This window comes from Pseudomonas sp. BNK-30, from assembly GCF_047456185.1.
GTDB lineage: Bacteria > Pseudomonadota > Gammaproteobacteria > Pseudomonadales > Pseudomonadaceae > Aquipseudomonas > Aquipseudomonas putida_E.
The window spans coordinates 3,574,865-3,631,645 of record NZ_CP179904.1 but is presented as its reverse complement, the minus strand read 5'-3'; the positions used below and the strand labels follow the sequence as shown (position 1 = coordinate 3,631,645).

The following is a 56,781-nucleotide window of genomic DNA, read 5'->3' as shown; positions in this document are numbered from 1 at the left end:
TCATGGAACAACCTGTCGGCCAGCCGGCCTACGTGCTGCACAGCCGTGCCTACAAGGAAACCAGCGCGCTGGTGGACTTCTTCACGCCGCAGGGGCGCGTGCGCGCGGTGTTGCGCCGTGCAAGGGGCAAGGGTGGCAGCCTGGTGCGGCCGTTCGTGCCGCTGGAAGTGGAACTGCGCGGCCGCAGTGAGCTAAAAAACGTCGGGCGCCTGGACAGCATGGGCATCGCGGCCTGGCTGCACGGCGATGCACTGTTCAGCGGCCTCTACCTCAATGAACTGCTGATGCGCCTGCTACCTGCCGAAGCACCACAACCGGAACTGTTCGAGCACTACGCTCTGACCTTGCAGGCCCTGGCCGCCGGGCGCCCGCTGGAGCCACTGCTGCGTTCCTTCGAATGGCGGCTGCTGGAAGACCTGGGTTACGCCTTTGCGCTTGACCACGACGTCAGCGACGAGCCGATCGAGGCCGACGGGCTGTACCGCTTGCAGGTCGATGCCGGCCTTGAACGCGTTTACCTGGTTCAGCCTGGCTTGTTCAATGGCGCCGAACTGTTGGCCCTCGCCCAGGCCGACTGGGATGCACCTGGTGCGCTGCTCGCGGCCAAGCGCCTGATGCGTCAGGCGTTGGCGGTCCATCTGGGGCCAAAACCGCTGGTCAGCCGGGAACTGTTTCGCAAGCGCTGAGCTCGTCGTATGCTGTGGGGCTAAATCTTCAGGAGAGCCTTTCGTGACTCACAGCAACCGCATGCTTCTCGGCGTCAACATCGACCACGTGGCTACCTTGCGCCAGGCCCGCGGCACACGCTATCCGGACCCGGTCAAGGCTGCGCTGGATGCCGAGGAAGCAGGCGCCGATGGCATCACCGTGCACTTGCGCGAAGACCGCCGGCACATCCAGGAGCGCGATGTGGTGCTGCTCAAGGACGTGCTGCAAACCCGCATGAACTTCGAGATGGGCGTCACTGAAGAGATGATGGTGTTCGCCGAAAAGATTCGCCCGGCGCATATCTGTCTGGTACCTGAAACACGCCAGGAACTGACCACCGAGGGCGGCCTCGATGTGGCTGGGCAGGAGGCACGCATCAAGGCTGCGGTAGAGCGCCTGTCGCGCACTGGCGCCGAAGTGTCGCTGTTCATCGACGCCGACGAGCGGCAGATCGAAGCCTCGCGCCGTGTGGGTGCCCCGGCCATCGAGCTGCATACCGGTCGTTATGCCGATGCCCAGACGCCGACTGAGGTGGCTGAGGAGCTCAAGCGGATCGTCGACGGCGTCGCATTTGGCGTCGGTCAGGGGCTGATCGTCAATGCCGGGCATGGCCTGCATTACCACAATGTCGAGGCGGTGGCGGCAATCAAGGGCATCAATGAATTGAACATTGGCCACGCTTTGGTGGCCCATGCACTGTTCGTAGGTTTCAAGGCGGCGGTGGCAGAGATGAAGGCGCTGATCGTCGCAGCTTCGCGCTGATCATCTGCGCTGCGTTATGCAGGCGGCCAATCGCCGGCAAGCCGGCCCCCACAGGTACAGCGCAGGCCTCAAGAGCTGCGCTGTACCTGTGGGGCCTTTTCATTTGCGCGCCAACAACGTGGCGCGGCGTGGGGCGGGCAACCCCTCGATGGTCTTGCTATGGTCGTTCGGGTCGAGGAAGTCCCCCAGCGACTGGTAGCGCATCCATTCGGTGCTGCGCTGCTCCTCGACGCTGGTCACACTGACATCCACGCAGCGCACATCGCTGAAACCCGCACGGCGCAACCAGCGCTCCAGCGCCGGGACCGACGGCAGATACCAGACATTGCGCATCTGCGCGTAGCGGTCTTCAGGCACCAGTACCTGCTGCTCGTCGCCCTCGACCACTAGCGTCTCCAGTACCAGCTCACCCCCTTTGACCAGGCAGTCCTTGAGCGCCAGCAGGTGCTCGATGGGGGAGCGGCGATGGTAGAACACCCCCATGGAAAACACCGTGTCGAAACCTTCCAGGCTGGCTGGCAGTTCCTCCAGCGCAAACGGCAGGTGCCAGGCCGGCAAGTCGGGCAGGTACCGCTGCACGGCCTGGAACTGGCAGAAGAACAGCCAGTTGGGGTCAACCCCGATGACCATGTCGGCGCCTGCACCGAGCATGCGCCATTGGTAATAGCCGTTGCCGCAACCGACATCGAGCACACGCTTGCCCTGCAGGTCCAGGTGCGGTGCCACGCGCGACCACTTCCAGTCCGAGCGCCACTCAGTGTCGACATGCACGCCGAACAGGTCGAACGGCCCTTTGCGCCAGGGCGCCAGGCCCATCAGGGCCTGGCGCATCTGCGCGCGGGTGGCGTCGTCGCAGTCACAGTCCAGACGCAGGCCGTCGGCCAGGTCGATTTCGCTTGGCTGCAGTGCCGGCAAGGCGTCCAGCGCACCGCGCCAGCGCTCGAGATCGCCGTGGCCTTTCTCCAGCTTGGCTTGAAGTTGTGCTTGCAGGCCTTGCGACCATAAAGCCAGTGGGGTGCCCGCCAGGCGGCGGACGAGGGGGGACAGATCGATCATGGCAGGGCTATCAGCGAGGCGAAATTAAGGCATTGGAACCAAGGCACCACCTTGCTGAAACCCGCCGCGCGCAGGCGCTCGGTGTGGGTGTGCAGGGTGTCGGGTTTCATCACGTTCTCGATGGCGCTGCGCTTCTGGGCGATTTCCAGTTCGCTGTAGCCATTGGCACGCTTGAAGTCCAGGTGCAGTTCATTGAGCAGGGTCTGCTCCTGGTCATCGGCGAAATGCAGTTTCTCCGAGAGGATCAGCGCGCCACCGGGCAGCAATGCCTGACGGATGCGGCCGAGCAACGCCAGGCGCTGTTCAGGGGCGATGAACTGCAGGGTGAAGTTCATCGCCACCACCGAGGCAGGCTCGAAGGGCAGGGCCAGGATGTCGGCGTCCAGTACCTGAACCGGCAGCAGTTCCTGGAACATCGAGTCCTGCGCGGTGAGGTACTGGCGGCAACGTTCGACCATGGCCGCGGAGTTGTCCACCGCGATCACCCGGCAGCCCTCGCTGCGCACATGGCGGCGCAGCGACTGGGTAACGGCGCCAAGGGACGCGCCGAGGTCATACAGGGCGGTATTGGGCTGGGCGAAGCGCGCCGCGAGCACACCAAGGTTCTCGACGATGGTCGGGTAACCGGGCACCGAGCGCTTGATCATGTCCGGGAACACGCGCACCACGTCTTCGTTGAACACGAAGTCGGGAACTTGCTCCAGAGGCTGGGCGAAAAGGCGGTCGGGTTGTTTGCTCACGGTGAATCCAGGCGGCTGACAATTGGCAGGGCCGGCATTCTAGCCAAACCGCGCCAAGGATGCATGGTCGGCTGACCAGCGCTGTGCGTTCAGTTGACCTGCACCGCGCAGTCGAAGGTCTGTACAGGCCGAACTTCCGGGGCCCAGGGCTGCTGGTAGACCAGCACCAGATGGCCTTCGCCTGCGGCACGGGCTTCGAAGCGCCAGGTGGAAATGCCCGCGCTGCCGACGATGCCGGCTTCCTCGGGGGCGCTGTAGACCTCGGGGCCGAGGCTGCGCAAGATGTTCGAGGCCGGGTTCTGCACCAGCCAGCGGTAGCCGGTGGAGGGGTTGCTGGGCAGGGTCAGGGTGAGCGCCTGGCCGACCTGCATGCGCTTGGGGCATTCGCTCTCAGCGTCCAGTTCGACGGTTTGCCTGGGCTGCTGGGCGCAGGCGGTAAGCAGGACGAGGCTCAGGGGAACGAGCAGACGAGGGACAGTCATGGTAGCTCCAGAGGCTGGCGAAGGCCTGAGGATAACCGATGATAGATGGGTTTTGTGCTATCAGTGCCGCCCTCATCGCCGGCTTGCCGGCGATGAGGGCGTTGCGGGTCAGAACAGCACTTTAGCCACGTCGGCAAAGCGCTTGGCAAAGTGCACGGTCAGCCCTTCACGCAAGTACTCAGGCAATTCTTCGAAGTCCCCGCGGTTGGGCTCGGGCAGGATGAGTTCGAAAATCTTCTGCCGCCGCGCTGCGATGACCTTCTCGCGCACACCACCAATCGGCAGTACCTGGCCGGTGAGGGTCAGCTCGCCGGTCATGGCCACCCCTTTTTTCGGTGCCTGGTCACGGGCCAGCGACAGCAGTGCGCTGGCCATGGTGATACCGGCGCTCGGCCCATCCTTGGGCGTGGCGCCTTCTGGCACGTGCAGGTGAATGAAGGCTTCGTTGAAGAAAGCCGGATCACCACCAAATTGCTTGAGGTTGGAGCTGACGTAGCTGTAGGCGATCTCGGCAGATTCCTTCATCACGTCACCCAGCTTGCCGGTGAGCTTGAAGCCGCGATTGAGCGTGTGGATGCGGGTTGCCTCGATCGGCAATGTCGCGCCACCCATGCTGGTCCAGGCAAGGCCGGTAATCACGCCTTTGCCTGCCAGCACCTGTTCACTGCGGAACACGGGTATGCCGAGTGCGGCCTCCAGGTCCTTGGTGCCGATCTTGAGCTTGGCATCCGGGGCTTCGAGCAGCTTGACCACGGCCTTGCGCACCAGTTTGCCCAGCTGTTTTTCCAGCTGGCGTACACCGGCTTCGCGGGCATAGCCCTCGATCACGGCGCGCAGGGCGCTATCGCTGATGGCCAGGCTGGTCTTGGCCACGCCGGCCTTTGCCAGCTGTTTGGGCCACAGGTGACGCTTGGCGATGGCCAGTTTCTCTTCGGTGATGTAGCCGGAGAGGCGGATCACTTCCATACGGTCGAGCAGAGGGCCGGGGATCGAGTCCAGCGTGTTGGCGGTACACACGAACAGCACCTTGGACAGGTCCAGGCGCAGGTCCAGGTAATGGTCGAGGAAGTCGACGTTCTGTTCGGGGTCCAGGGTTTCCAGCAGCGCCGAGGCCGGGTCGCCCTGGTAGCTCTGGCCCATCTTGTCGATTTCGTCGAGCATGATCACCGGGTTCATCACCTCGACATCCTTCAGCGCCTGCACCAGCTTGCCTGGTTGGGCGCCGATGTAGGTGCGCCGGTGCCCCTTGATCTCGGCCTCGTCGCGCATGCCGCCGACGCTGAACCGGTAGAACGGGCGCCCAAGCGATTCGGCGATGGACTTGCCGATGCTGGTCTTGCCCACGCCTGGCGGGCCCACCAGCAGCACGATCGAACCACTGATCTCGCCCTTCCAGGCGCCCACGGCGAGGAACTCCAGGATGCGTTCCTTGATGTCATCGAGGCCCGCGTGATGCTGGTCGAGCACCTTGCGCGCATGCTTGAGGTCGAGCTTGTCCTTGCCATATACACCCCAGGGCAGCGCACTGGCCCAATCCAGGTAGTTGCGGGTGACGGCGTATTCGGGGGAGCCGGTTTCAAGAATGGCCAGCTTGGCCATTTCTTCATCGATGCGCTTTTTTGCCTGCTCCGGCAGGGTCTTGCCTTGCAGGCGCTGTTGGAACTGTTCGAGGTCGGCACTGCGGTCGTCCTTGGTCAGGCCAAGCTCCTGCTGGATGACCTTGAGCTGTTCCTTGAGGAAGAATTCGCGCTGGTGCTCGCCGATCTGCCGGTTGACCTCGGCGGAAATCTCATTCTGCAGGCGCGCAACTTCGACCTCTTTGCGCAGCATCGGCAGGACCTTTTCCATACGCTTGAGCATGGGCACGCAATCGAGCACTTCCTGCAACTGGTTGCCGGTGGCCGAGGTAAGTGCGGCGGCAAAGTCGGTCAGTGGCGATGGGTCGTTGGGACTGAAGCGGTTGAGGTAGTTCTTCAGCTCCTCGCTGTACAGCGGGTTGAGCGGCAGTAGTTCCTTGATCGCATTGATCAGGGCCATGCCGTAGGCCTTGACCTCGTCGGTCGGCTCGCTTGGCTGGCGTGGGTATTCGACTTCGACCAGATAGGGCGGGCGATGGTGCTTGAGCCAGGTGCGGATGCGTACACGGGTCAGGCCCTGGGCGACGAACTGCAGCTTGCCGTTTTCGCGGCTGGCATGGTGCACCTTGACCAGGGTGCCGTACTCCGGCAAGGCCGCAGTGTCGAAATGGCGGTGGTCTTCGGGAGGGGTGTCCATGAAGAACAGGGCCAGGCAGTGGTCCGGTGTCTTGGCCACCAGGTCGAGGGTTTCGGCCCAAGGCTCTTCGTTGACGATGACCGGCAGTACTTGTGCTGGGAAGAACGGGCGGTTGTGGATCGGAATCACGTAGACCTTGTCCGGCAATTGCTGGCCGGGCAGGGCGAGGGCGTGGCCGGTTTGGGCCTGACCATCAAGGTGTTCGATTTCGCTGTTTTCGTCGGGTTGTTCCGGAAAATCCTGCTGGTCGCTCATGGGGCACCTGCGTGAATGGCTATGGTGCTTAGATGGGGCGCGGGGGAATGGGTTTCAAGCTTCAAGCTGCAAGCTTCAAGCCGCAAGAAAAAAGCGGGACCTCGCAGGCCCCGCTTTCGCTTGTAGCTTGCCGCTTAGTCGGCGAGTTTGTAAGCGATGATGTAATCGCCCATTTTGGTGCCCAGCGAACCGTGGCCGCCGGCGACGATCAGCACGTACTGCTTGCCGTCCTTGCCGGTGTAGGTCATCGGCGTGGCTTGGCCGCCCGCTGGCAGGCGGGCTTTCCACAGCTCCTTGCCATTGTTCACGTCATAAGCACGCAGGTACTGGTCCAGAGTGCCGCTGAGGAAGCCGACACCACCGGCAGTGACGATCGAGCCGCCCATGCTCGGCACGCCTACCGGCATGCCGATCGGTATCGGCGTGCTGTCACGGGTGGTGCCGTTCTTGCGCTTCCACACCACTTTGTTGGTGAACAGGTCGATGGCCGCCACGTAACCCCAGGCCGGTGCCTGGCACGGCACGCCCAGCGGCGACATGAACGGGTGCATGATCACGGCGTAAGGCGCGCCGGTGTTGGGCTGCACGCCGCTGGTTTCGCTTTCGCGCTTGCTGCCGGCGGCAACCTGTTCGCGCGGCACCATCTTCGACACGAAGGCCATGTAGTTGGGCGAGGTGAACAGCAGTTGGCGCACCGGGTCGACCGAGACGCCGCCCCAGTTGAACACACCCACGTTGCCTGGGTAGACCAGCGAGCCTTGCTCGGACGGCGGGGTGTACTGGCCCTCATAGCGCAGTTCGCGGAACTGGATGCGGCACAGCATCTGGTCGAACGGTGTGGCACCCCACATGGCCTGTTCGGTCAGGTCCGGGCCGAGCAGATTGAGGTCGGAGCGGGCCTGGGTCGGTGCAGTGTGGTCACCCTTGACCGCACCTTGCGGTACCGGGATCTCGCGGATCGGCACGATGGGGGTACCGTCGCGGCGGTCGAGCACGTACAGGCTGCCCTGCTTGGTCGGTACGATGATCGCAGGCTTGACGCCTTCCTTGGTCTTCAGATGAACCAGGGTGGGCTGGCTGCCAACGTCCATGTCCCACAGGTCGTGGTGGGTGAACTGGTAGTTCCAGCGCGCCTTGCCGGTAGCAAGGTCCAGGGCGACCACGCCTGCGCTGTACTTCTCCGCACCCGGGGTACGGTTGGCGCCATACTGGTCGGGTGTCTGGTTGCCCAGCGGCAGGTAGACCATGCCCAGGTCTTCATCGACGCTGGCCAGCGACCACATGTTGGCCGAGTTGCGGCTGTAGGTCTTGCCAGGGGCCAGTGGCTGGGTATCTTCGGGGTTGTTGCTGTCCCAGTTCCAGACCAGGCGGCCATCGTGCACGTCATAGGCGCGGATCACGCCGGAAGGCTCGTTGGTCGACTCGTTGTCGGTGACATGGCCGCCGATGATCACCAGGCTGCGGGTGACCGCCACCGGCGAGGTGGAGTAATAACCGCCGGCGGTGAACGGGCCGATACCGGTGGTCAGGTCGATCGCGCCCTGGTTGGCGAAGCCTTCGCAGACCTTGCCGTTGTCGGCATTGATGGCGATCAGGCGGGCGTCGGCAGTCGGCAGGTAGAGGCGGCGCGGGCAGGCTTGGGCCACGGCTTGGCCTGCGTCGGAGACTTTCGGTGCCGGGCTGCCGTCGCGGCTGACGTAGTTGTTCTCGTCATAGTACGAAACGCCGCGGCAGGTCATGTGGGCGAAGCCCTTGAACGTACCCACCGGGGTCTTGATCTGCGGGTCGTAGCGCCAGATCTCGGCACCGGTGTCCGGGTCCAGGGCCAGCACCTTGCTGTGGGCGGTGCAGGCATAGAGCATGCCGTTGGCCTTCAGCGGGGTGTTTTCGTTGGTCAACTCGACCGGGTCGTTGTCCGTTGGCAGGTCACCGGTGCGGATGCGCCAGGCTTCTTCCAGGCGGTAGGCATTCTGCGGGGTGATCTGGCGCAGCGGCGAATAACGGTCACCATGCTCGGTGCGGCCATAGGCTTGCCAGTCGCCGTCGGGCATGGCCGGTGCGGCACTGCCCATTTCGCTGTTGTCGCGGCCCAGTTCGCCAAACACTTCGCCCGGGTGGGTGAACTGGCTGCCCAGCGCGCAAGCGCCAGAGGCGATCACGGCAATGCTGAGCAGGGCGGTATTGGCCTTGTTGCCCGGGCCGGTCAGCGGGCGGCGTGCCCAAGGCAGCAGCAGCACAACGCCGATGGCGAACCAGATGGCCAGGCGTGGTACCAGTTGCCACCAGTCCAGGCCCACTTCCAGCAGTGCCCATGCCGTGCTGCCCAGCAGCACCAGGCCGTACAGGCCCAGGGCAAGTCGGCGCTGAGCCAGCAGCAGTGCGCCCGAAACGGCAAAGCCGATACCGGCGATCAGGTAATACAGCGACCCGCCGAGCTGGCTGAGCTTGATGCCGCCCGCCAGCAAGGCCAGGCCCATCAATAGCAGCAGTACGCCCATCAGGCGCGGTAGCCAGCGGCTTCCATTCTTGGCACCGTCAGTGCTCATCGTATGTTCTCCGTTAGGTGAAGGGTTGTCAGAAAGTGCTTTGGATCTTCAGGCCGCCGATCAGGGCGTCGTCCACCTGCGACACCCCGCCCGGATGGCGGATGTACTGCAGGTTCGGGCGCACCGTGAGCCAGTCGGCCAGGTGAATGCCGTAATAGAGTTCAGCGCTGTACTCGGTGTCCTGCACGGGCAGGAAACCCGGATTGTCGTAGTCGTCGAGGCCGGCCGCCTGGTTGGCCAGGCGGGCGTTCTTGCGGTAGGCGGGGTTGACGTGCACGCGGGCGAGGGCGAAACCGATGTCGTCCTTGGCGCGGGCATCGAAGGGGCCCTTGTATACCAGTCCTGCCTGCACATAGTTGTCGATGGCATTGGTCTTCTTGTCGTGCATTGTGGCGTTGGCGAACAGGCTCAGGCCGCGCGACTGGTCAGTGGCCAGCGAGGTAACCTGCTGCTGGGCGCCGATCCACAGGCCGTGCTTGCTCGAACTGCTACGGTAGGTGGCGCCACTGATGGCGGCCGGCTGGCCGTTGCTGTCCTTCAGAACATCCTGTGCCTTGGCATTACTGTAGTAGTACCCGGCGCGATATTCCCCTTTCAGGCCATTGACCCGCGGGCTCCACACCAGTTCGATCGGCATTACCGCACCCTGGGTACCGCTGCCGCTGAGTTTGAAACCGTTGCCGGATTCGAGGTTGGAGGGGTTCTGCTCGAACACCCCGACCTGAGCATAGAGGGCGTCGTTTATGTTGTAGCGCACACGTAGCGCCCACTGGCTGACCGGCCAGTTGTACCAGATGCCCCCGACCCAGTTGCCCACCTGCGAGCCGCAGAAGGCCAGGTTCTGGAAGTCGCAGGGGAAACTGTTGAAGTCCTCGCCTTCACCGAAGCGGCCGAATTTCACGTTCAGGGCGCCATCGAAGTATTTCTGCCTGATCCACATCTGGGTCAGCCGCCAGGTTTCACCCCGGCCCCAGACTTCCTGGGCCGAAGTGAAGCCGCCGACCCGCGGGTCGTTGATGCGGTCGTTGCTGATGTTGTCCCCGTGGCGTTCGGTGATGGTCAGCTGCAGTTCGGTGTCTTGCCAGCCAAGGATCTTTTCCAGGTCCAGGTGGCTGCCAAAGGTGAACTGGTCGCTGTAACGCGCGGTGCGGTCATGGTCGTAACCGCCGTGTAGGTTGCTGCCCATCTCGCCGGTGTAGCCAAGGGTGAAGTCGTAGCCTTTTTCCAGCAGCTCGCTGCGGGTGCCGCCCCAGTCACCAAGCATCCACGGTGAGTCGCTGGCGAACATTTCACTGGCGCTGGTGGTGGACGAAAAACAGGCGGCCAAGGCAATCAGGGCGGTGCCGGTGTAGCGAATGTTGGGCAGTAAGAACATGAGATAGCGCTATCTTTTGATTGTCGAAAAAACGGCAAGCGCACCGATGAGCGAGCTCTTCGATGGAAATGGCGACAGGAAAGGTGAGTGAAGCGATTCAGCTTGCGGCGGGGAGGATATAGGGGAAGTTGTAAGAAAAAAAGACAAATTGTCGCAGTTGATTGTTACGCCCACGGTAACAGTGCGGGAATGGGGCGCACAGCGCCCCTTGAAGATCAGAAGGTCGTGCGCAGGCCTACTTCCACACTACGCCCCGGCGCCGGTGCGATATCGCGCAGAATCGAGCTGGCGTAACGCACGGTCTGATCCGTCAGGTTCTCACCGCGCACGAACGCCAGCCACTGGCTCTGGCCGATATCGAAGCGATAACCCACACTCGCTCCCAGGGTGGTGTAACCATCGGTGCTGGTCTCATTCGCCGGCTTGCGATGCTGCGACGCGGCATGCTGCACATCAACGCGTGCCTGCCAACGGTCCAGCTCCCAGACCAGTCCGCTGTTCAGCCGCAAAGGCGCAATGCGCGGCAGCGGCTCGCCACTGTCGAGGTTCTTGGCCCGGGTGTAGTCGCCCGAAAGCTCGAGGGCGAAACTGCCGTAGCGGTTCTCGACCAACTGCCAGCGATCCTGGGCCTCGATGCCGTAGAAACGCGCCCGCACGCCCTGGTACTGGTACTCAGGGAACCCGCCGTCGTCGTGATCGTGATCGTGGCCATGATCATCGTCGCCATGGTCGTGGTCATGGCCCTCTCGCATGTTGCCCGTGCCGATCAGGCCGATGTAGTTGCGAAAATGGCTGTAGAACACCCCGACGCTGCCCTTGTGGGTGCCATTGTCGAAGCGCAGCGCCAGGTCGGCGGAGATGGCTTTTTCCTTGTTCAGGCTGGCATCACCGACTTCATAAGCCCCGGTGGCGACGTGGGCGCCGTTGGCGTACAGCTCGTAGAAGGTCGGCGCACGTTCGGTGTAACCGACGTTGGCAGCGAGCGCCCAGACCGGGTCGAGTTGGTACACCGCCCCCGAAGACAGGCTCAAGGCGTTGAAGCTGCTGGCGCTGTCGGCAGCGACGAAGTTTTCGTTGCCTTTGGCATCCGGGTCGACGCGGGTGTGTTCCAGGCGCGCACCCAGGCTCAGGTCGAGGCGCTCGGTGGCCTGCCATTGCTCAAGCATGAACAACGCCAGGCTATCGGTATCGGTGTGCGGCACGAAGGCTTCTTCACCCAGTGCCGAGAATTCATTGCGGCTAACCTGGGCGCCGATCACGCCTTCCAGCGGGCCGATCGGTTGGTGCCTGGCCTCGATACGTGCCTCATAGCCCTTGTTCTTGAAGGTGGTGTGCACTTCGCCTTCTTCGATTTCGCTGTGCTCGTAATCGGTGTAACCGGCATCGACCTTGACCGAGCTGAAAGGGCCCTCGAGGTCACGCAGTTCGGAGGCGAAGCCGTAGTGATCCTGCTTCATGTCCAGGCGCACGCCGGACTCGGCCACCGAGCCGTAGTTACTGTCGTAGCGGCTGTAGGACAGGCCCGCATAGCCGTGATCCCAGTGGTAGGACCCGCCCACTGCGCCGCCATCCTGGCGCCCGTCGCTGTTTTCCAGGCGGTGCTTGCTGCCGGGCTCATCAGCGTCGCGCACCTTCGAGCTGCGGGCGTAGCCTGGGATGCGCAGGTCGTTGAACTGGCGGCTGTTGGCATCCAGGTGCAGGGCGAAGGTGCCGTCACCGGCTTCCAGCTTGCCGGCACTGCTGCGCGTGGTATCGGCACCGCCGTAACGCAGTTCGCCGGCACCGTGAATGCCTTCGATGGGCGCGTCGGGGATGCGGTTGTCGAAGGTATTGACCACCCCGCCGATGGCGTTGCCGCCGTAGAGCAAGGCGGCGGGGCCACGGACGATTTCGACGCGCTCGACGGTGACCGGGTCCAGTGGCACGGCATGGTCGTAAGACAGCGCCGAGGCGTCGAGGGCGCCGACGCCGTTACGCAGGATGCGGATACGGTCACCGTCCAGGCCGCGAATCACCGGGCGGCTGGCGCCTGGGCCAAACCAGGTGGAGGCGACACCGGGCTGTTTGTTGAGGGTTTCACCCAGGCTGCCGTGCTGCTGCTGCAGCAGGTCGTCGCCTTCGAGCACGGTGCTGGGGGCAGCCAGCTCGCGGTTGCCCAGTGGGTTGGCGGTGATGATCTGGGGTTCGAGTTCCACGGCCTGGCTGGGTGATGAGGCGAGCCAGAGGGCGACGGCGAGGGGAGAGAGGCGTAGGGGAGAGTACAACATGGAAAGTGACGGTCCTTGGCAGAGTCTTTTATATTGTTACTGTATAACATCACTATTTCAGCACAGAGGTTTCAGCGTTTGCCAGCGGTTTTTGTATTGACGGTGCCGCGCCCCCTTCATCACTACACTCGTGTAATGTGCGCATCTTTTTATCCGCGGGAGTACTGGCATGAGCACGGCCAACCACAACGCGCTGCACGGCAAGACCCTCGAGCAGATCCTCACCGAGCTGGTGGCGCACTACCAATGGCAGGGCCTGGCCGAGCGCGTGGATGTGCGCTGCTTCAAGAGCAACCCGACCATCAAGTCGAGCCTGACCTTCCTGCGCAAGACGCCCTGGGCCCGGGAAAAAGTCGAGCAGCTCTACGTGAAACTGCAGCGCAACGCCTGAGATGCCGCGTCATCCCTGGCTGACCCTGGCTGCAGTGCTTGGCTGGCTGGGCCTGGCTGTGCAGGTGTACCTGGTGCTGCTGGCGCGCTGGCAGGAAGCGGCGAGCCTGATCGGCGGGCTGATCAATGTGTTCGGCTATTTCACGGTGTTGACCAATACCTTGGTGGCGACGGTGCTCAGCTATGCGGCGTTCGGCAGGGAATCAGGCGCCAAGCGCTTCTTCCTGTCGCCCTCGGTAAGTTCCGCCGTGGCCGCCAGCATCGTGCTGGTGGCGCTGGCCTACAGCGTGTTGCTGCGGCATCTGTGGCAACCCGAGGGGTGGCAATGGCTGGCGGACGAACTGCTGCACGACGTGATGCCGGCACTGTACGTTGTGTATTGGTGGTTCGCCGTGCCCAAGGGGCATTTGCGGCTCTGGCACCTGGGGCCGTGGGCGCTGTACCCGGCGGTGTATTTCGGCTACGCACTGTGGCGGGGGAGTGAGATCGGGGTCTACCCGTATCCGTTCATCGACGTTGCAAGCCTTGGCTACGGGCAGGTCATGCTCAATGCCTTGGGCGTACTGGCGGGGTTCTGGGCAATTGCGCTGGTACTGCTTGGGCTCGATCGCTGGCGCGGGCGGCGGCTTGCTCGGCCTGTGCAGGCCCCTTCGCGGGTGAAACCGCGAAAGGACCGGGCCTGACGACGCACATCACTCGTCGTCCGCTGTCCCTTCTGCCCGCCAGTAGGCAGCCGCTTTGAGGGCATCTTCCGGCGCACCTTTCTCCAGCAGCAGCGCCTTGGCCTGCCGGGTCAGCGATTTCTCCAGTGCCACCCAGCTGTACAGCTTGCCCTCAGGCAAGTTCAACCCCTGCACCAGCGCCAGTAAATCCTCATCCCGCTTCACCCAGATGACTTCCACTTCAGCCTTGCTCGGCAGAGGTTGGCGCTCCTGCTCATCCTCGATCTGGATGACCGCCAGCACCCGCCGGCCTGCTGGCAGTTCTTCAAGGCGTCGCCCGATGGCCGGAATGGCTGTTTCGTCACCAATGAGCAGGTAGCTGTCGAAGATATCCGGGACCACCATCGAAGCCCGTGGCCCGGCAATGTTCAGCGTCTGCCCCGGTGCAGCCTGTGCAGCCCAGGTTGATGCAGGGCCATCGCCATGCAGGACGAAATCGATGTCCAGTTCATGATTGACCAGGTCGATGCGCCGCGGCGTGTATTCGCGCATGGTAGGCCGCGCGCCGCCGTCGCGGCCCATATTGCGGGCGTCGATGGCCTGTTGTTGTTCGGCTGTTTCGGCGAACAGCAGCTTGATGTGGTCGTCACTGCCCAGGCTGGTGAAGCCTTCCAGCTCGGCGCCTTTGAGGGTGATGCGGCGCATGCGTGGGGTGAGGTCGGTAACCCGCAGTACCTGCAGGCGGCGCTGGCGGATTTCGTGATTGACGCGGTGGATGGTGTCACTCATGGAGGTTCTCCGTGGCAGGGGCGGCCGGCCCGGCGGCGATGGCCTTGGCAGTGTCGTTGAGCAGGGTGCGGACCCGTTCGATTTCTTCCGCTGTCCAGCGGCCGCTGTGCATGTGCAGGGCATGGCGCAGGTTGCCGACCGCTTCGTGAATTTCTGGCGGGCGGTCGTGGCCACGCAGGGCGCGCTTGCTGACTTCAATGCGCATGCGCACGCCGTCCAGGGCCACGGCTTGATCAGCCAGGGCGGTGCGGCCGGCCTGGGTAATGGCGTAGAGGCGTTTGCTGCCTTGCACCTGGCCGCTGATCAGCTCTGCTTCCTCGAGAAAGTTGAGGGTGGGGTAGATAACCCCGGGGCTGGGCGTGTAGCTGCCATCGAACAAGTTCTCGATCTGGCGGATCAGGTCATAGCCGTGGCCAGGTTGCTCGGCCAGCAGCGACAGCATCAACAGCTTGAGGTCGCCGGGGGCGAATACCCTTGGACCGCGTTCACCCCGGCCGGGGCGGCGTTCGAAGGGGTCGTGGGCGGAATGTTCACGCATGGCAGCGAGGCTCCGTGTGTTTAGATATATCGTAAGATATTACTCAAGATATATCTAAACACAAGCGGTCAAATGCCGATGGTTATCATTTAAATTTTAGATGGGTCACTCGCAAGCCTCGCAACCTGCGGCGGTTTGCACGCGTTCGGATTGCCAGGCTCAAGGTACGGCATGAGGATGGGCGCCATCCCCTTGAGCACCTGCACAGGCAGCGCCGAGGTGAACTTGAACGCCTCCGCAGAGCGCCCTGGCACGAAGGCGGTCAGCGTGCCGAAGTGGTTGTCGCCGAGGAAAAACACGAAGGTGGCGGTGCGGTTCAGCGAACGCGAGCCGATCAACCGGCCCCCGGCGCCGAAGCTTTCGATGCGGTTGTCGCCTGTTCCGGTCTTGCCGCCCATCACCAGCGGGGTGCCGTCCTGCAGCTTGAAGCTGCCGGAAATACGCCGCGCCGTACCTGCGTCCACCACTTGCGACATGGCGCCTTTGAGTGCCCGGGCCACTTCCACCGGGAGAATTCGCTGGCCACGGTCGGGGTCGCTGTTCAGCCTGGTTTCGTAGGGCGTATCGGCGGCGAAGTGCAGCGTATCGATGCGCAGTGTGGGCAGGCGCACACCGTCGTTCTGAATGATGCCGACCAGCTCGGACAGAGCCGCAGGACGGTCGCCGGAGCTGCCGATGGCGGTGGCCAGTGACGGCACCAGGTGATCGAAGGGGTAACCCACGCTCTTCCAGCGCTGGTGAATATCGAGGAAGGCTTCGATTTCCACCATGGTGCGGATACGGCTGTCCCGGGCACCCTGGTGGCGGCTCTTGAACAGCCAGCCATAGACTTCCTGACGCTCGAAGCGGCTGGCGTTGACCATCTCGGTCAGCGAGGCGCTCGGGTTCCTCAGCAGGTAGCCGAGCAGCCACAGGTCCAGCGGGTGAACCTTGGCGATGTAGCCTTGGTCAGGCAGGTCATATTTGCCGGGGCCGTAGGCCTCGTACATCTCTGCCAGACGGCCATCGGTGAGCCTGTTCAGGGCGACCTTGTTTTCCTTGATATGCGCGCGAACAAATGCATTGAAGGTTTCCTGGCCAGCCGCCGGGAACAGATAGCGGTGTACTGCGGCCAGGCGCTGCGGCGTGACGCGCATGCTGTCGAGGAACGTATCCAGGCGTTGCTGGGAGGTTTTGCGCTGGTACTTCCTCCAGAAGCGCATCAGGTAGCTGGTGCCTTCCTTGTCGGCAAAGCGTGCCAGGTATTCCTGGCGGCGCGGGTCCGAATCGTCCTTGAGCAGCGGCACGCGGTTGAATGGCTGCTGGTAGGTCACGTAGCGCACCAGGTCGCGCATCAGGCGAATGAAGGGCAGGTTGATCGACTCGCGCAGGGCTTCTTTGAGGGTCGGGTTGCGCCTGTTGTCCTCCTTGCGGAAGTTGTTGAACACGTGCATGCCGCCGCCGGTGAAGAACGCTTCGCCGGTGTTGGCCGAGTACTTGCGCTCCAGGGCTGCGTCGAGCATGGCATCCAGGCTCTGGTTCTTGCTGTTCAGCGCCAGCCATTCCAGTGACCATTGGGTGATGCGATCGAGCTCGGCGACCTCGACCTTCTTCAGCTCGGCGGCGGGCATGCCAGCATACTTGTCGTGCAGTTCGGCGATGATCTGCAGATAGGTGGTGAGCACCCGCAGCTTGGCCGTCGAGCCCAGTTCAAGCTTGCTGCCTTCGTTGATGTCGAAGGGCTGGTCGGTGCTGTCAGTCTGTACCCGCACCCGTGAGCCATCGACGGTGCGTTCGAACAAGGTGAAGCTGTAGCGCACCTGGTCGGTGGTCTTGCTGGTCAGCAGGCGCTCACCGATCAGGCCGATCTGCGCAGCGAATTCAGGGTCGGAGAGGTTCTTCAGGTACTGGCTGACCTGGAGCTGAAGGTCGGCCTGCAAGGTGCTCGTTGCCGAGAGGTCAAGGCGGTCCAGGTCATACAGCGGGCGGTTGAGCATGCCTGACAGGCGGTTGCGAGCCAGGCTGATGCCTTTGTTGGTGATGATCGGAACGATGGTCGGTTGTGCCACCCAGTCGCGGTACAGCGCCTTGCTGGCCAGCGCTGCGTCGGCCAGGGCGCGCTCGATGATGCCGTTGCCAGCGAGCACGCGGATGTGCGAATCAGTGAGTTCGGCCAGTTCGACGCGGCCCTTGGTCAGGTAATGCGAGGGGCGGCGCTGGGCGATCATCAACGACAGCACCTGACGCAATGCCAAGCCACGTGCGGCCATGCTTTCGGGGTCTGTCGCGGTCGAGGTGAGGGCCTGGTTGACCTGGTCGAAATCGGCGCCGTACCACACACGCAGGCCTTCGGCCATGCCATGCACTTCACCATGGCCGGGCACCGCCGACAGCGGCACGCTGTTGAGGTAGTCGCGCACGATGCGCTGGCGTGCCTCGGTGGTATCAGGCCCGCCCTGGTAGGCGCGCACGCTGGCGGAAATCATCTGGCGGATCTTCTCGGCACCGGAGACCGTCAGGCCGTCCGGTGAATGGCGGTATTTTTCCAGCTGCGTGGCCAGCGTGCTGCCACCGGCGGACTGGCCGGGCAAGGCCAGGTATTTGGCCACCTGGCTGTAGGCGGCCTTGGCGAAGCGCGGCCAGTCGACTGCCGGGTTGTTTTTCGGGTCCTTCGGGTCCAGCAGGTCGCGGTTTTCGATGAACAGCAGGCTGTTGACCATCACCGGTGGGATTGCGGCGAAGTTCGGATACAGGTATTGCGGGTAGTTGTACTGGTACAGCGTGTCGCCGCGGCAATCGATGATCGACAATCCGGCCTGGATTTTCTCGATGTAGGGCGCGAACAGGCCGTGGTCCACGTAGTTCATCAAGGCAGGCGAAAACCGTACCTGCTCGCTGATCAGGTAGTCGCGCTTGAGCAGGCGCGGCAGGAACTCGCCCAGCGCGCTATAGCCCAGACGTTTGTCGAACGGCCCCTCGCCGGGGTAGACGATGGCGTCACTGGGCCCCGGCTGCAGTGAATAGGTAAGGGTGCTGGCCAGCTTGCTGAACTCGCGGGACTGCAGGTCGGACGTACGGAACTCGTCATAGGCGGCAAAGCCGATGGCGGTGATCGCCACCAGCAGGATCAGCAGGATCAGCCGCCACCAAAGCCGACGCTGACGTGGGGACTTTGGCTGCGGCGTGTCGGCCAGAGGTGTTTCGGGTGCTTCCGTTCTGGATGGTTCCGATTGCCACAGTGCGCCCATAGTCTTCAATCCGGCCAGGTATTTTCGTCTTGCTTGTCTGAAGCTTAGACGTTGAAGGCAGTAGGTGAAAAATTTGTAGAAAGTGCAGAAACCCCATGTGGGATATGCGCCTTTGGTGTGGGTTTCTTCTTACAACCAAGTTGCTAGGGTAGTGGGGGTGAGCCAGGAGGCAGCGGTAGGTCTGCGGGTTTCTCTCCAAATTTTGAGTTATTTATAGTGAAAAGCCCTACAGCGAGCTTCCTATACTGCTCGGCCCCTTCGCCCTGCCGGGCCGCTCTACACCGGCACACGGGCCGGCCCACAAGGCCAGCCTGGCAAGCCAACGCCACGCCTATCGGCATGGCCGGCGCTGCACGAAGGTCAAATCCAATAACAAAATGAGGTTGTATTGCTATGCCCGTCGGCAACCACCCTGCCCATGGCGAGACCGCACAAGGCGGCCCGCTCAAGCGTGAACTGGGCGAACGGCACATCCGTCTGATGGCGCTAGGCGCCTGTATCGGCGTCGGTCTTTTCCTCGGTTCGGCCAAAGCCATTGAGATGGCCGGCCCCGCGATCATGCTTTCCTACATCATCGGTGGCCTGGCGATCCTGGTGATCATGCGTGCCCTCGGCGAGATGGCCGTGCACAACCCTGTCGCCGGTTCGTTCAGCCGCTATGCCCAGGACTACCTTGGCCCGTTGGCGGGCTTTCTGACCGGTTGGAACTACTGGTTCCTGTGGCTGGTGACCTGCGTCGCGGAAATCACCGCCGTGGCCATCTACATGGGCATCTGGTTCCCGGACGTGCCACGCTGGATCTGGGCCCTGGCGGCGCTGGGCAGCATGGGCGCGGTGAACCTGATCGCGGTCAAGGCTTTCGGCGAGTTCGAATTCTGGTTTGCCTTGATCAAGATCGTCACCATCATCGCCATGGTCCTGGGCGGCATCGGCATCATCGCCTTCGGCCTGGGCAACGACGGTGTGGCAGTCGGTATCTCCAACCTGTGGAGCAATGGCGGGTTCATGCCCAATGGCGTGACCGGTGTGCTGATGTCGCTGCAGATGGTGATGTTCGCCTACCTGGGCGTGGAAATGATCGGCCTGACTGCCGGCGAAGCCCGCAACCCGCAAAAAACCATCCCGCAGGCCATTGGCTCGGTGTTTTGGCGCATTCTGCTGTTCTACGTCGGTGCCTTGTTCGTGATCCTGTCGATCTACCCGTGGAATGAAATCGGCAGCCAGGGCAGCCCGTTCGTCATGACCTTCGAGCGCCTGGGTATCAAGACAGCAGCCGGCATCATCAATTTCGTGGTGATCACTGCCGCGCTGTCGTCCTGCAACGGCGGTATCTTCAGCACCGGGCGCATGCTCTACAGCCTGGCGCAAAATGGCCAGGCGCCAGCCGTCTTTGCCCGTACTTCGAAAAACGGCGTGCCACGTAACGCGCTGCTGCTGTCCATCGGTGCCTTGCTGCTGGGGGTGCTGGCCAACTACCTGGTGCCAGAGAAGGTGTTCGTCTGGGTGACGTCGATCGCCACCTTCGGCGCGATCTGGACCTGGGTGATGATCCTGCTGGCGCAGCTCAAGTTCCGCGCCGGGCTGTCGGCCGCCGAGCGCAAGGGCTTGAAGTACCGCATGTGGCTGTGGCCGCTCAGTTCCTACCTGGCGCTGGGCTTCCTGGTGCTGGTGGTTGGCTTGATGGCGTACTTCGAGGATACCCGTGTGGCGCTGTACATTGGCCCGGCGTTCCTGGTGCTGCTGACGGTGCTGTACTACGCGTTCCGCCTGGCGCCGAAAGAACTACAGGGTGTAGCCGGTAACGCTTCCTGATGTGAGATAGCCGGGGCCGCTTTGCGGCCCTTTCGCGACACAACAGCAGATAGCGTATCCCGGTAGGAGCGGCCTTGTGTCGCGAAAGGGCTGCGCAGCAGCCCCAGGGGTCTATCAGGCCGCCACCTCACTGTGCGGCTCGAAGCTGTCCGCCCGCGCCAGCTGCCACATCCGCGAATAGAACTGCCCGTCCACCTCGCCAGTCAGCAACTCCCCCGGCTTCAAGAACACATGCATCTGCGAGAACAGCTTGATTTCGGTAGCCGACACGCGCCGCACCAAGTGCTTGGCTTCCAGTTGCGCGGGGTGTTCCAGGCCGGCCGCTGCGAGCATTTCTGCCAGGGCGCGCAAGGTGTTGTGGTGGAAGTTCACGACCCGCTGGGCTTTGTCCGGGACCACCAGCGCACGCTGGCGCAACGGGTCTTGTGTGGCCACGCCCGTGGGGCATTTGTTGGTATGGCAACTCTGCGACTGGATGCAGCCGATGGCGAACATGAAGCCGCGAGCAGAGTTGGCCCAGTCGGCACCGATGGCCAGCACGCTGGCGATGTCGAAGGCGCTGACGATCTTGCCGCTGGCGCCAAGCTTGATCTTGTCGCGCAGGTTCAGGCCGACCAGGGTGTTGTGCACGAACAGCAGCCCTTCGCGCAGCGGCACACCGATATGGTCGGTGAACTCCACCGGTGCGGCACCGGTACCACCTTCCTTGCCATCGACCACGATGAAGTCGGGCAGGATGCCTGTTTCCAGCATGGCCTTGGCGATGCCCATGAATTCCCACGGGTGGCCCAGGCAGAACTTGAAGCCCACCGGCTTGCCGCCGGACAGCTCACGGAGACGGGCGATGAACTGCATCATCTCGATGGGTGTGGAGAACGCGCTGTGGCGGGATGGCGAGATGCAGTCCTCACCCATGACAATGCCGCGGGTCTCGGCGATTTCCCGGGTGACCTTGTGCTTGGGCAGGATGCCGCCGTGGCCGGGCTTGGCGCCCTGGCTCATCTTGATCTCGATCATCCGCACCTGCGGGCTGCGCGCCTGGGCGGCAAAACGCTCGGGGTCGAAGCGCCCGTCCGCTGTGCGGCAGCCGAAGTAGCCGCTGCCCAGTTCCCACACCAGGTCGCCGCCGTGTTCGCGGTGGTAGGGGCTGATGCTGCCTTCGCCGGTGTCATGGTGGAAGTTGCCCAGCTTGGCCCCTTGGTTGAGCGCGCGGATGGCATTGGCACTCAGCGAGCCAAAGCTCATGGCGGAAATGTTGAAGATCGATGCCGAATAGGGCTGGCTGCACTGCGGTCCGCCAATGATGATCCGGAAGCTTGAGGGGTCGGCCAGCGGGGCCGGGCGCATGGAGTGGCCGATGAACTCGAAGCCAGACTCGTACACGTCGATCAGCGTACCGAAGGGCTTGTCCGACGCTTCGTTCTTGGCCCGCGCGTACACCAGCGAGCGCTGGGCGCGGGAGAAGGGCAGGGCATCGCTGTCGGCTTCCAGAAGGTACTGGCGGATCTCCGGGCGAATGCCCTCGACCAGGTAGCGGATGTTGCCCAGTATCGGGTAGTTGCGGCGTACCGCGTGGCGTTGCTGCAGCAGGTCGAACAAACCGATCAGGCTGAGCACGGCCGTAATCAGGGTGAACGGCCACAGCCATTCATGGTTCAGGAACGGCAGGCTCGCCACGGTGAACAGAACACAGGCGGCAAACACGGCATAGCGACTGAGAAGTGACAGGCTCATACGGGGTCCTTACGATGGCGCGGTCAGGCTCAGGGCCTGGGGCAAACCCCGACCATAGCCCGGTTGCGCAGCGCTGAACATGAAAATCGGGGTATCGAAAATCATTCGCGCAGCAGTTTCTGCCGCCACCGTTGCTGCTCTTCATTCGTCGCTTGCACCAGGTAGGCGTAGCGGTTGGCAACTCGCACTGCCACCGGCACGCCATCGCGGTACAACACACGATTGCCACCGGCCGCCGGCACCTTCGCTCCGGGCAGCAGCGACCCGATCAGGTTCAGTGGGTCACTGGCACTGACCACCACCAGCGCGCCCTCCATCTCGCGCCGGCGTACCTGGCGCAGCAGCCCGACCGCTTCGGGCAGGGCGAACTGCTCCCCGGCCAAGCCGGCGATGAAGCGCCCGCCGCGAATCTCGCCGCGCGCCTCAAGCCGGTGGCAGCAGCGCAGCAGCTCACGCCAGGGTGGCAGCACATCACTCTCGCGCTCCAGCAGCCGCCAGCAGATCACGCCATAGCGTCTTAACAGGGTGCGGGCGAGGTGTTCCAACCGTTGCCCGTCGTCCACTTCGGCATTGCCCCTGCGTAACAGCGCCCAGCGCCCGGCGTGCGCCATGCTGGTGGAAATCGGCGCATGGCCGCGCCGGCTGTTGCGCGATGAGCGTTTCGCCGCCGGGGTGATAAGGCTACGCAGCCCGGTAAAGCTGTCGGCACTTGCAAGGCCCGAACCGACCAATTCCTGTAACGCCGTTTCCAGCTCGCTGGGCAACAAGTGGGCTTGCTGGGTCAGTTCGTCGAAGAACAGAGCGCCATGCGCCTGCAATACCTGATGCACACGTTGCGCACGCGGGCTTAGCTCGTCCAGAGCCGGCGCAGGTACAAGGCTGCGCCACAAGCCCAGGTGTTGACGTGGCAACAGCACCAGCGGCGTACTCGCCAGCGTACTGCTCGACACTTTGCCCGCCAGGCGGCTCCAGGCGAACTGCCCGCTACGGCACGCCTCGTCGAGCCAGTGAATGCTGTAGTCCTTGATCCGTGCCGGCAGCAGCTCTGCCTCCCAGGCGCCGGCCGCGGCTGGGAAACCCTGCAACTGCTCAAGCACCTCGGCCACAGCGTGCGGCCCACGCAATTTTTCGTCGGCCGCAAGGTGCTGCCAGTCAAACACAAAGCGCATGAAGTCCTGCAGGCTTACCGGCTCGATCTCCCGGCGCAGGCGTTTGACTGTGTAGCGATGGATACGCGCCAACAGGTGGCGTTCGCACCATTGCCGTTGCACCTCACCTGGGCTGAACTGGCCGCGCAGTACGTAGCCCTCTGCTTCCAGGCGGGCCAGTGCCTGTTCGATGGCTGCCTGCGGCTTGCCCAGTGGTGCCGCGATCTGCGCCAGGGTCAGCGGGCCGTGGCCGCTCAGGCGGGCGCGCAGCAGCTCGCTCAGTGCACTGTCCGGGTCCAGGGCCTGGTCGAAGCCGGGGAGCACGTGGAGGGAGGGCTCCAGACGTGCATCCGGATACAGCGCTTGGAGCAGGCTCAGGCGCTCGCGGGCCAGCCACAGGTGTTCGTCGGGCAAGCGTAGCGCCCGGCCCGCCTTGGCCAGTTGCCTGAGCAGCAAGCCCCAGGTCGGGTTGGCTTGGACTTCGTGCTGGCTGATGGCGCCCAGGCTCATCAAGGCTTCGTGCATTTCGTCGGCGCTGCCGGGTTGCGGCCAGGCCTCTGCCTGGACAGCGCTGATGGCATCGGCGTCCAGCGCGCCCAGGTCGTCGCCACTGTGCACCTCGTTCCAGCGTCGGTTGAGTACCGCCTGGGTTCGGCGCTCCTCCAGCGGTGCATCATCAAGGAACGCATATGGCCTAGCGTTGAGGATGGCCGAGGCCAGCGGCGAGGGGGCCGGCAGGTCGCGGCTCAGCAAGCGCACCTGGCCGCTTTCCATGCGCCTCAACAGTGCCATCCAGCCCTCGCTGTCCATGGCTTCGTGCAGGCAGTCGTCGAGGGTCTGCTCGATCAGCGGGTGATCCGGGATTTGCCGTTCACCGACGATGTTTTCCAGGCAGGCGATCTGGTCGGGGAACACGGCGGCAATCAGGTCTTCGCTTTTCATTCGCTGGATCTGCGGCGCCACCTTGCGTCCGCCGACGTAGCGCGGCAAGGCCATTGCCACTGCCGCGTTCCAACGCCAGCGCACCCCGAACAAGGGCGCATCGAGCAGGGCCTGGATGAGAATGTGCTCGGCGTTGCGGCTGGACAGGTAGCGCCAGACTTCGTCCAGCTCGAAACTGTGGCTGGTCGACAGTGACAGCACGATGGCGTCCTCGCTGGCTGCCGCCTGCAATTCGAAATTGAACGTGCGGCAGAAGCGTTTGCGCAGCGCCAGGCCCCAGGCGCGGTTGATGCGGCTGCCGTAGGGCGAATGGATGATCAACTGGGTGCCACCGGATTCGTCGAAGAAGCGCTCCATCACCAGCGTGTGTTGCGAGGGCAGGGCGCCCAGCACTTCACGGGTACGCCCCAGGTAATCGAGCAGTTGGCTGGCGCAGGCCTCGTCCAGTGCATAAGTACTTTGCAGCCATGACAGCACTGGGGCAAAAGCGCCGTTACTCAGCCCCAGTTGCTCATCGAGACGTGCCTGCAGGCGGGCAACGGCGGCGGACAATTCGTCACTGCGTCCCGGCGCCTCTCCTAGCCAGAACGGAATGGTCGGCGGCAGGCCGTGGGCGTCTTCGACCCTTACCCGGCCGGGTTCCACCCGCAGGATCCGATAGGACGCATTGCCCAACTGAAAGATGTCGCCAGCAATGCTCTCCACGGCAAAGTCTTCGTTGACGCTGCCGATGTTCAGCGCCTGCGGCTCCAGCAGCACAGCGTAGTCGGCGGTTTCGGGGATGGTGCCGCCGCTGGTGAGCGCGGTCAGCTGGCTACCGCGGCGCCCGCGCAAGGTGCCGCTCACCGCGTCGCGGTGCAGGTAGGCGCTGCGAATGCCTTGGCGTCCGTTGTAGCCTTCGGCGAGCATGCTTAGCAGCGCTTGGTAGTGCTTGGTGTCCAGCTCGGTGTAGGGCGTTGCCTTGCGCAGGCAGTCGAACAATGCCTGTTCCTGCCACGGCTGGTTGCTGGTTTCGGCGACGATCTGCTGGGCCAGTACGTCCAGTGGCGCATGGGGTATGTGCAACTGCTCGAGCTCGCCCTGTTGCACACAGTCGAGCAGGGCCGTGCACTCGATCAGGTCATCCCGCGAGGTGGCGAACAGGCGCCCTTTGGGGATGCCTTCGACCTGGTGCCCGGAGCGGCCGACCCGCTGCAAGAACGCGGCGATGGAGCCTGGCGAGGCGATCTGGCAAACCAGGTCGACATCACCGATATCGATACCCAGCTCCAGGGAAGCCGTGGCGACCAGCACCTGCAACTGGCCGTTTTTCAGGCGCTGCTCCGCATCCAGGCGCAGCTCCTTGGCCAGGCTGCCGTGGTGTGCGGCCACGGCCTCTTTGCCAAGGCGGTCGCTGAGGTGGCGGGTGAGGCGTTCGGCCAGGCGCCGAGTGTTGACGAATACCAACGTGGTGCGGTGTTCACGGGCCAGAGCTGCCAGGCGATCGTAGACCAGGTTCCACACATCCGTGGCCATGACCGCGCCCAAGGGCACGGGGGGCACTTCAAGGGCAAGGTCGCGCTGGCGGGCGTGGCCGATATCGACGATTGCGCAAGGTCGTTGGTGGCCGGCCAGGAACGCGGCCACGCGCTCCACCGGGCGCTGGGTGGCAGACAACCCTATGCGCCGCAGCCCCCGCCCGGTGAGCGCTTGGAGGCGCTCCAGCGTCAGTGCCAAGTGAGCGCCGCGCTTGTTGCCGGCCAAGGCGTGAATCTCATCGACGATCACCGTGTGCACGCCGCTCAAGCCAGCGCGGCCCGAGGCAGAGCCCATCAGCACGTAGAGCGACTCAGGCGTGGTCACGAGGATGTGCGGGGCCAGTTTGCGCATGGCCGCGCGTTCTTTTTGCGGTGTGTCGCCGGTGCGTACGGCAGTGGTGATGCGCGGCGGCGTCAGCCCCTGGTCTAGCAGTGCCTGGCTGATGCCTTCGAGCGGCGCCTGCAGGTTCAGGCGAATGTCATTGGACAGTGCCTTGAGCGGCGAAACGTACACTACCTGGGTTTGCGCGGGCAGTTCGCCGTTGTGTTCAAGGCCCTCACGGAACAGCTCGTCGAGCACCGCGAGAAAGGCGCTCAAGGTTTTGCCCGAGCCGGTCGGCGCGGCCAGCAGCATCGATTGGCGGGCGTGAATCAACGGCCAGGCGCGGGCCTGGGCGTCGGTGACCGTGGCGAAATGGCGACGGAACCAGGTGCCGATGGCGGGGAGGAACAGCTCAAGCACCGGGTGCTGTTGGGCAGGCAGGTTCATGAGAAGGTTATGGAGGGTCGCTGGCAGATTGGCAAGGGACCGTTCGTCTGTGAAGCCGGCTTGCCGGCGACAGGGCTCCATGGGATCCTCACGGGCTTTTCTGAGTGAGCCTGACCATGCCCAATGTTATCCGCATCGCCGCTGCCCTGTTGATCGACCCACTGGGTCGAACCCTGCTGGTACGCAAACGTGGTACTCAGGCGTTCATGCAGCCTGGGGGCAAGATCGATGCGGGTGAAACGCCGCTGGACGCACTGGTGCGCGAACTGCATGAGGAATTAGGGTTGCGCATTGACCCTGCTCGGGCCATCCCGCTGGGCCGTTTCAGCGCACCGGCCGCCAACGAGCCCGGCTTTGAGGTGCAGGCCGAGCTGTTCCGGGTCGACAGCGCCGAGGCCGTGGTCCCGGCGGCGGAAATCGAGGAAGTGATCTGGCTGGCCGCTGACCAGGCACCGATGCCTGAGCTGGCGCCGCTGACCCGCGACCTGATACTGCCGCTCTACCGCAAGGCTCTCAGCGTACCGCGCTGACCCCATCGAGCGTGGCGAACGAGGTGTCCTTGGCGGTGAGCAGGAAGTCGCGCATGTAGGGAGCGTCGAGCATGTCGGTGCGTACTCCCGCATAGAGTGTGGCGAACAGGCCTTTCTCGCCCAGGCGCTTGCCCTTCACATACCCGCGCGAACTGTACTCATGCAGCGCCCAGTGCGGCATGCCACACACTCCGCGGCCGCTGGCCACCAGTTGCATCATCATCACCGTCAGCTCCGAGGTGCGTACGGCCGCCGGCTCGATGTCGGCTGGTTCCAGGAAGCGGGTGAAGATGTCCAGCCGGTCGCGCTCCACCGGGTAGGTGATCAGCGTCTGGTCGAGCAGGTCCTGGGGCACGATGTAAGGCTTGCTGGCCAGCGGGTGCTGGTTGGCCACGGCGAGCATGGCTTCATAGGTGAACAGCGGCACGTAAGTGATGCCGGCAAGGTCCAGTGGGTCGGAGGTCACTACCAGGTCCAGGTCGCCACGGGCGAGGGCGGGCAGCGGCGCGAATGCGAAGCCCGAAGCCAGGTCCAGCTCCACTTCCGGCCAAGCATCACGGAACTGGTCGATGGTGGGCATCAGCCATTGGAAGCAGCTGTGGCATTCGATGGCCATGTGCAGGCGCCCGGCAGTACCCCCGGCTAGGCGGGCGATGTCACGTTCCGCACCACGCAGCAGCGGCAGGGTGGCATCTGCCAGTTGCAGCAAGCGCAGGCCGGCGCTGGTGAAGCGGATAGGTTTGGTCTTGCGTGCGAACAGCGGCAGGCCCAGGCGTTCTTCAAGCTCCTTGAACTGATGCGACAGCGCCGACTGGGTCAGGTGCAGACGCTCGGCAGCCTCCACCAGGCTATCGGCCTCGCGCAGGGCATGAAGGGTTTTCAGGTGGCGGATCTCCAGCACGGCTGACTCCGAGAGCATAATTTGAGTGAACAGAGAATGAGTTGAGTTTCCCTCATGTTGGTCCCGCTGTCGACTGGACCTTGCGCCGCACCACTGGGCGGGCTTCATCAAACTGTCACGGAACTGTGGCAGCGCGCCCGAACGATTTTCATCAGACTCGCGCTCTACTGGGGATCTGCATTCTGGTGTTTCTTTCATGCGGGCTTTTTTGCTTTTTTTCTTGTTCCTTGTCAGCGTGCCGGCGAGCTTCGCCGATCAGCGTTGTGACACTCAAGTACCGGTCCAACGGGCCGAAGCAGGCGATCTGAGCCTGGTTTACCAAAGTGTCGGCGCGCCACGGGACCCGGCTTTGCTGCTGGTCATGGGCTTGGGTGGGCAACTGATCCACTGGCCGGATGATGTGGTCGAGGCCTTGTGTCGACAAGGCTTTCGGGTCATTCGCTACGACAACCGTGACGTTGGCCTGTCGCGCTGGAACCAACAGCCTCCCTCGGCCAATCTCACGGTCGAGCTGTTGCGCTACAAGTTCGGCCTGCCGGTTGCCGCGCCCTATACGCTGACCGACATGGCGGGTGACGGGCTGCGCCTGATGGACACATTGGGGATTGGTCAATTCCATGTTCTGGGTGTCAGCATGGGTGGGATGATCGCCCAGCACATGGCTGCAATGGCGCCGGAGCGGGTGCGCAGCCTGACACTGGTCATGTCCAGTTCTGGCGCTGCAGGCCTGCCGGCGCCAGCCCCAGCGCTGGTGCAGTTGCTGGCCCGGCGCAGTGCGCCGACTCGGGAAGTGGCCATCGAGCAGCAGGCCGACCTGCTGGCGGCGTTGGGCAGCCCCCAGGTGCATGATGACCGGGCCGCTTTGGTACAGCAGGCCGCGCAGGCCTATGACCGGGCGTTCAACCCTGAAGGTGCCAAGCGTCAGATCATGGCGATCCTGGCCGAGCCAAGCCGGGTAGCGCTGCTCAACCAGCTGCGCGTACCGACATTGGTGGTGCATGGGACGGCTGACCCTTTGTTGCCGGTGATGCATGGGGTGCACCTGGCGGCGCATATCCGCGGTAGCCAGCTGCGGCTGATCCCGGGGTTGGCACATCGGTTCCAGGAGCCCTTCAAGGCACCGTTGCTGGGGGCCGTGCTGCCTTACCTGCAGTCACATCGCGAGGACGTGACACATATTGCCGGGTTATGAAAGTGGCGTAGGCCTTCCTCTCGCAGACGTTCAGCCCAGCCCGTACTTTTTCACTTTGTCGAACAGCGTGGTCTTGGCCATGCCCAGCTCCTGGCTGGCCTGGCTGAGGTTGCCGCCGGTGCGTTGCAGGGCATCGCTGAGCAGATTGCGCTCGAACGCCTCTACCGCTTCGGCAAAGCCCAACCCTTGGCTGGCGCCACCGCTCGGGCCTTTCTTGAACGCTGGCAGGCCCAGGGCATAGCGCTCGGCAACGTTGCGCAGTTCCCGCACATTGCCGGGCCAGTCATGGGCCATCAGGCGCGACAGGGTCTGGCTGTCCAGTGTCGGCATGTCCCGGTCGAAGCGCAGCGCCGACTGCTGCAGGAAGTGTTCGAACAGTTGCAGGATATCTTCACGGCGCTCGCGCAGTGGCGGCAACTCCAGGGTTACCACGTTGAGGCGGTAGTACAGGTCGCTGCGGAACTGCCCACTCTGGCCGAGCTGGTCGAGGTCGGCCTTGGTTGCGGCGATCACCCGGCAGTCCACCGCAATGCTCTGGTTCGAGCCCAGGCGCTCCAGGGTGCGCTCCTGCAGTACCCGCAGCAGTTTGATCTGCAGGTTGATCGGCATGCTCTCGACTTCATCGAGGAACAAGGTACCGCCATTGGCGTGCTCGATCTTGCCGATACGGCGCTTGCCTGCGCCGGTGAAAGCGTTGGCCTCGTGGCCAAAGATTTCGCTCTCGAACAGGTTTTCCGGCAGGCCGCCACAATTGAGCGCCACAAACGGTTGGTTCTGGCGCCGGCTGAAATCGTGCAGGCAACGGGCGACCAGCTCTTTGCCGGTACCGGTCTCGCCTTCGATCAGCACGTTGGCCGAGGTGTCGGCAACGTTAGCGATCAGCTCACGCAATTGCTCCATGGCGGGCGAGCGGCCGATGATGCGGCCTTCCAGGCTGCTCTGTTCGGCCAGTTGGCGGCGCAGGGCCAGCACTTCGCGCGATAGCCCGCGCTGTTCGAGCGCGCGGCGCACCACGTCGACCAGGCGTTCCGGCGAAAAGGGCTTCTCCATGAAGTCGTAGGCACCATTGCGCATGGCGCCGACGGCCATGTCGATATCGCCATGGCCGGTGATCAGTACCACCGGCAGGCTGCGGTCGCGCGCCTTGAGGCGGTTGAGCAGTTCCAGGCCGTCGATGCCCGGCAGGCGGATGTCACTGACGACGATGCCGGCGAAGTCATCACCGATCCGTTCCAGCGCCTGTTCGGCGCTACCGACACCCTCGCAGGCGATGTCTTCCAGGGCCAGCGCCTGCTGGCAGCCGAGCAGCACATGCGGGTCGTCTTCAACGATCAGGACGGTAAGAGGCGCTTGGTTCATGGGAGCTCTGCCGATTCATTAGGGGGGGACACCAGCGGCAGGGCGAGAACGAAGGCCGTTCCGCCACTGACAGGGTGCTCGACGTTGAGGCTGCCCTTGGCGGCGGCGGCAAGGCTCGCCGACAGGGTCAGGCCCAGGCCCAGGCCGTGTTCGCCCGGTTTGGTGGTGAAGAAGGGTTCGAACAGGTGCTTGCGCGCCTCGTCATCGATGCCGTGGCCATTGTCGCGTACCCGCAGGCGGTACTTGTCGCCTTGCAACTCGCCTTCCAGCCAAAGCTCAGGTGCCGGCTGGGCAGCCATGGCGTCCAGGGCATTGCCGATCAGGTTGACCAGAATCTGCTCCAGGCGGGTCTGGTCAATGGCCAGTTGCAGGTCGTCGAACTGGCTGTGCAGCTTCAGGTGGCAGCCACTGATGCGACTGGCCAGCACCTGCAAGGTGGCCTCCACGGCCTTGGCCAGCGATGCCTGGCCGCGGTCGTCACCACGCCGGGCGAACGAACGCAGGCTGGCGGTGATGCGGCCCATGCGGTCGATCAGTTCGTTCATGGTGCGCAGGTTGGTACTGGCGGTGTCCAGCGCGCCGCGTTCGAGAAAGCGCACGGTGTTGCCGGACAGTGTCCGCAGCGCCGCCAGCGGCTGGTTGAGCTCGTGGGCGATGCTGGTGGACATCTGCCCGATGGCTGCCAATTTGCCGGCCTGAACCAGTTCGTCCTGGGCGTGGCGCAGGGTTTGCTCGGCGTGACGGCGTTCACGGATCTGCCCCTTGAGCCTTTCGTTGCTGGCGCGCAGGTCGGCGGTGCGCTCGGCAATGCGCCGCTCCAGCTGGCTGTTGGCTTCTTCGAGCGCTTCGCGTGCAGCCAGGCGGGTGGCGATCACCTTGCGCCGCTCGTTCCAGGCGATACCCAGGATCGCCAGCAGGGCGAACGCCACGCCTACCAGAATGCCTTGCACCATCGATTCGCGGCGCAGGTCCTGCAGGGGAGTGAGCAGGGTGAAATGCCAGGGGGTATCCACCAGGCGCCGGGTTTGCGCCAGGTAGGCCACCTCCTGCGCTTTGCCGTGGGCGGTTTCACTGTTGGCCGGGAAGGTCAGCTTCTCTACGCCATCGGCCAGCGTCTCGCGGGCCAGCGGCTGCAGCTCGTTCAGCGGCCACCAGTAATATTGCAGGCTGCGCGCCAGGCGCTCCTTGATCTGCGGGGTCATGGGGCGCACCGACTTCAGGCGCCGCGCCGGGTCGCTGGAGAGGATGATGATGCCGTTTTCGTCGCTGACGAACGCTTCCAGGCGGGCGCGTTGCCAGCGTTCTTCCAAGGTGTCCAGGCGCACCTTGATCACCGCCACGCCGATGATCTTGCCGTGTTCTTCCAGGCCATGGGCCAGGTAATAGCCGGCCTCGCCGGTGGTGCTGCCAATGCCGTAGAAACGGCCCGGCTCGCCGCGCACGGCGGTCTGGAAATAGGCGCGGAAGGACAGGTCTTCACCGAGGAACGAGTCGGCATCGCGCCAGTTGCTGGTGGCCTGTACCCGGCCATTGGTATCGAGCACGAAGATAGCCCGGCTGCGGCTGCGGCGGTTGAGGCCTTCGAGGTATTCGTTGACGGCCTGGCGTGAGCCGCCGTCTGGGTCGGTGAGCAGGTGCGAGACGCTGTCTTCCAGCTCCAGCAGGCTCGGCAGGTAGGTGTACTTGCTGATTTCACTCTCGACCGTACGCGCGTGCAACTCCAGCTGGCGCTCGCCGTTTTCACTAAGGGCGCGTATGCCATTGCTTTCGCTGATCAGGTAGCCAGACAGGCCCAGCCCGACCATCAGCAGGATGATCAGGGGCGGCAGCAGCAATTGGCGGATCAGGCGGGATTTCACGGCAGGCTTGGCAGGGAGAAGTAGCGAGGGGTCGCATTTCATCACAGTGGCCTTGTCACGACCAGCATCCGCTGCCCGGTGGGGCCCGGGGCAGCAGATACTGTGGCCGGCTTAGTGTTGCAGGATCTTGCTGAGGAAGTGCTGGGTGCGTTGGTCGCGGGTACCCTGGTCACCGAAGAACTCTTCCTTGGTGCAGTCTTCGATGATGCAGCCTTTGTCCATGAAGATGACCCGGTTGGCGACCTTGCGGGCAAAGCCCATCTCGTGGGTCACGCACATCATGGTCATGCCTTCGTTGGCCAGCTGCACCATCACATCCAGCACCTCGCTGACCATTTCCGGGTCCAGCGCAGAGGTCGGCTCGTCGAACAGCATGACGATCGGGTCCATGGCCAGGGCGCGGGCGATCGCCACACGTTGCTGCTGGCCACCAGAGAGCTGGCCGGGGTGCTTCTTGGCATGGGCGCTGAGGCCGACCCGTTCGAGCAGGGCCAGGCCCTTCTTGGTGGCCTCCGCTTCGCTGCGGCCCAGTACCTTGCGCTGGGCGATGGTCAGGTTCTCGGTGATGGTCAGGTGCGGGAACAGCTCGAAGTGCTGGAACACCATGCCGACCCGCGAGCGCAATTTGGGCAGGTTGGTCTTGGGGTTGGCAATCGAGGTGCCATCGACCACGATGTCGCCCTTCTGGAACGGCTCCAGGGCGTTGACGCACTTGATCAGCGTGGACTTACCCGAGCCCGAAGGGCCGCACACCACCACCACTTCACCTTTCTTGACCTCGGTGCTGCAGTCGGTCAGTACCTGGAAGTCGCCGTACCACTTGTTGACGTTCTTGATGGAAATCATACGGTGATCCTTTTTTGCAGGCGCTTGACCAGCCACGAAGCGGAGAAGCTGATGAGGAAGTAGACGACCCCGGCGAAGATCAGGAACTCATGGGAGCGCCCGATGATGTCGCCGTTGGAACGTGCCGAGTTGAGGAAGTCCACCAGGCCCACGGTGTAGACCAGCGAGGTGTCCTGGAACAGGATGATGCTCTGCTGCAGCAGCAGCGGGGTCATCTTGCGGAAGGCCTGGGGCAGGATGATCAGGCGCATGGTCTGGGCGTAGTTCATGCCCAGTGCCTGTGCCGCGCCCATCTGGCCTTTGGAGATCGACTGCACGCCGGCGCGGACGATTTCGCAAAAGTACGCGGCCTCGAACATCATGAAGGCGACCACGCAGGAGGTGAAGGCACCCACCGGGGTGTCCTCGCCGGTGATCCAGCGCAGCACGAACGGCACCGCCAGATAGAACCAGGTGATCACCAGCAGCAGCGGGATCGAGCGGAAGTAGTTGACGTAGGCACCGGCGATGTTCGAGAGCAGCTTGTTCGACGACAAGCGCATCAATGCCAGGAGTGTGCCCAGCACGATACCGCCGATCACGCCCATGACCATCAGCTTGAGGGTCATGACCATACCTTCCCAGAGGGCGGGCAGGGCCGGGATGATTTCGCTGAAATCCATTTCCATTTACTTGCCCCCCACGGAAATCAGGCCAGGCACGGCGACTTTTTTCTCGACCAGGCGCATCAGCAGCATCAGGCCCATGTTCAGGGTGAAGTAGATCAGCGTGGCCAGGGTGAACGCCTCGAACAGGTTGGCGGAAAACTCAGCGGTCTGCTTGGTCTGTGCCAGCAGCTCCATCAGGCCGATCAGCGAGGCTACCGAAGAGTTCTTGAACACGTTGAGGAACTCGGAGGTGAGCGGCGGAATGATGATCCGGTACGCTTGAGGCAACAGCACGTTGTTATAGATCTGCGGCAGGCTGAAGCCCATGGCGCGGGCGGCAGCTTCCTGACCGCGCGGCAGTGCCTGGATGCCGGTGCGTACCTGTTCGCAGACGCGGGCTGCGGTGAACAGGCCCAGGCAGATGACCACGCTGATCAATGCCGAGGTGGTCGGGTTGAGGTCCTGCTTGAACCATACCTGCAGGCCCTCAGGCAGCAGGTCTGGTACCAGGAAGTACCAGATGAACAGTTGCACCAGCAGCGGCACGTTGCGGAACAGCTCCACGTAGGCGGTTGCGATACCCGATACCAGGCGGTTCGGCACGGTACGCATGACGCCAAGGAGCGAGCCCAGCAGCAGCGCGATGATCCAGGCGGAAATGGCGATGGCGATGGTCCAGCCCAGGCCGGTGATGTACCAGTCCAGATAGGTTTCGCTGCCCACGCCGGTGGACTTGAAGAACACGCCCCAGTCCCAGTTGTAATTCATCGGGATTTCCCCTCAGACGGTTGTTTCACGGGCACCTTCGAGCATCCGGGGGCGCTTGGCGCCCTCGGATGAAAGGTTAGACACTAATGAGTGGCTTGCAGCGTTGATTCGTGCGCTTGCGCACCAGGCCACTAACTGAGGATCAGGATTTCTTCTCGTCTGCGGCCTTGTCGGTCGGCTCGGCGATCAGCTTTTTCAGTTCGTCGCTCATCGGGAACTGAAGGTTCAGGCCTTTTGGCGGAATCGGCTGCTGGAACCACTTGTCGTAGCTCTTGTTGACTTCGCCCGACTTGAAATAGCCCACGATGGCATCGTCGACGGCTTTCTTGAAGGTCTCGTCGCCCTTGCGCATCATGCAGCCATAGATCTCGTAAGACTGTGGCGTTCCGGTGATCACCCAGTCCGCAGGCTTGCGCGCTTTGGCCATTTCACCGGCCAGCAGAGCGTCGTCCATCATGAAGGCCACGGCACGGTTGCTTTCAAGCATGTTGAAGGCTTCACCGTGGTCCTTGGCGGAAATCACGTTCATCTTCATCTGCTTGTCGGCGTTCATCGCCTTGAGGATGCGCTCGGAGGTGGTGCCGGCGGTGGTCACCACGTTCTTGCCGGCCAGATCCGGGAAGTCTTTATAGGACGGCTGACCATCCTTGACCTTGGTCAGCAGGCGCGTGCCGACTTCGAAGATACCCACCGAGAAGGCGACCTGCTGCTGGCGCTCGACGTTGTTGGTGGTGGAGCCGCATTCCAGGTCGACGGTGCCGTTCTGCACCAGCGGGATACGGGTTTGCGAAGTGACCAGGTTGTAACGGACCTTGATGTCAGTACCCAGTTGTTTCTTCAGGGCTTCGACCACTGCCAGCTGGATGTCATGGGAGTAACCCACGGGTTGCGGCTTGCCAGCCAGGTAGGAAAACGGAATGGAGGAGTCACGGTGCCCCAGGGTGATGGTGCCCGACTCCTTGATCTTCTTCAGGGTGCCGGTCAGCTCCTCGGCCATGGCGGGCGAAGCGATGACTGCAGCCGCGATGGCGGCCCCCAGCAATTGACGAACGATACGCATCAAATTTTCCTCGACGTGTTTGTTTTTTTTATGGAGCCGTTGGCGGACTCTTTCGTTCAACGCATGCAGCATGAAGCGTTGTGCATTCGGCTTCCAAGTGTAGAGCATGACTCGTGCCAAGCTCTCACAATGATCATAACCCCGCGAAAAGCCTGGGCATGAACCCTATATGAAGGTTTTTGCGCAAAGCCACGTGGTCGGAACGCCGAATGAGTGCCTCTATTGCGTTCGGCAATCCGAACGGTGGGCGCCTCGCAGAGTCCGTGGCGTCAGCTTTAAATAACACCCCTGCATGAAAAGCACATGTTGAGCTTGCTGCCTCTTTATCAGGAGCTCACGCGCACACGGATCATGCGGGCGGGCAATACCGTCATCGCCGGTGAAAACATCGACGTGTTAAGCAATGCACTGGCGCAACGAGAGTTTTGGCAAGGGTTTGTGCGCAATCTCAATCCCGAGCGCTTCGAAGCCCTGGCCGCGCCGTATCATGAACAGCTGGAAGCCTATGAGCGTCAGGCTGGCGAGTCGGGTGAGCAGCAGTACCTTGAGCACGCTGCGGCATTGATGGAAGCGCTCAATAGCGAGGAACGGGCCCTTTACCTGGCATTGGCAAAAGAGGCGTATGGGCGGGAAGCCTGAGCGTAGGGCGACCGCCATGCGGTCGCCCTACAAGGTTCAGGCGGCGTTGCTGCGTGCGTTGCCCTGTGCCAGGTAGTCAGCCAGTGCGCGCTGTTCACTCTCGCTGGTGAACAGGCCCAGCTTGGTCCTGCGCCAGAGAATATCCTGACTGCTGACGGCCCATTCGGTTTGGCGCAGGTAATCGACTTCACGGGTGAAGAGGCCACCCCCAATCGCTTGGCCCAGATCCTGCGGGCCGCTCACACCTTCCAGCAATTGCCAGGTGCGGCTGCCGTAGGTTACCGCCCAGCGCTTGGCGATGTCCGGCGCGAGCCATTGATGGCGCGCAAGCAGGTCGTCGACCAGTGCCTGAGGTGTACTCATGTCTTCACCACCTGGCAGTGTGGCGCTGGCTGTCCAGCTTTTGCCCATCTGGGTGAAGAACGGCTTGAGTTCTGCCATGGCCGATTCTGCAAGCTTGCGGTATGTGGTCAGCTTGCCGCCAAACACGGACAGCAACGGCGCCTCGCCTTGGGTCGTGGACAGCGCGAGGGTGTAGTCACGCGTGACTGCGGACGGGTTGTCCGATTCGTCGTTGCACAGCGGCCGCACGCCAGAGTAGGTGTGCAGGATATCGCTGGGGCTCAACTGATGATTGAAGTGTGCGTTGACCACTTTGAGCAGATAGTCGGTTTCCTGCCCGGTGATCGCCACCTTGGCCGGATCGCCGCTGTATTCGCGATCGGTGGTGCCGATCAGGGTGAAGCGGTCCAGGTAGGGGATGCAGAAGACAATGCGTTGGTCCTCGTTCTGCAGGATGTAGGCGTGATCCCCCTCGTACAGGCGCGGCACGATGAGGTGGCTGCCCTGGATCAAGCGTATGCCGTACGGTGCATCGAGTTTGAGGTCATCCTTGATGAACCGGGCGACCCACGGACCGGCGGCGTTGACCAAGGCACGCGCGCGAATCGTCTGCAGGCTGCCGTCGGCATGCTGCAGCTCTACCTGCCACAGGCCATCGACACGTTCTGCGCGCAGGCAGCGGGTGCGGGTATGAATGTGCGCACCTTGCTCGCGTGCAGCCATGGCATTGAGTACTACCAGGCGGGCGTCGTCTACCGCGCAGTCTGCATATTCGAAACCGCGGGTGATGGCCGGCTTGAGCGGGTAGCCCGGGCCAAAGCGCAGGCTGCGCGAGGCGCCCAGGCGCTTGCGCTTGCCCAGGTGATCGTAGAGGAACAGGCCGGCACGGATCATCCAGGCCGGGCGCAGGTGCGGGCGGTGCGGCAGCACGAAGCGCATTGGTTTGACGATGTGCGGTGCCTTGGCCAGTAGCACTTCGCGCTCGGCCAGTGCCTCGCGGACCAGGCGGAATTCATAGTGTTCCAGGTAGCGCAGGCCGCCATGGATCAGCTTGCTGCTGGCCGAGGAGGTGTGCTGGGCCAAGTCGTCCTTTTCGCAGAGGAAGACCTTGAGGCCACGCCCGGCGGCGTCGGCAGCAATGCCCACGCCGTTGATGCCACCGCCGATCACGGCAAGATCATAGCAATCGGCAAGTAGGGGCTGGGACGAAACGGGCTGGGACACGGGCAAGGCCTCCTGGGGCTGTTCACATCGAATATGAACATTAATGTTCGTTTCCGAAAATACTAGCGCAACAGAACGGCCATCGCCAGTCAGTGTTTATAGAAAAAACTGATGAGATGACAATAAAATGAACAATATCGAAAATCGCGGGCCCTTCTGGACCCGCTTGCGGTTTAAACCACCTCGAGCCGGATCTTGTACTGGTTGAGCAACTCACCCAGTGCAGGGGATGGCTGCTGGTCGGTCACCAGGCAATCGACCAGGCTGATCGAGCCCAGGCGTACCATGGCGTTACGCCCGAATTTGCTGGAGTCGGCAGCCAGGATGACCTGACGGGCGTTGGCGATGATTGCTTGGGAAACCCGTACTTCCTGGTAGTCGAAGTCCAGCAGGCTACCGTCTTCATCGATACCGCTGATGCCGACCAAGGCGAAGTCGACCTTGAACTGGCTGATGAAATCGACGCTCGCCTGGCCAACCACGCCCCCGTCACGGCGTACTGTGCCGCCTGCGACCAATACTTCGAAATCATCCTTGGCGGCAAGGATCGCAGCAACGTGCAGGTTGTTGGTGATGACCTTCAGGTGGTTGTGGTTGAGCAGCGCCCGGGCAATCGATTCGGTGGTGGTGCCGATGTTGATGAACAGCGAGGCATGGTCAGGAATTTGCCGGGCCACGGCGTCGGCAATACGCTGTTTTTCGTCGCGCATCTGGTCGGCGCGCATGGCGTAAGCAGTGTTCTCGATACTCGAATCATAGGCGGCGCCACCGTGGTAGCGGCGCAGCAGATTGAGCTCGGCGAGCTGGTTGATGTCGCGACGGATGGTTTGCGGGGTGACGACGAACAGCTGCGCCATTTCTTCGATGCTGACGTAGCCGCGTTCGCGTACCAGCTCGAGGATTTGTTGTTGGCGTGGGGGCAGATTCATGGGCGGTCCTTATGGGCTGCCGGACAAATTCTGCAATGATGCCGTAGGAAAGGGACTACGGCCAGTAGGCCGTGGGGTGACGGGGGCCGCGAAGCAGCCCCTGCCCAGGGCGATCAGGCCTCGTGATCTTCCCAGTCGCGGGTACGCTCGACGGCTTTGCGCCAGCCGGCGTACAGTTTTTCCTTCTTCGCTTCATCGAGTTGCGGGCTGAACTCGCGCTCGATGATCGCCTTGTCACGCAACTCGTCCAGGCCACTCCAGAAACCACAGGCCAGGCCCGCCAGGTAAGCGGCGCCAAGGGCAGTGGTTTCGCGCATTTTCGGGCGTTCCACACAGGTGCCGAGAATGTCGGCCTGGAATTGCATGAGGAAATTGTTGGCCACCGCGCCACCGTCGACACGCAACTCGGACAGGCGTTGGCCGCAGTCCTGCTGCATGGCGTCCAGTACGTCGCGGGTCTGGTAGGCGATCGACTCCAGCGCAGCACGGATGATGTGGTCGACTTTCACCCCGCGCGTCAGGCCGAACAGCGCGCCGCGGGCGTAAGGGTCCCAGTACGGTGCGCCCAGGCCGGTGAAGGCGGGCACAAGGTAAACCCCGTTGCTGTCCTTGACCTTGCTGGCGAAGTACTCGGTGTCCAGGGCATCGTTGACGATCTTGAGTTCGTCGCGCAGCCATTGCACGGTGGAACCACCGTTGAACACTGCGCCTTCCAGGGCATAGGCCACTTCGCCACGTGGCCCGCAGGCAATGGTGGTCAGCAGGCCGTGGGAGGAGGTTACGGCTTTGTCGCCCGTGTTCATCAGCAGGAAACAACCCGTGCCATAGGTGTTCTTGGCCTGACCGGGTTCCACGCACATCTGGCCGAACAGCGCGGACTGCTGGTCACCGGCGATACCGGCAATGGCTATGCCGCTCTTGGTGTGGCCGTAGACTTCGGAAGACGGGCGCACCTGGGGCAGCATCTGGCGCGGGATGCCGAGAATGTCGAGCATCGTTTCATCCCACTGCAGGCTGTGGATGTTGAACATCAACGTGCGCGAGGCATTGGTGTAGTCGGTGACATGCACCTTGCCGCCGGAAAACTTCCAGATAAGCCAGGTATCCACGGTACCGAACAACAGTTCGCCGCGTTCGGCCCGCTCACGTACGCCCTCTACATTGTCGAGGATCCACTTGAGCTTGGTGCCGGAGAAGTACGGATCGGTGACCAGGCCGGTGGTTTCGCGAATGTATTGTTCATGCCCGTCGCGCTTGAGTTGTGCGCAGATCTCTGTACTGCGCCGGCACTGCCAGACGATGGCGTTGTACACCGGGCGGCCGGTTTCCTTGTCCCATACCACTGTGGTTTCACGCTGGTTGGTGATGCCCAGTGCGGCGACCTGCGCATGGCTGATGCCGGCCTGTGCCAAGGCTTCGACCATGGTCGCGCTCTGTGTGGCGAAGATCTCCATCGGGTCGTGTTCGACCCAGCCGGCTTGTGGATAATGCTGGGCGAACTCGCGCTGGGAGGTGCCGACCACATTGGCGTCGCGGTCAAAGATGATGGCCCGCGAGCTGGTGGTGCCCTGGTCCAGGGCGATGATGTAGTTCTTGTCCTGGGTATCTGTCATGGTCATAGGCCTTGCAAAATGAGGAAGTCAGGGCGCCAGCATCAGTTGGCTTGAGTATCGCCCTGGCGATTGCCGTTTGTCTCTGGGTTCGCGCTTGGTGCCGTCGGCAGGTTGCGGGCGATCAAGCCACGATAGGTCGCAGCACCCAGGCAAGCGCCGAAGATCGGCGCGAACACCGGAACCAGGAAATAAGGGATATCCCGACCGCCAGTGAAGGCGATTTCGCCCCAGCCGGCCAGGAAGGTCATCAGTTTGGGCCCGAAATCGCGGGCCGGGTTCATCGCAAAGCCGGTCAGCGGGCCCATGGCGCTACCGATCACGGCGATCAACAGGCCGATCAGCAGCGGTGCCATCGCACCACGGGGCAGGCCGTTGTTGTCGTCGGTCAGGGCCATGATGACCGCCATCAGGATTGCAGTGATCACCACTTCGACCAGGAACGCCTGTGCGGTGGAAAGCGAAGGGTGTGGGTAGGTGGAGAACACCGCCGCCAGTTCCAGGCTTTCGCTACTGCCGCGCAGCATGGCATGGGTTTGTTCGAAATCGAAGAACAGGTTGCTGTACAGGGTGTAGACCAGCGCCGCGCCGCAGAAGGCGCCGCAAACCTGGGCCAGCATGTAGAACGGCAGTTTGCGTTTGTCGAAGCTTGCGAACAGGGTAAGGGCGATGCTGACGGCCGGGTTCAGGTGCGCACCTGATATACCGGCGGTGAAGTAGATCGCCATGCTCACGCCGACGCCCCAGATGATGCTGATTTCCCACAGTCCAAAGCTGGCGCCCGCGACCTTGAGGGCGGCGACGCATCCTGTGCCGAAAAAGATGAGCAGCGCCGTGCCGAGGAATTCGGCCAGGCATTGGCTGGACAGCGTAGGTTCGCGTAGAGCAGTCGTCATGTATGACCTCTTTTTTTTTGTTGTGAGGCGCTAAGCGCTCGACAGCAAAGCCCGGCGTCCATCCCCATTGACCCCGGGCGCATGTAGGAATGCACTTAAAAAGTGCACCATTTATTCAGAAACGAAAAAATATAGACAAGAAACGCTTATGTCAAAGGTCGAAAGTGAACGATCGGTCACGATATGAGCGTTGAATGCGGGCGCGAATCCCACGCTAGAGCGGCGTGTCAGCTGTGAACTGGCTGGAGTGTAGGATTTGTCCTAAAGTAGCCGCCGAATTGTCTCGGAGCGGAGCACTGCATGACCCCGGCCCTCGATCTTTTGAAAAAGGCGCGCGCGCAACATCGCGTGCACAGTTATGAACACGATCCAAAGTCGGCGTCTTATGGGCTGGAGGCGGCTGAAAAACTGGGGCTGGAACCGCAGCAGGTGTTCAAGACCTTGTTGGCCTGTAGTGAGAAGGGCGAGTTGCTGGTGGCCGTGGTGCCTGTTGTGGGCACGCTGGACCTCAAGGCGCTTGCCCATGCCGCAGGCGTGAAGAAATGCGAGATGGCCGACCCCGCGGCAGCTCAGCGTGCCACAGGTTACCTGGTGGGCGGAATCAGTCCGCTGGGGCAGAAAAAGCGTCTGCGCACCTTCATCGACGATTCGGCGCAGAACTTTGCCACCATCCATGTCAGTGCCGGGCGACGGGGGTTGGAAGTGGAACTGGCTGCTGCTGTACTGGCCGAGCAGACCCAGGGCACCTTCGCCGGTATCGGTCGGGGTTGAGCTGCGCAGGGGTCGCCTGGCAGCCCCACGTTGCTGAATCAGGTCGCCGAGCTGTAGCGACGCACTCCGTTTTCCTGCCGTGGCAACTGCGCCGCGACACTGCCGGGTACCGGGAACAGCACCAGGTGGTCAGCTTTGACGGTAATGCCGACCTGCTCGCCAATTTGGTGATCGATATGGCTCGGGAAGATCGCTTCCAGCTGGCTGCCTGTCGGCAATTGCAGGCGGTACAGTGTCGATGCGCCCAGGAAACTCTTGCCGACGATGCTTGCGCGCAGTGCGCTGTCGGCGTCAGGGACGATATCGTCAGGGCGCAGCAGCACGTCTACCGAGCTGCCGGGGGCCATGATGTAGGCGCGGTTACCCCGCAGCTCTCCGAGCTCGGTGTTGACTGACTCATGGCTGCTCATCTGGCCACGGATGAAATAACCCTGGCCGATGAAACTGGCGACGAATGGCGTCTGCGGCTCATGGTAGAGGTTGTAGGGCGTGTCCCACTGCTCCAGGCGGCCTTCCTTGAACACGCCCACATGGTCGCTGACCGCGAAGGCTTCTTCTTGGTCATGGGTAACCAGAATCGCGCTGGTACCACGGCTTTTGAGGATGTCACGGACTTCGTGGCTCAGGCGTCGGCGCAATTCGACGTCCAGGTTGGAAAACGGCTCGTCCAGCAGCAGCAATTGCGGCTCGGGGGCCAGCGCCCGGGCCAGGGCCACGCGCTGTTGCTGGCCGCCTGAGAGCTCGTGCGGGTACCGCCCGCCGAGGCCACCGAGCTTGACCAGCTCGAGCATTTCTTCGACCACCTGCCCCTGGGATGGGTGCTTGGCGATGCCGAAGGCGATGTTTTGCGCCACGGTCAGGTGCGGGAACAGTGCATAGTCCTGGAACACCATGCCTATGCGGCGCTTCTCCGGGGACAGGGTGAAACCGGCGCGGGAAATGACCTCGCCTGCGAGCTGGATCTCACCTTCGTGTACCGGCTCGAAGCCGGCGATGGCGCGCAGGGTGGTGGTCTTGCCGCAACCCGACGAACCCAGCAGGCAACCGATGTCGCCTGCGTTCAGGTGCAGGTTGAGGTTCTGGACGATGCGCTGGTCGCCGTAGCCGCAGGCGAGGTTGCGCAGGTTGAGCAGTAGGGGTTGACTCATGCGTGGTGGTAAGCCGGTTCGACAAGGAATTCGAGAAGGGCCTTCTGTGCATGCAGGCGGTTTTCAGCCTGGTCCCACGCGACCGAACGGGGGTCGTCGAGCAGGTCATGGCTGATTTCCTCGCCGCGGTGGGCGGGCAGGCAGTGCATGAACAGGGCATCGGGTGCCGCCAGGTCAAGCAGTTCGCGGGTGACCTGGTAAGGCGCGAAATGCGCCAGGCGCCGTGCAGTTTCCTCTTCTTGGCCCATGGAAGTCCAGACATCGGTGGTCACCAGATGCGCTCCACGTACGGCTTCACGCGGATCGCGGATGATCTGCACGCGGTCTGCGCCCAGTGCCATGAAGCGTGGGTCAGGGTCATAACCTTCCGGGCAGGCGATGCGCAGCTGGAAATCGAACTGCCGGGCAGCCTCGATGTACGAGTTGCACATATTGAAACCATCGCCGATCCAGGCCACGGTCTTGCCCTGGATAGCGCCACGGTGCTCGTGGAACGTCTGCATGTCGGCCAGCAATTGGCAGGGGTGCGACTCATCGGAAAGGCCATTGATCAGCGGTACGCGTGAATTGGCGGCGAACTCGGTGAGGGTGCTGTGCGCGTGGGTGCGGATCATCACCGCATCGACCATGCTCGACAGCACGATGGCGCTGTCGCTGATCGGTTCGCCCCGGCCCAGCTGTGTGTCGCGTGGCGACAGGAAGATAGCCTGGCCACCGAGCTGGATCATGCCGGCTTCGAACGACACCCGGGTCCGGGTGGAGGATTTTTCGAAGATCATGCCCAGGACACGGTTTTTCAGCGGTTCGAACAGCACGCCGCGCTTGCGCAGGTCCTTCAGCTCGATGCCTCGGCGGATCACACCGAGCAATTCGTCGGTGGTGAAATCCAGCAGGGAGAGAAAGTGCCTTGCGCTCATGATTGACTACCTTATCTGCAACGGTATGCAGGTCGACCGTATGGTTTTTTTGACAACGGGAGTGACCTGCGGCGTAAGCCGCACGGGGCGGACGAAATAGGGAAAGGCGCAATACTATAATTAAATGTCGCCTAAAACCAAGAGGGGGAACAGCGGCTCTGTTGCAAAGGGTGTCATTACCCCTTGAGCCTGCGCTGTTTTTTATTTGCTACAGAGGTTGTACACGGCTTGCTGGCAATTTGGCAAATGGCTGTCGCAAATCGTGCGCCTGATGTCGGGAGATTCACGCTGCGAAGCGCGCTGGCAGGGTGCAAGGGCAGGGGGCATAGTCGGTTTTCAACAATTGCAAGGCAGAGGCAGCCATGACCAAGACCCTGCATCACCGTGCCTGCCACCTGTGTGAGGCGATCTGCGGGCTGAACATCGAAGTCAGCCATGAAAGCGACGGGGAGGCGCGCATCAGTGCAATCAAGGGCGACCCCCAGGACCCGTTCAGCCGTGGCCACATCTGCCCCAAGGCCGTGGCTTTGCAGGATATCCAGGATGACCCGGACCGCCTGCGCCAACCGCATCGACGGGTGGGTGAGCGATGGCAGGCCATCAGCTGGGAGGAGGCTTTTGCCTTGGCCGCCGATAAGCTGTGGTCGATACAGCAGGCACATGGGCGTAACGCGGTGGCGGTTTACCAGGGTAACCCGAGCGTGCACAACTACGGCTTGATGACCCACAGCAATTACTTCCTGGGGCTGCTCAAGACACGTAACCGTTTTTCCGCCACCTCTGTGGACCAGTTGCCTCAGCACCTGACCAGCTACCTGATGTATGGCCACGGCCTGCTGTTGCCGATCCCGGACATCGATCACACCGATTTCATGCTGATCCTCGGGGGCAATCCTTTGGCCTCCAATGGCAGCATCATGACCGTGCCGGATGTGGAAAAGCGCCTCAAGGCCTTGAAAGCGAGAGGCGGGCAACTGGTTGTGGTGGACCCGCGACGCAGTGAAACTGCCGCCATGGCCGACCGGCACCTGTTCGTGCGCCCCGGCGGCGATGCGGCGCTGCTGTGCGGTTTGCTCAATACCCTCTTCGATGAAGGCCTGGCGCGTGGTTCGCATCTGCCGGTCAATGGCCTGGAGCAGGTGCGCACGGCGATCAAGCCGTTCACCGCCGAAGCCATGAGCGCCCAGTGCGGCATCGATGCTGCCAGCATTCGGCAGTTGGCACGGGATTTCGCCGCTGCCGACAAGGCGGTCTGCTATGGCCGCATGGGCGTGTCGACACAGGCTTTCGGCACCTTGTGCCACTGGCTGGTGCAAGTCATCAATCTGGTAACCGGCAACCTGGATCGTCGAGGCGGTGCGCTGTGCACCGAGCCTGCCGTGGACCTGGTGGCGAGCACCTCGGGCGGGCATTTCAATGCCTGGCAGAGCCGCGTGTCGGGGTTGCCCGAATACGCTGGTGAGCTGCCCGTGGCGGCCCTGGCCGAGGAAATGCTCACGCCCGGCGAGGGGCAGGTGCGGGCCCTGGTGACCGTCGCCGGTAACCCGGTGCTGTCCACCCCCAATGGCAGGCAGTTGGATGCGGCGCTGCAGGGGCTGGAGTTCATGCTCAGCATCGACCTTTACATCAACGAGACGACCCGCCACGCCGACCTGATCCTGCCGTCTACTTCGGCACTGGAAAACGACCATTACGACAGCACCTTCAACCTGCTGGCTGTGCGTAATGTCACCCGCTTCAACCGGGCCATACTGGCCAAGCCTGCAGGCGCCTTGCACGACTGGGAAATTTTCGTTGGCCTGGCGCAAGCCTTTGCCAAGCGTGCAGAACTGGAACTGAAACCGACCATGGCACCTGCGCAGATGATCGACCTGGCGTTGCGCAAGGGCCGCTATGGCGACGAAAGTCCCCGCAAGCTTTCGCTTGAAACGCTTGATCAATACCCTCATGGCCTCGATCTGGGCCCCTTGGGCGCTAATCTGCGAGGGCGCCTGGCGACTGCCAGCAACGCCGTGGAGGCGGCGCCCCAGATTGTGCTGGAGGACTTGCGCCGGTTGGCCGAATGCGTACCGGCAGTAGCGGGTGATTTGCTGCTTATCGGGCGTCGCCATGTACGCAGCAACAACTCGTGGATGCACAACTACCATCGCCTGGTCAAAGGCAAGCCACGCCATCAGTTGTTGATGCATCCGCAGGACATGCGCCAGCGGCAGTTGGAGGATGGCCAGCGGGTACGCATCCGTTCGCGCACCGGTGACCTGGAAGTCGAGGTGCAGGCCTGTGAGGACATCATGCCTGGTGTGGTCAGCCTGCCGCATGGCTTTGGTCATGGCCGCCAGGGCGTCAACCTGCAGATCGCCCAGGCGCAACCCGGCATCAGTGCCAATGACCTGACCGATGAGCGTCTGCGTGACGCTGTTTCCGGGAATGCGGCGCTCAATGGCGTACCCGTGCACGTGAGCGCCGCCTGAGCACCGGCAATGCCGAGCATTAGGCTCAGGTTTCCGATACAATGCGTCACCGTGCCGACCATCGAGTCGGAAAGTTCAGACGAGGTGTTCCATGGATATCATCGAAACGATCAAAGAGCAGATTGCCAACAACACCATTCTGCTTTACATGAAGGGCTCGCCGAATGCCCCGCAATGCGGGTTCTCGGCCAAGGCATCGCAAGCTGTGATGGGTTGTGGCGAAAAGTTTGCTTACGTGGATATCCTGCAGAACCCGGAAATCCGCGCCAACCTGCCTAAATACGCCAACTGGCCGACCTTCCCGCAACTGTGGGTAGCTGGCGAGCTGGTCGGCGGTAGCGACATCATGCTGGAGATGTTCGAGAACGGTGAGCTGCAGACACTGATCAAGGACGCCGCTGCCAAGGCCAAGGCTTCCGAAGCCTGATCTTTCGGCAAGCATGAAAAAACCCGCTCATGGCGGGTTTTTTTATGGGGCCGGAATTTACTCTTCGCCCATCTGCGACTGCAGGTAGTTCTCGATGGTGATCTTGTCGATCAGGCTCAATTGAGTTTCCAGCCAGTCAATGTGTTCTTCCTCGGATTCGAGGATGTCTTCAAGCAGTTCACGCGAGCCGAAGTCACCGACGGTTTCGCAGTGGGCGATGGCGGCTTTGAGATCGACCAGGCCTTTCTGCTCGATCTTCAGATCGCATTCGAGCATTTCCTTGGTGTGCTCGCCGATCAGCAGCTTGCCCAGGTCCTGTACGTTCGGGATGCCTTCTAGGAAGAGAATACGCTTGATCAACTTGTCAGCGTGTTTCATCTCATCGATGGATTCCTTGTACTCGTGCTTGCCGAGCTTGTTCAGGCCCCAATCTTCGTACATGCGTGCGTGCAGGAAGTACTGGTTGATCGCGACCAGCTCGTTTCCGAGGATCTTGTTGAGATGCTGGATGACGCTTACGTCGCCTTTCATTGCGGGTTCCTGCCCTGAGAAGTGTGCCGATACAGGGAAGTTTGAGCCTGATACTTAGGGCTGTCAAACCTAAGTTCTTGAATAATAAGTGAAAATTAATAGGAATAAGAATGTTTGTGAACCGCGTTGGGACGCTAACTTATTGAATTGTAGGCATAAAAAAACCGGACACGAGGTCCGGTTCTTCGAATTGGGCGATATCAGGCGGCAGTAAATTCCACCGGATAGGGCAGGGCGGCTTGCTGGCTCACCTGAAGCTCGGTCAGGGTCTCGCGGACTACCTGCTTGGCCAGGCACGCGCATTTGCCACATTGGCTGGCGACATTGGTCGCGGCTCTGACGTCCTTGTAGCTGCAGCATCCTTCATAGATCGCATCGCGGATCTGTCCGTCGGTCACGCCGACACAAAGACACACATACATAAAGTCGGACCATCGCTGGTTGAGTCGATGGGTGGAGAGTAATGGTAATGAGAATGCTTGTCAAAACACTTTCTGTAAGTGCCGTGCTTGAGCGACCGGCGGTTGGATTCGGCCTGTCACCGGAAGCCGTGTATGATGGTCGGCCTTTGTTGGATGTCGGGCAAGCCCGCCTTGGCCTGGCAAACGGTTCTTCACCCTCATCAGGAGATTGCAATGAGCGTACTCGTTGGCAAAAAAGCCCCCGACTTCACCGTCCCGGCTGTACTGGGCAATGGCGAAATCGTCGACAGCTTCAACCTGGCCTCGGCCATCAAGGGCAAGTACGGCCTGGTGTTCTTCTACCCACTGGACTTCACCTTCGTATGCCCGTCCGAGCTGATCGCCCTGGACAACCGCATTCCGGACTTCCAGGCCCGCAACGTTGAAGTGATCGGCGTTTCGATCGACTCGCACTTCACCCACAACGCCTGGCGTAACACCCCGGTCAACAATGGCGGTATCGGCCAGGTCAAATACACCCTGGCAGCCGACATGACCCACGAAATCTGCAAGGCCTACGACGTCGAGTCCGAAGGCGGCGTGGCTTTCCGTGGCGCCTTCCTGATCGACACCAACGGCGTTGTCCGTTCGCAGATCATCAACGACCTGCCGCTGGGTCGTAACATGGACGAGCTGCTGCGCCTGGTCGATGCCCTGCAATTCCACGAAGAGCACGGTGAAGTCTGCCCGGCCAACTGGAAGAAAGGCGACAAGGGCATGAACGCTTCGCCAGAAGGCGTTGCTGCTTACCTGAGCGAGAACGCTGGCAAGCTGTAATTGCCGAGCGCATAAAAAAACCGGCCTTCGTGGCCGGTTTTTTTTTGCTGCAAGCTTGCAGCTTGCCGCTCTGCGCCTCAATCGTTGAAATCGCGCCAGCCGCCCAGCTCTTTCCAGCGGTTGACGATGCCGCAGAAGAGTTCGGCTGTCTTCTCGGTGTCGTAACGTGCCGAGTGCGCCTCACGGCCGTCGAAGTCGATGTCCGCGCTCTGGCAGGCCCTTGCGAGCACGGTCTGGCCGTACGCCAGGCCAGCAAGGGTGGCGGTGTCGAAGCTGGAGAACGGGTGGAACGGGTTGCGCTTCAGATCGTTGCGCGTCACCGCCGCATTCAGGAAACCCAGGTCGAAGCTGCTGTTGTGGCCGACCAGGATCGCCCGCTTGCAGCCGTTGGCCTTCAGTGCCTTGCGCACGCCGCGGAAGATGTCGGTCAGCGCGCTTTCCTCGCTCACCGCCATGCGCAGCGGGTGGTCCAGCTTGATGCCGGTGAACTCCAGCGCGGCAGCCTCGATATTGGCCCCCTCGAACGGCTCCACACGGTAGAAGTAGGTGTGCTCCGGGAATAGGAAGCCCTTCTCGTCCATACCGATGGTCACTGCGGCGATTTCCAGCAGGGCATCGGTGGCGCTGTTGAAACCGCCGGTCTCGACATCCACCACTACCGGCAGGTAGCCACGGAAGCGCTCGGCCATCGGGTGGCGCGAGCCGCTGCTGGCCTGGCCGTCCTGCTCGTCTTCGTAGAGGTCTTCGCTCACGCGTTGTCCTCCAGCAGGCGCCAACGCAGTTTTTCACCGGCGCGCAGCGGGATCACGGTCTGCTCGCCAAACGGCAGGCTGTCCGGGGCAGTCCATTCTTCACGGACCAGGGTAATCGTGTCGGTATTTGCCGGCAGGCCGTAGAAGGCCGGACCATGCAGGCTGGCGAAACCTTCCAGTTTGTCCAGCGCATTGCGCTGTTCGAAGGCTTCGGCGTACATCTCGATGGCCGCATAGGCGGTGTAGCAACCGGCACAACCGCAGGCAGCTTCCTTGGCGTGGCGGGCGTGGGGTGCCGAGTCGGTGCCGAGGAAGAACTTCGGGTTGCCACTGGTGGCCGCGTCCAGCAGCGCCACCTGGTGGGTGTTGCGCTTGAGAATCGGCAGGCAGTAGAAATGTGGCCGAATGCCGCCGACCAGCATGTGGTTGCGGTTGTACAAAAGATGCTGTGCGGTGATGGTCGCACCGACGTTGGCAGGCGCCTCGGTGACGAATTGCGCTGCATCGGCGGTGGTGATGTGTTCGAACACCACTTTCAGCGTGGGGAAGCGCTCGACCAGGCGACGCATGTGTTCGTCGATGAAGCGTTTTTCGCGGTCGAACACGTCGATCTCGCTGCGGGTCACTTCACCATGCACCAGCAACGGCATGTCGACTTCAGCCAGCGCTTCGATGGCCGGGAAGATATTGTCGATGCTGGTCACCCCGGAATCGGAGTTGGTGGTGGCGCCGGCCGGATACAGCTTGGCGGCGTACACGATGCCGCTGGCCTTGGCCGCGCGGATGTCCTCGGGGCTGGTGCGGTCGGTGAGGTACAGCACCATCAACGGCTCGAAGCGGCTACCGGCCGGACGGGCACTGAGGATGCGCTCACGGTAGGCCCCGGCTTCGTCGGCATTGCGTACCGGAGGAACCAGGTTGGGCATGATGATGGCACGGGCGAAAGTACGCGCCACATCGCCAACGGTATGGGGCAGGACGGCACCATCGCGCAGATGGATGTGCCAGTCGTCGGGACGCAGGAGGGTCAGGCGATCGGACATTGGGGATTCCAGGCGGGTCGAACTCAGGCGCCAATGCTACCGGAAAACCCTCGCCCGAGCACGGCTATCAAGTTTTCCGGCAAGCGTCCGATAGCCTGCCTGTAAGCCGTCAGAATTAGTGGAGCCTCCCGTGCGCCAGCGTTACCTAGCCCTGTTGACCCTGTTCGCCAGCCTGCCGGCCGGTGCATTGACCTTCCAGACCCGCATGGAAAACATCGCCTGGAAAGTCGAGGGTGATCAGTTCGAATGCCGCCTGATTCAGCCGATCGATGGTTTCGGCAGTGGTGAGTTCGTGCGCCGGGCGGGGGAGCAGCCAGTGTTCCAGCTGCGTTCTGGCAGTAATGTGCTGGGGGCCGGTTCCGCTACGCTGCTGGCGGCTGCGGCCCCTTGGCAGCCGGGCCGTGGCGATATCAACCTGGGGGCGGTGCGGCTGGCGCGCACTGGGGTGCTGTTCAGTTCATCCCAAGGCCAGGCCAGCCGCTTGATCAATGGCCTGCTCGATGGCCGCAGTACGGTGGTGCGAAGCTATACCGGGGAGGCGGGGCGGCCGATCGAAGTGCGTGTGCTGCCGGTGAGCTTTGCCAAGGCGTGGAGTGATTATCAGGCGTGTGCCGGCAAGATGTTGGCGATGAACTATGACCAGGTGCGCCAGACGCAGGTGGGGTTCCCTGGAGGGGGCATCGACCTGGATGCCGCGGCGCGGGCGCGACTGGATGTGGTCCTGGATTACTTGAAGGCCGATCCGACGGTCAACCATATCGAGCTCAATGGCCACTCCGACAACAGCGGCAATCGCTTGACCAACCGTGATACCTCACGGCGCCGTGCGTTGGCGGTTGCTGATTACTTCAAGGCCCATGGGGTACCGGAGGAGCAGATCACCGTGCGCTTCCATGGCGAACGTTATCCGTTGGTGAAGAACAACAGCGCCGCAAACCGCGCACGCAACCGGCGCGTCAATATCGAACTGGATCGTGTCACGCCGGCCGAGAAACCTGCGGCCCAACCTGTCCAGCATCCGGCCCCAGCGACGGCCCCTGCGCCAGGCCCCGCCAGCGCTGCTCCTGTGCCGCCTGCTGCGAAACCTTCCTGACGCTGCAGGGCGTCGCCCCTTTGACAGTTCCTGTCGCTTTGTCGTCAGAAGCTGTCGCCCCACTGTAAATTTATCCGCAACGCCGGTAGAATCGACCCCTTTCCGTACAACCCCGTGGAGTGATGGCATGGCGGACGTAAAAAAGGTCGTACTGGCGTATTCCGGCGGCCTTGATACTTCGGTGATTCTCAAGTGGCTGCAGGATACCTACGACTGCGAAGTGGTGACGTTCACCGCTGACCTGGGTCAGGGCGAAGAAGTCGAGCCGGCTCGCGCCAAAGCCCAGGCAATGGGCGTCAAAGAGATCTATATCGACGACCTGCGCGAAGAGTTCGTGCGTGACTTCGTCTTCCCCATGTTCCGCGCCAACACCGTCTACGAAGGCGAGTACCTGCTGGGTACTTCCATCGCACGTCCGCTGATCGCCAAGCGCCTGATCGAAATCGCCAACGAAACCGGCGCTGACGCCATTTCCCACGGCGCCACCGGCAAAGGCAACGACCAGGTCCGTTTCGAGCTGGGTGCCTATGCACTCAAGCCGGGCGTCAAGGTCATCGCCCCATGGCGCGAGTGGGACCTGCTGTCCCGCGAGAAGCTGATGGACTACGCCGAGAAGCACGGTATCCCGATCGAGCGCCACGGCAAGAAGAAGTCGCCGTACTCGATGGACGCCAACCTGCTGCATATCTCCTACGAAGGCGGTGTTCTGGAAGATACCTGGACCGAGCACGAAGAAGACATGTGGCGCTGGAGCGTCTCGCCGGAGAATGCTCCGGACCAGGCGACCTACCTCGAACTGACCTACCGCAATGGTGACATCGTCGCCATCGATGGCGTCGAGAAGAGCCCGGCCACTGTCCTGGCCGACCTGAACCGCATTGGCGGTGCCAATGGTATCGGCCGTCTGGACATCGTCGAAAACCGTTACGTGGGCATGAAGTCGCGCGGCTGCTACGAGACTCCGGGCGGTACCATCATGCTCAAGGCTCACCGTGCAATCGAGTCGATCACTCTCGACCGCGAAGTCGCTCACCTGAAAGACGAGCTGATGCCCAAGTACGCCAGCCTGATCTACACCGGTTACTGGTGGAGCCCGGAGCGTCTGATGCTTCAGCAGATGATCGATGCTTCGCAGGTCAACGTGAACGGTGTTGTGCGCCTGAAGCTGTACAAGGGCAATGTCACCGTGGTCGGCCGCAAGTCCGACGACTCGCTGTTCGATGCCAACATCGCGACTTTCGAAGAAGATGGCGGCGCCTACAACCAGGCCGATGCTGCGGGCTTCATCAAGCTCAATGCACTGCGCATGCGTATCGCTGCCAACAAAGGCCGCGCGTTGCTCTAAGGCTTCAAACGTATTGCATGAACCCCGGCTTCGGGCTAATGCCAGTCAGTTAGCTTCATTAGGGCTGCTACGCAGCCCATCGCCGGCAAGCCAGCTCCTACAGGTACAGCGCAGACCTCAAGTACTGCGCGGCCCCTGTGGGAGCTGGCTTGCCGGCGATGGGCCGCAAAGCGGCCCCATATGGCTTAACTGACTGGCATTCGGCCCCGGCCGGGGTTTTTGTATGCACTTCCCAATACCCACCTGCCCGACAATCCGTGAAGAAGTTTTCCTCGGCTGCAAGATCGTGTACCGCTCAATTTCTCAGGTGTGTCGCGTTTTCCGGTAACTCACAGACCGACACGCGAAAACACTGCTGCTTGTCCAGATTGCAGTATATCCAGGTGCCCCCTGTAACTTGAGGTTGTGCAAGCGTCCTCAGTACATGTTGCTCGATCATTCTTTGCGCATCAGGGCCCGAGAGCATGACCGTTACAGGTTCTGCTTCGAAAGTTGTCGGTTGCGGCGTACTGGTTGCACCGTCAACGGAAGTACTTTCGGGCTTGTAAAGTGATTTGTAATTGAAGTTGAGTGTCAGGAAAAATAGCCCCGTCAGAAAAAATGGAAAGCCCACTAAAAACCAGGTATAGAGACTCTGACTTTTTTCGCTGAGAAACGGAAGTGTTGCCAGTGCAGAGGCCTCGATGATGCCTGCAAAGATGGCGATGATCGTCATTGGGGCGGTGGGTTGGGCGGTGGGTTGGTTTGCAGCCATGATGTTGGCCTCCTGCGTTTTTGCAATCAATACCCTACCGAGCCGCTCAACCAAATTATGCACCGTTTCCGGGGGGGGAAATTGATCCCGGCATTTCGGAATGTCTGAAACAGGTTTTTATTTTGATGTTGGATTGATTGTTGAATTATGCAGGTTTTCATCTCTGTTTCGAGGAAGAATGCGCTTCTGCGGCTAAACAGGTATTCCTATTGGATGATTAGTTGTGCTTTGTAGGAAAATTCCTAAACCGACGTAAGGTTCATCTATTCATGTGTTTGCGCGGAGAATTGGCGCGCCATAATGCGTGCTGCTCGGTTATGGTGGCGCGTCGTCAAAGCAAATAATGAATGAATGGATATCGCATGAATAAAGTCCTTATCGTGGATGATCATCCTGTCATACGCTTGGCAGTGCGCATGCTGATGGAGCGGCATGGATACGATGTGGTCGCGGAAACCGACAACGGCGTGGCAGCTTTGCAGCTAACCAGGAAGCACCTGCCCGATATCGTGGTGCTGGATATCGGCATTCCCAAGCTCGACGGGTTGGAGGTCATTGCCCGCATGGCCTCGGCAAGCCCGGGCAGCCGGGTGCTGGTGCTTACCTCGCAGGCGCCCGGGCATTTCTCGATGCGTTGCATGCAGGCGGGGGCTTCAGGGTATGTGTGCAAGCAACAGGAGCTCACCGAACTGCTCAGTGCGATCAAGGCCGTGCTGTCTGGTTACAGCTATTTTCCCAACCAGGCATTGCACAAGTCGCGCGGCCGGGTTGGGGGAGCCAGCGAGACGGAGATGGTCGATCGCCTGTCGGCACGGGAAATGATGGTGCTTCAGCAACTTGCCCGGGGCAGGTCCAACAAGGAGATAGCCGACAGCATGTTCCTCAGCAACAAGACGGTCAGTACCTACAAGACCCGTTTGCTGCTCAAGCTCAATGCTCACTCGCTGGTGGACTTGATCGAATTGGCCCGGCGCCATGGCCTGACGTGACCCTGAATACAGATAGCCTCCTTGAGGGAGGCTTTCTCGGTGTCGTTACAGGTCGTAGTCGAAATCGGCGAGTTGCCGTTGCAGGCGCCGCTCTTCGAGGAGGTTGTCAATGGTGCGACGCTTGCTCAGGTTGGTCTTTGCGGTTTCAACCAGAGGTTCGGCGTCGTCTTCAGCTGTGACAAAGTCTTCTTCGATCGACAGTTCGTCTTTATCGGTACTCATGAGTCGCTCCAAGCCAAGGGGCCATTGGCCGTCCTTATAGCGAGAAAGCGAAGTTTGGTAAAAAAGATTTTTTCAATCGGGACGTGCATGAAGTCGCTATCGAATCAATCGTCCGACGTCTTCTGCTTGAACTCGCACAGGTCTTCGATCCGGCAACTGCCGCAACGTGGCTTGCGTGCCTGGCACACGTAACGCCCGTGCAGGATGAGCCAGTGATGGGCATCGAGCAGATAATCCTTGGGTACGAACTTGAGCAGTTTTTTCTCGACTTCCAGCACGGTCTTGCCCGGCGCGATACCGGTGCGATTGCTGACCCTGAAAATATGCGTGTCGACCGCCATGGTGGGCTGGCGGAAGGCTGTATTGAGTACCACGTTGGCGGTCTTGCGGCCAACACCGGGCAGCGCCTCTAGCGCTTCACGGCTTTGCGGAACTTCGCCTCCATGCCGTTCGATCAGCAAGCGGCAGGCTTCGATCACATTCCTGGCCTTGCTGTTATACAGCCCAATGGTCTTGATGTACTCGCTCAGGCCTTCGACCCCCAGTGCGTAGATGGCGTGGGGGGTGTTGGCGACCGGGAACAGGCGGGCAGTGGCCTTGTTGACGCCGACGTCGGTGGACTGTGCAGACAGTGTCACGGCCACGAGTAGTTCGAAAGGGGTGGTGTAAGCCAGCTCTGTCTTGGGGTCGGGATTGTCTTCGTGCAGCCTGCGAAAGATCTCCAGGCGTTTTGCGGCATTCATGGGGTCAACGCTTTCCTTGACGACGTGAGAGGGCGGGGCCCGGGCGTAGACGATTGTACAAGGCCAGCAGCATGCCGAGCAGTATCAGTGCGCCGGGAGCAAGACTGGCCAAGGGTATGCCCAGCCCCTCGGTCAGCCACTGACGGATAACGCCAAGCGACAGGCAGAGGCCCATCAGGCCGGTCATCTGCAGGCAAAGTTGACGCCAGCGGTCCTTGTCTACCAACAGGTGGTCCGTAACCAGGCACTGCAGGCAGATCAGCGCCGGGAAGTAACCCAGCGCCAGGGCAAGCGGCAACGCCCAGGCGCGCAATGCCATCTGCAGGCAACTGACAAGGGCCGCTAGCAGTAGCAGGCTTGCCAGCGTGTACAGCGCACCGCCAAGCCTTGAGCGCACAAGAGTCAGCAGGGCCTGGTGAAGCACCGTCAGCACCAGCATGCTGGTGCCGATGACGGCGGCTTGAGTGAGCGTGCGTGTGGCGCCGAGTACAGGCGCAAGGCCTGCCACCAAAAGCCAGAACCTAGTCATGGGCGAGCGTCCCGAGCAGAAGTGCACGATGCTGGTCGAAGTAGCGCAGGGCATCCTGCTGTGCCTCGATCACCGCACGCGAAGTGACCGTCGCGCCGGCCAGCTGGTCGAAATCACCTTGGTCGCGCTTGAGTGCCCAGCGATCCTCCAGGCGACGGTCGGCAAATTGCGCGAGCCAGTTCACTTGCGGGTCGCTGATGCGTCCTCCGAGCCCCGGGCTTTCCTGATGGTCGATCACTTGTGTGCCGATCAGTCGACCTTGCACGTTTATGGCAATGGTCAAACGGATTGGTGCGGCGTAACCCTGTACCTGGCTAACCAGGACGACGGCTACGGGGGTCGTGCCGCGGTCAGCACGGTAGGCGGCCATTATGCGGCTATGCGGCGGTTGTTCTGCAGGGAGTGGCACCGGGGTGCTCAGTGGCTGATTGTCATAGCTGTGGGGGGGCAGCACCGAGAGAAACCGGCGTGCGTAAAACTGTTGCTCGGCCTCGGCGATGGGGGCGCGGGTCCAGCGCTGCCAGGCCAACGTGCTCGCCAGTGCCAGGCTGCCCACTGCCAGCAGTATCAATGCGCTGCGCACGTGGCGCCTCATGGCCTCACCTGCCGGTACCGCAAGGCAAGGCGGTCCAGCGAGGGTACCGCAAGGTTCATCAGCAGGATGGCGAAAGCGGTACCATCGGGGTAACTGCCCCACGTCCTGATCAGGTAGATCAAAGCCCCTGCGCTCAGCCCGAACAGCAGCTTGGCAACGTCGGTCTTGGGGCCGGAAACAGGTTCCGTGGCAATGAAAAACGCTGCCAGCATGGTCGAGCCGCTGAGCAGGTGTAGCAGTGGTGAGCCGTTGGAGTCCGAGCCGGAGCCATTCCAGGCCAGCAGGCTGAACAGAAACAATCCTGCCAGCAAACCTGCAGGCGCATGCCAACTGAACACCTTGCGCTGCAATAGAAAAAGCCCACCCGACAGGAACGCCAGATTGACCCATTCGATGCCATGGCCGCCAACGTTGCCGA

General features: G+C 62.2%; 50 protein-coding genes (1 of these 50 running past the window's edge). 15 read left to right on the top strand and 35 right to left on the bottom strand.

Annotated features, from left to right (window positions below; all coding sequences use genetic code 11):
- The first annotated feature begins 2 nt into the window (after positions 1-2).
- Positions 3-686, top strand: a complete 684-nt coding sequence (gene recO / locus ACMGGN_RS16860) for a DNA repair protein RecO (protein WP_012312994.1) — start codon at positions 3-5, stop codon at positions 684-686.
- A 61-nt stretch (positions 687-747) separates the two neighbouring features.
- Positions 748-1,470 (top strand): pyridoxine 5'-phosphate synthase, encoded by a 723-nt coding sequence (gene pdxJ / locus ACMGGN_RS16855; protein WP_218176392.1) that lies wholly within the window; start codon positions 748-750, stop codon positions 1,468-1,470.
- Between the two features lie 99 nt (positions 1,471-1,569).
- Here the strand turns inward: pdxJ and cmoB are convergent, their stop codons facing one another.
- The 7 genes from cmoB to ACMGGN_RS16820 form a co-directional block, all read right to left on the bottom strand.
- The gene (gene cmoB, locus ACMGGN_RS16850) at positions 1,570-2,526 is read right to left on the bottom strand and encodes a tRNA 5-methoxyuridine(34)/uridine 5-oxyacetic acid(34) synthase CmoB (RefSeq protein ID WP_204919875.1); all 957 of its coding nucleotides are present in this window, start codon (positions 2,524-2,526) and stop codon (positions 1,570-1,572) included.
- Entirely contained in the window at positions 2,523-3,266 is a 744-nt protein-coding gene (gene cmoA / locus ACMGGN_RS16845; RefSeq protein ID WP_115273699.1) for a carboxy-S-adenosyl-L-methionine synthase CmoA, read from the bottom strand. The genes cmoB and cmoA overlap by 4 nt, the downstream gene beginning before the upstream one ends.
- An 89-nt stretch (positions 3,267-3,355) precedes the next feature.
- A complete protein-coding gene (locus tag ACMGGN_RS16840; RefSeq protein ID WP_046787788.1) occupies positions 3,356-3,748 on the bottom strand; it encodes a protease inhibitor I42 family protein in 393 nt (130 codons plus the stop codon).
- Positions 3,749-3,856: 108 nt separating this feature from the next.
- On the bottom strand, positions 3,857-6,277 hold the full coding sequence (lon, locus tag ACMGGN_RS16835; RefSeq protein ID WP_046787787.1) for an endopeptidase La: 2,421 nt from the start codon (positions 6,275-6,277) through the stop codon (positions 3,857-3,859).
- 134 nt (positions 6,278-6,411) lie between these two features.
- On the bottom strand, positions 6,412-8,823 hold the full coding sequence (locus ACMGGN_RS16830) for a glucose/quinate/shikimate family membrane-bound PQQ-dependent dehydrogenase (RefSeq protein ID WP_115273701.1): 2,412 nt from the start codon (positions 8,821-8,823) through the stop codon (positions 6,412-6,414).
- Positions 8,824-8,851: 28 nt separating this feature from the next.
- Positions 8,852-10,198 (bottom strand): carbohydrate porin, encoded by a 1,347-nt coding sequence (locus tag ACMGGN_RS16825; RefSeq protein WP_414156141.1) that lies wholly within the window; start codon positions 10,196-10,198, stop codon positions 8,852-8,854.
- 215 nt (positions 10,199-10,413) lie between these two features.
- Complete coding sequence (locus tag ACMGGN_RS16820; protein WP_115273703.1) at positions 10,414-12,465, bottom strand: TonB-dependent receptor; 2,052 nt, start codon at positions 12,463-12,465, stop codon at positions 10,414-10,416.
- Between the two features lie 169 nt (positions 12,466-12,634).
- Here ACMGGN_RS16820 and ACMGGN_RS16815 point away from each other — a divergent pair, with 169 nt between their 5' ends.
- Positions 12,635-12,856: a VF530 family DNA-binding protein gene (locus tag ACMGGN_RS16815; protein ID WP_046787783.1), complete on the top strand. Its 222-nt coding sequence runs from the start codon at positions 12,635-12,637 to the stop codon at positions 12,854-12,856.
- Between the two features lies 1 nt (position 12,857).
- A complete protein-coding gene (locus ACMGGN_RS16810) occupies positions 12,858-13,538 on the top strand; it encodes a Pr6Pr family membrane protein (RefSeq protein WP_012313004.1) in 681 nt (226 codons plus the stop codon).
- Positions 13,539-13,547: 9 nt separating this feature from the next.
- Here the strand turns inward: ACMGGN_RS16810 and ACMGGN_RS16805 are convergent, their stop codons facing one another.
- The 3 genes from ACMGGN_RS16805 to ACMGGN_RS16795 form a co-directional block, all read right to left on the bottom strand.
- Positions 13,548-14,306, bottom strand: coding sequence for a siderophore-interacting protein (locus ACMGGN_RS16805; RefSeq protein ID WP_115273705.1), 759 nt, complete (start codon positions 14,304-14,306; stop codon positions 13,548-13,550).
- Complete coding sequence (locus ACMGGN_RS16800) at positions 14,299-14,844, bottom strand: PadR family transcriptional regulator (RefSeq protein ID WP_039603315.1); 546 nt, start codon at positions 14,842-14,844, stop codon at positions 14,299-14,301. Before ACMGGN_RS16800 ends, ACMGGN_RS16805 begins: the two co-directional genes overlap by 8 nt.
- Positions 14,845-14,933: 89 nt before the next feature.
- Positions 14,934-18,071, bottom strand: a complete 3,138-nt coding sequence (locus ACMGGN_RS16795) for a transglycosylase domain-containing protein (RefSeq protein ID WP_414156140.1) — start codon at positions 18,069-18,071, stop codon at positions 14,934-14,936.
- 393 nt (positions 18,072-18,464) lie between these two features.
- Here ACMGGN_RS16795 and ACMGGN_RS16790 point away from each other — a divergent pair, with 393 nt between their 5' ends.
- Complete coding sequence (locus ACMGGN_RS16790) at positions 18,465-19,883, top strand: amino acid permease (protein WP_115273707.1); 1,419 nt, start codon at positions 18,465-18,467, stop codon at positions 19,881-19,883.
- Between the two features lie 114 nt (positions 19,884-19,997).
- Here the strand turns inward: ACMGGN_RS16790 and ACMGGN_RS16785 are convergent, their stop codons facing one another.
- Both ACMGGN_RS16785 and ACMGGN_RS16780 read right to left on the bottom strand, forming a co-directional pair.
- On the bottom strand, positions 19,998-21,617 hold the full coding sequence (locus ACMGGN_RS16785) for an FMN-binding glutamate synthase family protein (RefSeq protein WP_115273708.1): 1,620 nt from the start codon (positions 21,615-21,617) through the stop codon (positions 19,998-20,000).
- 101 nt (positions 21,618-21,718) lie between these two features.
- Positions 21,719-25,993: a DEAD/DEAH box helicase gene (locus ACMGGN_RS16780; protein WP_414156139.1), complete on the bottom strand. Its 4,275-nt coding sequence runs from the start codon at positions 25,991-25,993 to the stop codon at positions 21,719-21,721.
- A 116-nt stretch (positions 25,994-26,109) separates the two neighbouring features.
- On the opposite strand from ACMGGN_RS16780, the gene ACMGGN_RS16775 reads away from it, so the two are divergent.
- Positions 26,110-26,523, top strand: coding sequence for an NUDIX hydrolase (locus ACMGGN_RS16775; RefSeq protein ID WP_115273710.1), 414 nt, complete (start codon positions 26,110-26,112; stop codon positions 26,521-26,523).
- On the opposite strand, the gene metR is transcribed toward ACMGGN_RS16775, so the two are convergent.
- Positions 26,507-27,424, bottom strand: coding sequence for a transcriptional regulator MetR (gene metR / locus ACMGGN_RS16770; RefSeq protein ID WP_012313012.1), 918 nt, complete (start codon positions 27,422-27,424; stop codon positions 26,507-26,509). The genes ACMGGN_RS16775 and metR overlap by 17 nt on opposite strands.
- 196 nt (positions 27,425-27,620) lie before the next feature.
- On the opposite strand from metR, the gene ACMGGN_RS16765 reads away from it, so the two are divergent.
- A complete protein-coding gene (locus ACMGGN_RS16765; protein WP_119688358.1) occupies positions 27,621-28,616 on the top strand; it encodes an alpha/beta fold hydrolase in 996 nt (331 codons plus the stop codon).
- Positions 28,617-28,646: 30 nt separating this feature from the next.
- On the opposite strand, the gene ACMGGN_RS16760 is transcribed toward ACMGGN_RS16765, so the two are convergent.
- The 6 genes from ACMGGN_RS16760 to ACMGGN_RS16735 form a co-directional block, all read right to left on the bottom strand.
- A complete protein-coding gene (locus tag ACMGGN_RS16760; RefSeq protein ID WP_046787775.1) occupies positions 28,647-29,975 on the bottom strand; it encodes a sigma-54-dependent transcriptional regulator in 1,329 nt (442 codons plus the stop codon).
- Positions 29,972-31,876: a sensor histidine kinase gene (locus tag ACMGGN_RS16755; protein ID WP_174142055.1), complete on the bottom strand. Its 1,905-nt coding sequence runs from the start codon at positions 31,874-31,876 to the stop codon at positions 29,972-29,974. Before ACMGGN_RS16755 ends, ACMGGN_RS16760 begins: the two co-directional genes overlap by 4 nt.
- Before the next feature lie 69 nt (positions 31,877-31,945).
- The gene (locus ACMGGN_RS16750) at positions 31,946-32,680 is read right to left on the bottom strand and encodes an amino acid ABC transporter ATP-binding protein (RefSeq protein WP_119688360.1); all 735 of its coding nucleotides are present in this window, start codon (positions 32,678-32,680) and stop codon (positions 31,946-31,948) included.
- Positions 32,677-33,348, bottom strand: a complete 672-nt coding sequence (locus tag ACMGGN_RS16745) for an amino acid ABC transporter permease (RefSeq protein WP_012313017.1) — start codon at positions 33,346-33,348, stop codon at positions 32,677-32,679. The genes ACMGGN_RS16750 and ACMGGN_RS16745 overlap by 4 nt, the downstream gene beginning before the upstream one ends.
- Positions 33,349-34,095 carry an amino acid ABC transporter permease gene (locus tag ACMGGN_RS16740; RefSeq protein ID WP_046787772.1) on the bottom strand — a complete coding sequence of 249 codons (747 nt, stop codon included), beginning with the start codon at positions 34,093-34,095 and terminating at the stop codon, positions 33,349-33,351.
- A 142-nt stretch (positions 34,096-34,237) separates the two neighbouring features.
- Positions 34,238-35,155, bottom strand: coding sequence for a glutamate/aspartate ABC transporter substrate-binding protein (locus tag ACMGGN_RS16735; RefSeq protein WP_115273713.1), 918 nt, complete (start codon positions 35,153-35,155; stop codon positions 34,238-34,240).
- Between the two features lie 303 nt (positions 35,156-35,458).
- Between ACMGGN_RS16735 and ACMGGN_RS16730 the strand changes: the two genes are divergently transcribed.
- A complete protein-coding gene (locus tag ACMGGN_RS16730; RefSeq protein WP_196914255.1) occupies positions 35,459-35,794 on the top strand; it encodes a hypothetical protein in 336 nt (111 codons plus the stop codon).
- A gap of 36 nt (positions 35,795-35,830) precedes the next feature.
- On the opposite strand, the gene glpD is transcribed toward ACMGGN_RS16730, so the two are convergent.
- The 4 genes from glpD to ACMGGN_RS16710 all read right to left on the bottom strand — a co-directional run bounded on the left by glpD (position 35,831) and on the right by ACMGGN_RS16710 (position 40,795).
- On the bottom strand, positions 35,831-37,360 hold the full coding sequence (glpD, locus tag ACMGGN_RS16725; protein WP_115273714.1) for a glycerol-3-phosphate dehydrogenase: 1,530 nt from the start codon (positions 37,358-37,360) through the stop codon (positions 35,831-35,833).
- 173 nt (positions 37,361-37,533) lie between these two features.
- The gene (glpR, locus tag ACMGGN_RS16720; RefSeq protein WP_115273715.1) at positions 37,534-38,289 is read right to left on the bottom strand and encodes a DNA-binding transcriptional repressor GlpR; all 756 of its coding nucleotides are present in this window, start codon (positions 38,287-38,289) and stop codon (positions 37,534-37,536) included.
- A 113-nt stretch (positions 38,290-38,402) separates the two neighbouring features.
- Complete coding sequence (gene glpK / locus ACMGGN_RS16715; protein WP_046787768.1) at positions 38,403-39,902, bottom strand: glycerol kinase GlpK; 1,500 nt, start codon at positions 39,900-39,902, stop codon at positions 38,403-38,405.
- A gap of 41 nt (positions 39,903-39,943) precedes the next feature.
- Complete coding sequence (locus ACMGGN_RS16710; RefSeq protein ID WP_046787767.1) at positions 39,944-40,795, bottom strand: MIP/aquaporin family protein; 852 nt, start codon at positions 40,793-40,795, stop codon at positions 39,944-39,946.
- A gap of 300 nt (positions 40,796-41,095) precedes the next feature.
- Between ACMGGN_RS16710 and ybaK the strand changes: the two genes are divergently transcribed.
- Entirely contained in the window at positions 41,096-41,566 is a 471-nt protein-coding gene (gene ybaK, locus ACMGGN_RS16705; RefSeq protein ID WP_046787766.1) for a Cys-tRNA(Pro) deacylase, read from the top strand.
- Positions 41,567-41,604: 38 nt separating this feature from the next.
- Here the strand turns inward: ybaK and ACMGGN_RS16700 are convergent, their stop codons facing one another.
- Positions 41,605-42,714, bottom strand: coding sequence for an ABC transporter ATP-binding protein (locus ACMGGN_RS16700; RefSeq protein ID WP_046787765.1), 1,110 nt, complete (start codon positions 42,712-42,714; stop codon positions 41,605-41,607).
- Entirely contained in the window at positions 42,711-43,631 is a 921-nt protein-coding gene (gene argF / locus ACMGGN_RS16695; protein WP_046787764.1) for an ornithine carbamoyltransferase, read from the bottom strand. The genes ACMGGN_RS16700 and argF overlap by 4 nt, the downstream gene beginning before the upstream one ends.
- A 362-nt stretch (positions 43,632-43,993) precedes the next feature.
- Between argF and ACMGGN_RS16690 the strand changes: the two genes are divergently transcribed.
- Both ACMGGN_RS16690 and grxD read left to right on the top strand, forming a co-directional pair.
- Positions 43,994-46,102 carry a molybdopterin oxidoreductase family protein gene (locus ACMGGN_RS16690; RefSeq protein WP_204919889.1) on the top strand — a complete coding sequence of 703 codons (2,109 nt, stop codon included), beginning with the start codon at positions 43,994-43,996 and terminating at the stop codon, positions 46,100-46,102.
- Between the two features lie 91 nt (positions 46,103-46,193).
- Positions 46,194-46,529 carry a Grx4 family monothiol glutaredoxin gene (gene grxD, locus ACMGGN_RS16685; RefSeq protein WP_012313029.1) on the top strand — a complete coding sequence of 112 codons (336 nt, stop codon included), beginning with the start codon at positions 46,194-46,196 and terminating at the stop codon, positions 46,527-46,529.
- 57 nt (positions 46,530-46,586) lie between these two features.
- On the opposite strand, the gene bfr is transcribed toward grxD, so the two are convergent.
- Together bfr and ACMGGN_RS16675 are read right to left on the bottom strand one after the other, a co-directional pair.
- Complete coding sequence (gene bfr / locus ACMGGN_RS16680) at positions 46,587-47,060, bottom strand: bacterioferritin (RefSeq protein WP_046787762.1); 474 nt, start codon at positions 47,058-47,060, stop codon at positions 46,587-46,589.
- Between the two features lie 200 nt (positions 47,061-47,260).
- Positions 47,261-47,482 (bottom strand): bacterioferritin-associated ferredoxin, encoded by a 222-nt coding sequence (locus tag ACMGGN_RS16675; RefSeq protein WP_039601808.1) that lies wholly within the window; start codon positions 47,480-47,482, stop codon positions 47,261-47,263.
- Positions 47,483-47,695: 213 nt separating this feature from the next.
- Here ACMGGN_RS16675 and ACMGGN_RS16670 point away from each other — a divergent pair, with 213 nt between their 5' ends.
- Positions 47,696-48,298, top strand: a complete 603-nt coding sequence (locus ACMGGN_RS16670) for a peroxiredoxin (RefSeq protein ID WP_012273884.1) — start codon at positions 47,696-47,698, stop codon at positions 48,296-48,298.
- 77 nt (positions 48,299-48,375) lie between these two features.
- Here the strand turns inward: ACMGGN_RS16670 and rnt are convergent, their stop codons facing one another.
- Both rnt and pyrC read right to left on the bottom strand, forming a co-directional pair.
- Positions 48,376-49,050, bottom strand: coding sequence for a ribonuclease T (gene rnt, locus ACMGGN_RS16665; RefSeq protein WP_414156138.1), 675 nt, complete (start codon positions 49,048-49,050; stop codon positions 48,376-48,378).
- Positions 49,047-50,093 (bottom strand): dihydroorotase, encoded by a 1,047-nt coding sequence (gene pyrC, locus ACMGGN_RS16660; RefSeq protein WP_204919891.1) that lies wholly within the window; start codon positions 50,091-50,093, stop codon positions 49,047-49,049. Before pyrC ends, rnt begins: the two co-directional genes overlap by 4 nt.
- A gap of 130 nt (positions 50,094-50,223) precedes the next feature.
- On the opposite strand from pyrC, the gene ACMGGN_RS16655 reads away from it, so the two are divergent.
- Both ACMGGN_RS16655 and ACMGGN_RS16650 read left to right on the top strand, forming a co-directional pair.
- The gene (locus tag ACMGGN_RS16655; protein WP_414156137.1) at positions 50,224-51,186 is read left to right on the top strand and encodes a flagellar protein MotY; all 963 of its coding nucleotides are present in this window, start codon (positions 50,224-50,226) and stop codon (positions 51,184-51,186) included.
- Between the two features lie 127 nt (positions 51,187-51,313).
- Positions 51,314-52,531 (top strand): argininosuccinate synthase, encoded by a 1,218-nt coding sequence (locus ACMGGN_RS16650; RefSeq protein ID WP_046787758.1) that lies wholly within the window; start codon positions 51,314-51,316, stop codon positions 52,529-52,531.
- Between the two features lie 295 nt (positions 52,532-52,826).
- Here the strand turns inward: ACMGGN_RS16650 and ACMGGN_RS16645 are convergent, their stop codons facing one another.
- Positions 52,827-53,285: a hypothetical protein gene (locus tag ACMGGN_RS16645; RefSeq protein WP_115273718.1), complete on the bottom strand. Its 459-nt coding sequence runs from the start codon at positions 53,283-53,285 to the stop codon at positions 52,827-52,829.
- 362 nt (positions 53,286-53,647) lie between these two features.
- Here ACMGGN_RS16645 and ACMGGN_RS16640 point away from each other — a divergent pair, with 362 nt between their 5' ends.
- On the top strand, positions 53,648-54,274 hold the full coding sequence (locus ACMGGN_RS16640) for a response regulator transcription factor (protein WP_046787756.1): 627 nt from the start codon (positions 53,648-53,650) through the stop codon (positions 54,272-54,274).
- Between the two features lie 45 nt (positions 54,275-54,319).
- Here ACMGGN_RS16640 and ACMGGN_RS16635 read toward each other — a convergent pair whose 3' ends face one another.
- The 5 genes from ACMGGN_RS16635 to ACMGGN_RS16615 all read right to left on the bottom strand — a co-directional run.
- Positions 54,320-54,496 carry a PA3496 family putative envelope integrity protein gene (locus ACMGGN_RS16635; RefSeq protein ID WP_046787755.1) on the bottom strand — a complete coding sequence of 59 codons (177 nt, stop codon included), beginning with the start codon at positions 54,494-54,496 and terminating at the stop codon, positions 54,320-54,322.
- 104 nt (positions 54,497-54,600) lie between these two features.
- On the bottom strand, positions 54,601-55,239 hold the full coding sequence (nth, locus tag ACMGGN_RS16630; protein ID WP_046787754.1) for an endonuclease III: 639 nt from the start codon (positions 55,237-55,239) through the stop codon (positions 54,601-54,603).
- Positions 55,240-55,243: 4 nt separating this feature from the next.
- On the bottom strand, positions 55,244-55,768 hold the full coding sequence (locus ACMGGN_RS16625; RefSeq protein ID WP_046787753.1) for an Rnf-Nqr domain containing protein: 525 nt from the start codon (positions 55,766-55,768) through the stop codon (positions 55,244-55,246).
- On the bottom strand, positions 55,761-56,363 hold the full coding sequence (locus tag ACMGGN_RS16620) for an RnfABCDGE type electron transport complex subunit G (RefSeq protein ID WP_046787752.1): 603 nt from the start codon (positions 56,361-56,363) through the stop codon (positions 55,761-55,763). Before ACMGGN_RS16620 ends, ACMGGN_RS16625 begins: the two co-directional genes overlap by 8 nt.
- Positions 56,360-56,781 carry the final stretch of an RnfABCDGE type electron transport complex subunit D gene (locus ACMGGN_RS16615; RefSeq protein WP_281870390.1) on the bottom strand. Its footprint extends 550 nt past the window's final position, so the window shows 422 of its 972 coding nt (coding positions 551-972); its start codon lies beyond the right edge, outside the window; it ends in the stop codon at positions 56,360-56,362. The genes ACMGGN_RS16620 and ACMGGN_RS16615 overlap by 4 nt, the downstream gene beginning before the upstream one ends.

Coding starts and splice junctions, on each gene's coding strand:
- recO (WP_012312994.1), top strand. CDS start 3: ATGGAACAACCTGTCGGCCAGCCGGCCTACGTGCTGCACAGCCGTGCC.
- pdxJ (WP_218176392.1), top strand. CDS start 748: ATGCTTCTCGGCGTCAACATCGACCACGTGGCTACCTTGCGCCAGGCC.
- cmoB (WP_204919875.1), bottom strand. CDS start 2,526: ATGATCGATCTGTCCCCCCTCGTCCGCCGCCTGGCGGGCACCCCACTG.
- ACMGGN_RS16840 (WP_046787788.1), bottom strand. CDS start 3,748: ATGACTGTCCCTCGTCTGCTCGTTCCCCTGAGCCTCGTCCTGCTTACC.
- lon (WP_046787787.1), bottom strand. CDS start 6,277: ATGAGCGACCAGCAGGATTTTCCGGAACAACCCGACGAAAACAGCGAA.
- ACMGGN_RS16830 (WP_115273701.1), bottom strand. CDS start 8,823: ATGAGCACTGACGGTGCCAAGAATGGAAGCCGCTGGCTACCGCGCCTG.
- ACMGGN_RS16825 (WP_414156141.1), bottom strand. CDS start 10,198: ATGTTCTTACTGCCCAACATTCGCTACACCGGCACCGCCCTGATTGCC.
- ACMGGN_RS16820 (WP_115273703.1), bottom strand. CDS start 12,465: ATGTTGTACTCTCCCCTACGCCTCTCTCCCCTCGCCGTCGCCCTCTGG.
- ACMGGN_RS16815 (WP_046787783.1), top strand. CDS start 12,635: ATGAGCACGGCCAACCACAACGCGCTGCACGGCAAGACCCTCGAGCAG.
- ACMGGN_RS16810 (WP_012313004.1), top strand. CDS start 12,858: ATGCCGCGTCATCCCTGGCTGACCCTGGCTGCAGTGCTTGGCTGGCTG.
- ACMGGN_RS16805 (WP_115273705.1), bottom strand. CDS start 14,306: ATGAGTGACACCATCCACCGCGTCAATCACGAAATCCGCCAGCGCCGC.
- ACMGGN_RS16800 (WP_039603315.1), bottom strand. CDS start 14,844: ATGCGTGAACATTCCGCCCACGACCCCTTCGAACGCCGCCCCGGCCGG.
- ACMGGN_RS16795 (WP_414156140.1), bottom strand. CDS start 18,071: ATGGGCGCACTGTGGCAATCGGAACCATCCAGAACGGAAGCACCCGAA.
- ACMGGN_RS16790 (WP_115273707.1), top strand. CDS start 18,465: ATGCCCGTCGGCAACCACCCTGCCCATGGCGAGACCGCACAAGGCGGC.
- ACMGGN_RS16785 (WP_115273708.1), bottom strand. CDS start 21,617: ATGAGCCTGTCACTTCTCAGTCGCTATGCCGTGTTTGCCGCCTGTGTT.
- ACMGGN_RS16780 (WP_414156139.1), bottom strand. CDS start 25,993: ATGAACCTGCCTGCCCAACAGCACCCGGTGCTTGAGCTGTTCCTCCCC.
- ACMGGN_RS16775 (WP_115273710.1), top strand. CDS start 26,110: ATGCCCAATGTTATCCGCATCGCCGCTGCCCTGTTGATCGACCCACTG.
- ACMGGN_RS16765 (WP_119688358.1), top strand. CDS start 27,621: ATGCGGGCTTTTTTGCTTTTTTTCTTGTTCCTTGTCAGCGTGCCGGCG.
- ACMGGN_RS16760 (WP_046787775.1), bottom strand. CDS start 29,975: ATGAACCAAGCGCCTCTTACCGTCCTGATCGTTGAAGACGACCCGCAT.
- ACMGGN_RS16755 (WP_174142055.1), bottom strand. CDS start 31,876: ATGAAATGCGACCCCTCGCTACTTCTCCCTGCCAAGCCTGCCGTGAAA.
- ACMGGN_RS16750 (WP_119688360.1), bottom strand. CDS start 32,680: ATGATTTCCATCAAGAACGTCAACAAGTGGTACGGCGACTTCCAGGTA.
- ACMGGN_RS16745 (WP_012313017.1), bottom strand. CDS start 33,348: ATGGAAATGGATTTCAGCGAAATCATCCCGGCCCTGCCCGCCCTCTGG.
- ACMGGN_RS16740 (WP_046787772.1), bottom strand. CDS start 34,095: ATGAATTACAACTGGGACTGGGGCGTGTTCTTCAAGTCCACCGGCGTG.
- ACMGGN_RS16735 (WP_115273713.1), bottom strand. CDS start 35,155: ATGCGTATCGTTCGTCAATTGCTGGGGGCCGCCATCGCGGCTGCAGTC.
- ACMGGN_RS16730 (WP_196914255.1), top strand. CDS start 35,459: ATGTTGAGCTTGCTGCCTCTTTATCAGGAGCTCACGCGCACACGGATC.
- glpR (WP_115273715.1), bottom strand. CDS start 38,289: ATGAATCTGCCCCCACGCCAACAACAAATCCTCGAGCTGGTACGCGAA.
- glpK (WP_046787768.1), bottom strand. CDS start 39,902: ATGACAGATACCCAGGACAAGAACTACATCATCGCCCTGGACCAGGGC.
- ACMGGN_RS16710 (WP_046787767.1), bottom strand. CDS start 40,795: ATGACGACTGCTCTACGCGAACCTACGCTGTCCAGCCAATGCCTGGCC.
- ybaK (WP_046787766.1), top strand. CDS start 41,096: ATGACCCCGGCCCTCGATCTTTTGAAAAAGGCGCGCGCGCAACATCGC.
- ACMGGN_RS16700 (WP_046787765.1), bottom strand. CDS start 42,714: ATGAGTCAACCCCTACTGCTCAACCTGCGCAACCTCGCCTGCGGCTAC.
- argF (WP_046787764.1), bottom strand. CDS start 43,631: ATGAGCGCAAGGCACTTTCTCTCCCTGCTGGATTTCACCACCGACGAA.
- ACMGGN_RS16690 (WP_204919889.1), top strand. CDS start 43,994: ATGACCAAGACCCTGCATCACCGTGCCTGCCACCTGTGTGAGGCGATC.
- grxD (WP_012313029.1), top strand. CDS start 46,194: ATGGATATCATCGAAACGATCAAAGAGCAGATTGCCAACAACACCATT.
- bfr (WP_046787762.1), bottom strand. CDS start 47,060: ATGAAAGGCGACGTAAGCGTCATCCAGCATCTCAACAAGATCCTCGGA.
- ACMGGN_RS16675 (WP_039601808.1), bottom strand. CDS start 47,482: ATGTATGTGTGTCTTTGTGTCGGCGTGACCGACGGACAGATCCGCGAT.
- ACMGGN_RS16670 (WP_012273884.1), top strand. CDS start 47,696: ATGAGCGTACTCGTTGGCAAAAAAGCCCCCGACTTCACCGTCCCGGCT.
- pyrC (WP_204919891.1), bottom strand. CDS start 50,093: ATGTCCGATCGCCTGACCCTCCTGCGTCCCGACGACTGGCACATCCAT.
- ACMGGN_RS16650 (WP_046787758.1), top strand. CDS start 51,314: ATGGCGGACGTAAAAAAGGTCGTACTGGCGTATTCCGGCGGCCTTGAT.
- ACMGGN_RS16645 (WP_115273718.1), bottom strand. CDS start 53,285: ATGGCTGCAAACCAACCCACCGCCCAACCCACCGCCCCAATGACGATC.
- ACMGGN_RS16640 (WP_046787756.1), top strand. CDS start 53,648: ATGAATAAAGTCCTTATCGTGGATGATCATCCTGTCATACGCTTGGCA.
- ACMGGN_RS16635 (WP_046787755.1), bottom strand. CDS start 54,496: ATGAGTACCGATAAAGACGAACTGTCGATCGAAGAAGACTTTGTCACA.
- nth (WP_046787754.1), bottom strand. CDS start 55,239: ATGAATGCCGCAAAACGCCTGGAGATCTTTCGCAGGCTGCACGAAGAC.
- ACMGGN_RS16625 (WP_046787753.1), bottom strand. CDS start 55,768: ATGACTAGGTTCTGGCTTTTGGTGGCAGGCCTTGCGCCTGTACTCGGC.
- ACMGGN_RS16620 (WP_046787752.1), bottom strand. CDS start 56,363: ATGAGGCGCCACGTGCGCAGCGCATTGATACTGCTGGCAGTGGGCAGC.